The sequence below is a fragment of the Huijunlia imazamoxiresistens genome (assembly GCF_037132455.1).
GTDB classification, from domain to species: domain Bacteria; phylum Bacteroidota; class Bacteroidia; order Chitinophagales; family Chitinophagaceae; genus Flavisolibacter; species Flavisolibacter imazamoxiresistens.
In genome coordinates this window covers 1-57,671 of record NZ_JBBBEI010000030.1, presented here as the reverse complement: position 1 = coordinate 57,671, position 57,671 = coordinate 1, and the positions used below count along the sequence as shown (strand labels likewise).

44 protein-coding genes and 1 pseudogene (1 of these 45 running past the window's edge) are annotated in these 57,671 nt (G+C 57.3%); 13 read left to right on the top strand and 32 right to left on the bottom strand.

The genetic code is table 11. The features are described from left to right. The 6 genes from map to V9K67_RS23355 form a co-directional block, all read right to left on the bottom strand. Window positions 1-71 carry the start of a type I methionyl aminopeptidase gene (gene map / locus V9K67_RS23380; protein ID WP_336726860.1) on the bottom strand. 694 nt of this gene lie to the left of the window's left edge, so the window shows 71 of its 765 coding nt (coding positions 1-71); it begins with the start codon at window positions 69-71; the stop codon falls past the left edge of the window. A gap of 187 nt (window positions 72-258) precedes the next feature. Next, entirely contained in the window at window positions 259-1,200 is a 942-nt protein-coding gene (locus V9K67_RS23375; protein WP_336726858.1) for a helix-turn-helix domain-containing protein, read from the bottom strand. An 11-nt stretch (window positions 1,201-1,211) separates the two neighbouring features. Continuing rightward, window positions 1,212-2,444, bottom strand: coding sequence for a PepSY-associated TM helix domain-containing protein (locus V9K67_RS23370; RefSeq protein ID WP_336726856.1), 1,233 nt, complete (start codon window positions 2,442-2,444; stop codon window positions 1,212-1,214). Window positions 2,445-2,655: 211 nt separating this feature from the next. Beyond that, the gene (locus V9K67_RS23365) at window positions 2,656-5,094 is read right to left on the bottom strand and encodes a TonB-dependent siderophore receptor (protein ID WP_336726854.1); all 2,439 of its coding nucleotides are present in this window, start codon (window positions 5,092-5,094) and stop codon (window positions 2,656-2,658) included. 225 nt (window positions 5,095-5,319) lie between these two features. Continuing rightward, window positions 5,320-6,921 carry a M56 family metallopeptidase gene (locus V9K67_RS23360; protein ID WP_336726853.1) on the bottom strand — a complete coding sequence of 534 codons (1,602 nt, stop codon included), beginning with the start codon at window positions 6,919-6,921 and terminating at the stop codon, window positions 5,320-5,322. Window positions 6,922-7,159: 238 nt separating this feature from the next. Next, on the bottom strand, window positions 7,160-10,630 hold the full coding sequence (locus tag V9K67_RS23355) for a UvrD-helicase domain-containing protein (protein ID WP_336726851.1): 3,471 nt from the start codon (window positions 10,628-10,630) through the stop codon (window positions 7,160-7,162). A gap of 200 nt (window positions 10,631-10,830) precedes the next feature. Between V9K67_RS23355 and V9K67_RS23350 the strand changes: the two genes are divergently transcribed. After that, window positions 10,831-12,096 (top strand): PepSY-associated TM helix domain-containing protein, encoded by a 1,266-nt coding sequence (locus V9K67_RS23350; protein ID WP_336726849.1) that lies wholly within the window; start codon window positions 10,831-10,833, stop codon window positions 12,094-12,096. Between the two features lie 51 nt (window positions 12,097-12,147). Beyond that, complete coding sequence (locus tag V9K67_RS23345) at window positions 12,148-14,469, top strand: TonB-dependent receptor (protein WP_336726847.1); 2,322 nt, start codon at window positions 12,148-12,150, stop codon at window positions 14,467-14,469. Window positions 14,470-14,624: 155 nt separating this feature from the next. On the opposite strand, the gene V9K67_RS23340 is transcribed toward V9K67_RS23345, so the two are convergent. Next, the gene (locus tag V9K67_RS23340) at window positions 14,625-14,981 is read right to left on the bottom strand and encodes a hypothetical protein (protein ID WP_336726845.1); all 357 of its coding nucleotides are present in this window, start codon (window positions 14,979-14,981) and stop codon (window positions 14,625-14,627) included. Window positions 14,982-15,317: 336 nt separating this feature from the next. Here V9K67_RS23340 and V9K67_RS23335 point away from each other — a divergent pair, with 336 nt between their 5' ends. Together V9K67_RS23335 and V9K67_RS23330 are read left to right on the top strand one after the other, a co-directional pair. Next, entirely contained in the window at window positions 15,318-15,776 is a 459-nt protein-coding gene (locus V9K67_RS23335; RefSeq protein WP_336726842.1) for a hypothetical protein, read from the top strand. Between the two features lie 356 nt (window positions 15,777-16,132). Then, a complete protein-coding gene (locus V9K67_RS23330) occupies window positions 16,133-16,543 on the top strand; it encodes a response regulator (RefSeq protein ID WP_336726841.1) in 411 nt (136 codons plus the stop codon). Window positions 16,544-16,572: 29 nt separating this feature from the next. Here V9K67_RS23330 and V9K67_RS23325 read toward each other — a convergent pair whose 3' ends face one another. The 4 genes from V9K67_RS23325 to V9K67_RS23310 are packed head-to-tail and all read right to left on the bottom strand — an operon-like array spanning window position 16,573 to window position 20,011. After that, window positions 16,573-17,592, bottom strand: coding sequence for a hypothetical protein (locus V9K67_RS23325; protein WP_336726840.1), 1,020 nt, complete (start codon window positions 17,590-17,592; stop codon window positions 16,573-16,575). A gap of 33 nt (window positions 17,593-17,625) precedes the next feature. After that, on the bottom strand, window positions 17,626-18,951 hold the full coding sequence (locus tag V9K67_RS23320; protein ID WP_336726839.1) for a Dyp-type peroxidase: 1,326 nt from the start codon (window positions 18,949-18,951) through the stop codon (window positions 17,626-17,628). Between the two features lie 9 nt (window positions 18,952-18,960). Continuing rightward, the gene (locus V9K67_RS23315; RefSeq protein WP_336726837.1) at window positions 18,961-19,527 is read right to left on the bottom strand and encodes a hypothetical protein; all 567 of its coding nucleotides are present in this window, start codon (window positions 19,525-19,527) and stop codon (window positions 18,961-18,963) included. A 16-nt stretch (window positions 19,528-19,543) separates the two neighbouring features. Then, window positions 19,544-20,011 carry a hypothetical protein gene (locus V9K67_RS23310; RefSeq protein ID WP_336726835.1) on the bottom strand — a complete coding sequence of 156 codons (468 nt, stop codon included), beginning with the start codon at window positions 20,009-20,011 and terminating at the stop codon, window positions 19,544-19,546. A 394-nt stretch (window positions 20,012-20,405) separates the two neighbouring features. Here V9K67_RS23310 and V9K67_RS23305 point away from each other — a divergent pair, with 394 nt between their 5' ends. Then, window positions 20,406-20,720 (top strand): DUF6660 family protein, encoded by a 315-nt coding sequence (locus V9K67_RS23305; RefSeq protein ID WP_336726834.1) that lies wholly within the window; start codon window positions 20,406-20,408, stop codon window positions 20,718-20,720. A gap of 162 nt (window positions 20,721-20,882) precedes the next feature. Further along, entirely contained in the window at window positions 20,883-23,024 is a 2,142-nt protein-coding gene (locus V9K67_RS23300; RefSeq protein ID WP_336726833.1) for a TonB-dependent receptor, read from the top strand. A 363-nt stretch (window positions 23,025-23,387) separates the two neighbouring features. On the opposite strand, the gene recC is transcribed toward V9K67_RS23300, so the two are convergent. The 5 genes from recC to V9K67_RS23275 form a co-directional block, all read right to left on the bottom strand. After that, a complete protein-coding gene (gene recC / locus V9K67_RS23295; RefSeq protein WP_336726832.1) occupies window positions 23,388-26,579 on the bottom strand; it encodes an exodeoxyribonuclease V subunit gamma in 3,192 nt (1,063 codons plus the stop codon). A gap of 34 nt (window positions 26,580-26,613) precedes the next feature. Continuing rightward, complete coding sequence (recD, locus tag V9K67_RS23290) at window positions 26,614-28,500, bottom strand: exodeoxyribonuclease V subunit alpha (protein ID WP_336726830.1); 1,887 nt, start codon at window positions 28,498-28,500, stop codon at window positions 26,614-26,616. Between the two features lie 114 nt (window positions 28,501-28,614). Beyond that, complete coding sequence (locus V9K67_RS23285; protein ID WP_336726828.1) at window positions 28,615-29,082, bottom strand: DoxX family protein; 468 nt, start codon at window positions 29,080-29,082, stop codon at window positions 28,615-28,617. Window positions 29,083-29,252: 170 nt separating this feature from the next. Then, entirely contained in the window at window positions 29,253-30,278 is a 1,026-nt protein-coding gene (locus V9K67_RS23280; RefSeq protein ID WP_336726827.1) for an endonuclease/exonuclease/phosphatase family protein, read from the bottom strand. Window positions 30,279-30,318: 40 nt separating this feature from the next. Beyond that, window positions 30,319-31,083 carry a 5'-methylthioadenosine/adenosylhomocysteine nucleosidase gene (locus tag V9K67_RS23275; protein ID WP_336726825.1) on the bottom strand — a complete coding sequence of 255 codons (765 nt, stop codon included), beginning with the start codon at window positions 31,081-31,083 and terminating at the stop codon, window positions 30,319-30,321. 355 nt (window positions 31,084-31,438) lie between these two features. Here V9K67_RS23275 and V9K67_RS23270 point away from each other — a divergent pair, with 355 nt between their 5' ends. Next, a complete protein-coding gene (locus V9K67_RS23270) occupies window positions 31,439-33,313 on the top strand; it encodes a metallophosphoesterase (protein WP_336726822.1) in 1,875 nt (624 codons plus the stop codon). 188 nt (window positions 33,314-33,501) lie between these two features. On the opposite strand, the gene V9K67_RS23265 is transcribed toward V9K67_RS23270, so the two are convergent. The 3 genes from V9K67_RS23265 to V9K67_RS23255 form a co-directional block, all read right to left on the bottom strand. Then, window positions 33,502-35,727: a sensor histidine kinase gene (locus V9K67_RS23265; protein WP_336726819.1), complete on the bottom strand. Its 2,226-nt coding sequence runs from the start codon at window positions 35,725-35,727 to the stop codon at window positions 33,502-33,504. Window positions 35,728-35,754: 27 nt separating this feature from the next. Then, on the bottom strand, window positions 35,755-36,186 hold the full coding sequence (locus tag V9K67_RS23260; protein ID WP_336726817.1) for a response regulator: 432 nt from the start codon (window positions 36,184-36,186) through the stop codon (window positions 35,755-35,757). A gap of 373 nt (window positions 36,187-36,559) precedes the next feature. Beyond that, window positions 36,560-37,015, bottom strand: coding sequence for a hypothetical protein (locus tag V9K67_RS23255; protein WP_336726815.1), 456 nt, complete (start codon window positions 37,013-37,015; stop codon window positions 36,560-36,562). 137 nt (window positions 37,016-37,152) lie between these two features. Between V9K67_RS23255 and V9K67_RS23250 the strand changes: the two genes are divergently transcribed. Then, on the top strand, window positions 37,153-37,911 hold the full coding sequence (locus tag V9K67_RS23250) for a TerC family protein (protein ID WP_336726813.1): 759 nt from the start codon (window positions 37,153-37,155) through the stop codon (window positions 37,909-37,911). 160 nt (window positions 37,912-38,071) lie between these two features. On the opposite strand, the gene V9K67_RS23245 is transcribed toward V9K67_RS23250, so the two are convergent. The 8 genes from V9K67_RS23245 to V9K67_RS23210 all read right to left on the bottom strand — a co-directional run bounded on the left by V9K67_RS23245 (window position 38,072) and on the right by V9K67_RS23210 (window position 46,195). Then, window positions 38,072-39,406, bottom strand: a complete 1,335-nt coding sequence (locus V9K67_RS23245; protein WP_336726811.1) for a bile acid:sodium symporter family protein — start codon at window positions 39,404-39,406, stop codon at window positions 38,072-38,074. Window positions 39,407-39,441: 35 nt separating this feature from the next. Beyond that, entirely contained in the window at window positions 39,442-40,098 is a 657-nt protein-coding gene (locus tag V9K67_RS23240; protein ID WP_336726808.1) for an aspartate/glutamate racemase family protein, read from the bottom strand. 107 nt (window positions 40,099-40,205) lie between these two features. Continuing rightward, window positions 40,206-41,594: a four-carbon acid sugar kinase family protein gene (locus V9K67_RS23235; RefSeq protein WP_336726805.1), complete on the bottom strand. Its 1,389-nt coding sequence runs from the start codon at window positions 41,592-41,594 to the stop codon at window positions 40,206-40,208. Window positions 41,595-41,747: 153 nt separating this feature from the next. Then, complete coding sequence (locus V9K67_RS23230; RefSeq protein ID WP_336726802.1) at window positions 41,748-42,998, bottom strand: ribulose-bisphosphate carboxylase large subunit family protein; 1,251 nt, start codon at window positions 42,996-42,998, stop codon at window positions 41,748-41,750. Between the two features lie 141 nt (window positions 42,999-43,139). Next, window positions 43,140-43,907, bottom strand: coding sequence for an SDR family NAD(P)-dependent oxidoreductase (locus tag V9K67_RS23225; protein WP_336726799.1), 768 nt, complete (start codon window positions 43,905-43,907; stop codon window positions 43,140-43,142). Window positions 43,908-44,209: 302 nt separating this feature from the next. Next, the gene (locus tag V9K67_RS23220) at window positions 44,210-44,710 is read right to left on the bottom strand and encodes a hypothetical protein (protein ID WP_336726796.1); all 501 of its coding nucleotides are present in this window, start codon (window positions 44,708-44,710) and stop codon (window positions 44,210-44,212) included. 432 nt (window positions 44,711-45,142) lie between these two features. After that, complete coding sequence (locus V9K67_RS23215) at window positions 45,143-45,553, bottom strand: YybH family protein (RefSeq protein ID WP_336726793.1); 411 nt, start codon at window positions 45,551-45,553, stop codon at window positions 45,143-45,145. A 279-nt stretch (window positions 45,554-45,832) separates the two neighbouring features. Continuing rightward, the gene (locus V9K67_RS23210; protein ID WP_336726790.1) at window positions 45,833-46,195 is read right to left on the bottom strand and encodes a hypothetical protein; all 363 of its coding nucleotides are present in this window, start codon (window positions 46,193-46,195) and stop codon (window positions 45,833-45,835) included. Here V9K67_RS23210 and V9K67_RS23205 point away from each other — a divergent pair. Continuing rightward, window positions 46,194-47,269: pseudogene (locus V9K67_RS23205) on the top strand (IS3 family transposase); the annotation flags it as partial. The gene V9K67_RS23210 and the pseudogene V9K67_RS23205 sit on opposite strands and share 2 nt — an antisense overlap. Before the next feature lie 581 nt (window positions 47,270-47,850). Here V9K67_RS23205 and V9K67_RS23200 read toward each other — a convergent pair. The 5 genes from V9K67_RS23200 to V9K67_RS23175 form a co-directional block, all read right to left on the bottom strand. Continuing rightward, window positions 47,851-48,342 carry a hypothetical protein gene (locus V9K67_RS23200; protein WP_336726787.1) on the bottom strand — a complete coding sequence of 164 codons (492 nt, stop codon included), beginning with the start codon at window positions 48,340-48,342 and terminating at the stop codon, window positions 47,851-47,853. A gap of 225 nt (window positions 48,343-48,567) precedes the next feature. Then, window positions 48,568-49,215, bottom strand: coding sequence for a CPBP family intramembrane glutamic endopeptidase (locus tag V9K67_RS23195; RefSeq protein ID WP_336726784.1), 648 nt, complete (start codon window positions 49,213-49,215; stop codon window positions 48,568-48,570). Window positions 49,216-49,879: 664 nt separating this feature from the next. Then, window positions 49,880-50,764 (bottom strand): immunity 26/phosphotriesterase HocA family protein, encoded by an 885-nt coding sequence (locus V9K67_RS23185; protein ID WP_336726781.1) that lies wholly within the window; start codon window positions 50,762-50,764, stop codon window positions 49,880-49,882. 149 nt (window positions 50,765-50,913) lie between these two features. Continuing rightward, window positions 50,914-51,249 carry a HepT-like ribonuclease domain-containing protein gene (locus V9K67_RS23180; RefSeq protein WP_336726778.1) on the bottom strand — a complete coding sequence of 112 codons (336 nt, stop codon included), beginning with the start codon at window positions 51,247-51,249 and terminating at the stop codon, window positions 50,914-50,916. After that, window positions 51,233-51,541: a nucleotidyltransferase family protein gene (locus V9K67_RS23175; RefSeq protein ID WP_336726775.1), complete on the bottom strand. Its 309-nt coding sequence runs from the start codon at window positions 51,539-51,541 to the stop codon at window positions 51,233-51,235. Before V9K67_RS23175 ends, V9K67_RS23180 begins: the two co-directional genes overlap by 17 nt. A 634-nt stretch (window positions 51,542-52,175) precedes the next feature. On the opposite strand from V9K67_RS23175, the gene V9K67_RS23170 reads away from it, so the two are divergent. From V9K67_RS23170 to V9K67_RS23155, 4 genes are all read left to right on the top strand, one after another. After that, window positions 52,176-53,147 (top strand): hypothetical protein, encoded by a 972-nt coding sequence (locus V9K67_RS23170; protein WP_336726773.1) that lies wholly within the window; start codon window positions 52,176-52,178, stop codon window positions 53,145-53,147. Window positions 53,148-53,191: 44 nt separating this feature from the next. After that, a complete protein-coding gene (locus V9K67_RS23165) occupies window positions 53,192-54,913 on the top strand; it encodes a Dyp-type peroxidase (protein ID WP_336726770.1) in 1,722 nt (573 codons plus the stop codon). Window positions 54,914-55,004: 91 nt separating this feature from the next. After that, window positions 55,005-57,104 (top strand): choice-of-anchor J domain-containing protein, encoded by a 2,100-nt coding sequence (locus V9K67_RS23160; protein ID WP_336726768.1) that lies wholly within the window; start codon window positions 55,005-55,007, stop codon window positions 57,102-57,104. 104 nt (window positions 57,105-57,208) lie between these two features. Further along, a complete protein-coding gene (locus V9K67_RS23155; RefSeq protein ID WP_336726767.1) occupies window positions 57,209-57,541 on the top strand; it encodes a DUF6686 family protein in 333 nt (110 codons plus the stop codon). The last annotated feature ends 130 nt before the right edge of the window (window positions 57,542-57,671 follow it).

Here is a 57,671-nt window from a genome sequence, read left to right as displayed (position 1 = left end):
TTCAACGTGCAGGCCACCGCCTCACTGGCTTTTTTCATCCCGGCTAGTTCCGCCTCATTGGTTATGGACATATTTGTTCTTATGGATTGGTTGTTTACAGGGGGCTTTCAACTGGCAACCACTGCGCCTTTCGCCTCCCGGCCAAAATTGGTTTTCAGTTTAAATATAGCACTTCCGCTAAACTTTCGCCCTCCCGGTGCAGCAGTCCTCCTGCCCCGCTATCCGCAACAACTCGTATACCCGCAAACTTGTAAATTGTTATCGCAGCAACAGTTCGCAAGGTTTGAGGCCGGTATGCTTTTTAAAGGCGGTGGAAAAATGCGAAATAGAGGAAAAGCCCAGCATATGGGCCACTTCGGTCACGCTCAGGCCTTTTTCGTACAGCAAATAGCGGGCATGCTCCATGCGGTGGTTCTGGAAAAACTCAAAGATGGTGGTGCCGAATAGTTCCTTAAACCCCTTTTTCAGATAACACTCGTTCATGGCCACCTTCCGGCTCAGCTCCTTGATGGTGATGGACGAGCCGAGCTGGCGCAGGAGGATCTCCCGGGCCTGCACCAGCTTTTCACGGTCTGCTGCGTCAGCCAGGAACTTACAGGTGAGGGTACGGATCTCCTGTTCCCCCCTGAGATAGTCCAGGCCGTACACCAGCAGCAGTTGCGCCTGGGCATGGACGAATAGATGCTCCTGCGTCCCCGAATAATCGTGGTCCATCAGGCGGTCCAGCACCAGGCGGGTCTTGTTGCAGAGGGGCAGCGACCTGCAAAGGCCGGCGGTATGGGTAAACGACAGCAGGCGGCCGGCGAGGGCCGAACTGCCGGCGGGCGGGGGCAGCAACTGCGAAAGGAAGGCGGCAGCGAATTCCAGGCCCAGCACGTCGATGCTGCCCGTTTTTTCGGAACAATTCACCTGCCCGTGGGCGGGGCACGGCCGGCCGCGGCCGCTGTACTGCCGGCAATCCACCTGGCCCGACACGGCATACTGCAGTTTCAAAAAATTCCCTTCCGGGCACGGGGCGTGAAAATGGTAGTTCAGCACCGCCCGGTCCTCGCCCAGCCAGTTGGCGGGCCGGACAAAGCGGCGCAGGGAATAGCCCACCGGGCCGGGGAATTCGCGGCCGGTTTCAAATACCAGCCCGCCCTCCAGTTCGGCCAGTTCCGCTGGTGAAAGGATGTCCCTCGTTTGCTGCACGGGTTCCATAGCTGCTGTGGTTAGGCCTGGGCGCCGGTTAAGGAGCCATAAGGTACCCGACGGGATGGGGTTCTTTTGGGTTTCTTTTTGCGTTTACCCCACCATACCAGGAAGCCGGTGACGGGCAGGCTGGCGCCGACCAGGGCGGCAAAAAAGGCCAGGATCTTGCCGGGCAGGCCCAGGATCGATCCTACGTGAATGTCGTAGTTCATGCGCCGCAGCTTTACGCCGGCCGAAGCCTTTTCATAAGGGGTGTCGTAGAGCGCGTTGGCGTGAATGGCCTTGCCGGTATGCTGGTCAAAGGCAAAGCTGCGGTTGTTATAATATTTGCCGGTGGTGGGATAAAGGGTGATGGAGATGGCAGAGGAAGGCTTGGCCGTATCCGGGAAGGAATAATAGAAGCCTTCCGCTTCGGGATGCTTGCCGATCACCTCGTTCCAGCAGCGGTCCATCAGGTTGCCGGCAGCCGCGTGTTTGCCCAACTGCAGCGAATCGGACTGGGGCCGCTGGTATTCCGGCAGGGACTGGCCGGTGGTCATCCAGAACAACCCCTTGCTGTACCATTTAATGCCGTACACCATCCCGGTCAGGGCAATGCACAGCAGGAACAGCAGGGCGTAAAAGCCGAAAACATTGTGCAGGTCGTAGTTCACCCGCTTGAAGGTCGCCTTCCATTTGACTTTAAAGCTCTGCTCCCGGGTAGCTTTGGTCCACTTGCGGGGCCACCAGAGCACCAGGCCGGTAAAGAGGAGGACCACGAAGACCAGGGTGCCGTAATTGACGATGGGGCGCCCGATATCGGGCGTCATCCACAGGAAGCGGTGGCCGTTGAGGATAAACCGAAAAAAGTCGGTCTCGCCCTTTTTGAATTCCTTTACGCGGAGAACTTTTCCCGAATAAGGGTGTATGCGCAGCACGGTATTGCCGCTGCGGCCTTCGCCCAGGGCCAGGTAAATGGCCTGCCCCTGCTGGTAGGTGGCGTAATTGGGCTTTTTACCCGGGAAGGCCGAATGGGCCACCTGTGCCAGTTGCGCCGGCGACACCACCGGCACGGGCTGGTACGGCACCCTGGTTTCGGGTTCCAGCAGCCCGGTGATCTCATCGTGGAATACCCAGATGCAGCCGGTCAGGCAAACCACCAGCATGATCAGGCCGGTGACCAGCCCCAGCCACAGGTGCAGCCAGGCGGAGATGCGGTAAAAAAGGCTTCGGTTGTGCTTCTTCTCTTTGCGTACGGTGGGGGCAGTGCTCATTCGGGTTTTATTGAAAATGCGGTCCGCTCTGCAAAACAGCAGGCCTGAACGAAAGCAGCAAAGCTATTGCTGACCTTAGGCGGCGGGGTTACGGGATCGGAAAGAATAGTTTACAAAAAAGGAAATCATTGGCGCCCGGCACGGTACCGCCACAAATGCCTTTGCCCGCCCCCGGTGGCGGGCAGGCGGGCAAAGGTTTTTGGAAAAAAACTTAAAACCGGTAGCCAACGCTCATCCGGAAATTCCGGCGGGCTTCCACGATATAGCTGTAAAAGCCGGTGGGATCAGTAGCCGGTTTGGTATCCAGGGAGGCGGCGGTCAGCAGCTTGCGGTTGTCCAGCAGGTTGTTCACCAGCAGCGACAGGTGCACGCGTCCCTTGCTGTAATTCAGGCCGGCATCGGTGCGGAAGTAGTTCGGGATATTGGGCGTGGTGGTGGTGCCCACGTGGCGGTCGGCCAGCCACTGGAAGCCGGCGGAAGGACCGAAACCTTCCAGCAATCCTTTGGGAATGCGGTACTGCAGCCAGCCGTTGGTCACGTGCCTGGCGGTATTGGGCGTCACGTTGCCCACGGTTTTCACCGGCGTTGCGGTGGGCAGCGGGTTCAGCACCTCTTTGGTAATGCGGGAATCGGTATAGGCGTAGTTGAGGGTTACGTTCAGGCCGGGCACCACTTCGCCGGTCACATCCACCTCTACCCCTTCGGTCCTGGTCTCTCCCAGTTGCACCTGGGCCATGGAGCCGTTGCCCAGCACGTGGGTGGGATCGGGGTCGTTGGTCAAAGTATTTTCGCGCAAAATGCGGTAAACGGTCAGGCTGCTCATCCACTTGCCCTTCATCCATTCTTTCTTGATACCGGCTTCCAGGTCCTTGCCGCGAACGGGAACAAAGGCATTGCCAAAATAGTCGGTACCCGACTGCGGCACAAACGACTCGTCGCGCAGCACATATACGCTGGTGCCCTTGTTGATGGAAAAACTCAGGCCGATGCGCGGCGTGAACACTTCGTCGGCGATGCCGGCAGCGGCGGTCTTGCCCACCGTTTCGGAATGGGTGAACCGGCCGGCCAGGGACAGGCGCAGCTTATCGGCAAAGAAGCCCAGCTCGTCCTGCAGGTAGACCGAGCCATAGCTGGTTACGGTGGCATAAACGGTGGAGCCGGCCCGGGTCTTCACGTCCACCGAACGGTCGATCTTCGGCAGGGAGTCGAAGGGAATGCCGTAAACCGGGTTGTATACGTTGAACAGCTTGTTTCCCGGCAGGCGTACATTATTTTTCAGGGTGCGGAAGTCGCCCCAGAATTTCTTGTTGCCCATGTCCAGGCCGCCCAGGATGGTGTGGGAAATGGAACCGGTTTTTTCTTTTCCCGAGAAGGAGGCTTGGCCAAAGCGGTTCTGGCCGGCTTCGTCGCCGATGCTGACGTAGCGTTCCGCGTCGCCGTTGGCCCAGACCCTACTGAACCAGGTGCTGTTGGCCACCATGCTGAAATCAAAGTAGGCCACCTGGGCATGCAGCTGCCAGTTGTCGTTGATCTTGTGGTCGAGGTAGGCATACACGCTGTGGTCGCGCAGCTGGCCGGGGGTCAGGGAAGGGTCGCCATAGAAAAAGTCGTTGCGGACACTGTCGTCGAGCAGGCCCTTCTTACTGAACTGGTAGTTGCCGTTGGCCAGGTAGCTGCTGCCCTGGAAGGTGTATTCCAGCATCACGGAGGTGCGGTCGTCCACCAGGTATTTCACTACAGGCGCCACCATAAAGCGGTTGCTGTAGTTGTACTTCGTATAAAAATCCTTCAGCTGGCCGGCGGTATTGAGGCGGTACAGCAGCTTACCGTCCTTGCTCAGTTTGCCGTCGAAGTCCAGGGCGGCCCGGTAGGTGCTGAACGAGCCCATGCTCATGGTGGCCGAGCCCCTGGTCTGGCCGGTGGGCTTTTTGGTCACCACGTTGTAGAAGCCGCCGGGTTCGCCGTTAGCGAGCATAAAGCCGGCGGGGCCTTTGACGAATTCGATGCGTTCAATCATGGAAGCGTCTTCGGCCGTGGGGCCCCAGGAGGCTTCGATGTTCATGCCGTTGCGGAAGGCGGGGATCTTGGAGCCCCGCATGCGGATGTTGGCGTACTGGTTGTCCCAGTGGCCCTGGCGGGTGGCGCCGCTGACGTTGCGGGTGATGCCGTCGACGATGTCGTACACCTGCTGGTCGGCCAGTTGCTGGGCCTGCACCACCTGTATATTCTGGGGCACGTTGATCAGGGGCGTCTGCAGGCGCAGCGAGCCGGACACCTGGTCGGCCTTGTAGCGGTTGCGGCCACTGCGGATGTTCACTTCCTCCAGCTGCTGCACCGAAGCCGCCAGTTGGATGGAAACCTTCGTGATCTGGTCTTCGGTGACGGTCACCTCCTGCTCCCGGGGCTCGTGGCCCACCAGGGAGGCCTGCAGGATGTAGGTGCCGGGCTGCAGCTTGCGCAGCACGAAGGCGCCGCGGGCATCGGTGAGGGTGCCCTTGTTTTTGTTTTTCAGCTGGATGCTGACATCCGGGGCCGGCTGGCCGTCGGAGGTCACCACCTGGCCTTTGATGCCGGACAGGAGCGCCTGGGCCGCCGCCGGCAGGCTGAAGAGAATACTAACGATCAGGAACAGGGGAAAAAATTTTCTCATCATATCGGGATTTGAATACAGGGATTTAAGGATACCCATAAAAAGGATGGGTGCGCCGCAAAGGTCATCTGCAAGAGGGCGCCCCTGTTTTCAAAATCGGTAAATAGAGTTTTCAAAAAAGGAAAATCAAACGTTGAGGAACAAGAATTTCCGCATAATGAAAAAAGGTTTTCCCGATTGGGAAAACCTTTTTCAATAAGGGCGGCAGCTACCTGCCACTCCCCTTTATTTTACCGTAAAAGTTATGGCCAGTGTTTTATAGGCATTCACTGCATGGCCGTTTTGCCGGGCAGGCACCCACCCGCGGCTGCCGTGGACCACTCTTAAGGCCTCCTGCTCCATGCCGTACCCATGCTGCGTGAGGGCCTGCACGTCGGAAAGGTTGCCGGTACGGTCTACAACGATCCGCACCTCGGTGGTATACCGGCCCCGGGGCGCATCATGGGAAGTGGGAATGTCCGTATTCAAGGTACGCCGTACATACCGCTGCCAGGCCTGCTCGCCTCCCTTGAACTGCGGGTCCACTTCCGCTTTCGTAAAAACGATATGTTCCGGGTCTGATCTTCGCCGGGCCGAGCCCTCCAGGACTTCCTTATAAAAGGAGCGCATCGGGATATCGTAAACCTTAGCGTCCTCAAAAACAAGAACGCCTCTTTTCGCCTCCTGTCCATACAACTTCAGGGCGTCAGGATGTCCTTCCGTATAGAAATGCACCTCCCGGGCAATAATAGTTTTCTGCTCCAGTACAGAAGGCCCCATCCGCCGGCCATTGACCACAAACAGCGCCCTGGTGGCATTGAGCTTTGTTTCTGCGGCAGGCTGATGATGGACCAGGCTGTCGGCTTCTAAAATTATTCCCTGCCGGGTATCATGGTAGGAATGTCCGCGCTGAAAAGGCCGGGGCAGCGTATCCGTTCCCAATGAGTAGCCCACTGCCGGACTTTCTGTTACTCTTACAGCAAACGAGGCAATGGTTAGGGCCAGCACGGGCAACACCAGGATACGGCTAAAATAACGGGGGCGGGCAGGTTGGTTGGTTGTCAGCATAGCGAGTCGTCGTTTTATGGAAGATTGAAAAAATGGGGTGGCCAGTTCAGGAAAAGCACCCGGGTACGCCGCCTGCAGGATCATGGCGGCCAGGGCCGGGGCACCGCCGGCGCCCACCGCTTTGCGGTCGGCCAGGAACTCGTGCAGGTCGCCCAGCTCCTTGCGCATGAGCCAGAAAACCGGGTTGCACCAGAAAACAATAAGCAGGGTCTGCATCCACAGCTTGTCCAGCGAATGCCGCTCCTGTACATGCACCAGCTCATGCTGCAGGATCTGCCGGCCGGTTTCATGCTCCGGGTCCAGGGCGGGGTTCCAAAAGATGTACCGCAGCCAGGAAAAGGGCGTACCCGGTGCATGGGTATAAACCAGTTTCAGATGTCCTGCCCGGTGCAGCGTTCCGTTGCGGAGGATCTGCCGGATCCGAAGCAGCGAGCGCAGGAAAAAGAAGGCCAGGACCGCACCTACCCCACCGTACAGCAGCCCCGCTACCGATTCGAACGATACTTCCTGAACATTTGCGGGGGCTATCATTTCGGCCGTATAGTTATCGGCTGCGGTAACCACCTGCAGCACCTGCACCGGGCGGGAAGGGCTGTCGTCCTGCAAATGGCCAACCGGAATTTCGATAAAAGGAATCAGCACGGACAGCAAGGTGGCAGCCAGCAAATAAAAACGGTTCCAGCGGTGAAAGCCCCTGTTGCGCAGGGCGGCAACATAATAGAGATACAGGGCCCCGGAGCAGGCGATGACCTTCAACAAATAAATGGCAAACGGCAGCATGGTTTCTTATTTTCAGTGGTTGCAGAAGGGCTTCCCCAGCAGGTGCAGCAGTTGCAACCCGGCCCAGGAAAGCGTTTTTTTCGGAAATAATTTCCAAATAAAACTAAAACTAAAAACCTAGTTTAACAACTAAATTTTTAGTTTTCCGGGAAAAATAATTGGAGGGGAAGACAGTCCGGGGAACACTTTTACCTTTAACAGACCTCCAGGTGCGCCCGCAGATGCAATGAAATTTTCGTTACACCAGCCCGCTCTCTGCAGGTTCCGGGGTCAGCAGGTTTACGGAAGCATCAACAGGCAGGGAGGACCCTTCCTTCAGGGCGGTGGGCACCTTTCCTTCCAGGATATCCTGAAGGCGCTGCAGCTGCGCCACCGTGGGCCGGCAGGTGTAAATGCCGGTATCGCCTTCCCGGCGTACCCCCCGTATGAATAAATAGACGACACCCCCGAAATCCCGTTCGTAATCGAACCCGGGCAGCCGGCTTTCCAGGTATTTGGCGGCGGCCAGCGTGTACAGCAGGTATTGCAGGTGGTAGTTGTTTTCGTTCATCACCGCCAGCAACTGTTCGCGGCCGTAGGCCTCCAGCGTGTCGCCCAAATAATTGGATTTCCAGTCGAGGATAAAGTATTTGCCCTTACACTCGAAGAACAGGTCCATTTTCCCGTTCATGATGCCCTCCAGCAGGGGCAGCCGCTTCACGGCTACCTGGATGACGCCGTCGGACAACAGGTGCAGCAGCTGTGGCTGGAACAGGGGCACGGGAAAATCGAACTCAAACTCGTGGAGGCGCTTGTGAAAATCCACCTGGGCCAACTGGAACGACTCCCCTCCCACCTGTATGGTGGCGTTCAGCACCTGCGCCAGCAACTCCTGCAACAGTGGCAGGTAGCGTTCTTCCTGGCGGGGCGCAAAGCGCAGGAGGGCTTCCTTCACCACCGTTTCCCAGCGGCTATTGTCGGCAAAATGCACCTGCTCGAACAGGTAGTGCAGCAGGTTGCCTGTCTGGCTGCCCTTGGCCAGCTGGTGGAATACGAAGTCGTCGTAGGCCCCGGGGGCCTCGGCGCCCCGCCCCTTCGGGCTGGACTCGTGGGCCGCCGCCAGGCCGGTATAGCTCATGCGGCGCCACATGTGCTGCACCAGCCCGAACCGCACCGGGCCCGCCGCGGCGGTGGGTTGCGCCCGTTCTTCCGCCCCCCAGGCATAACCTTCGGGTACCGCAGGCGGCGCCGCCAGGGCGATCAGGCCCTGCCCGGTCCCGGCCAGGGCGGCCAGGAAGGGCACCAGGGTGGATTTTTTGACGAACTCGTTGCGGAAAACATAGCACTGGCGGGCCGCCCGCGTCAGGGCCACGTACAGCAGGCGGCGGTTCTCCTGCTCGGTCTGCGTCTGCAGCCACTCCTGCTGCTCCGGCGTCAGCACGTCCTTGTGGGCAGCAATGTATTCGCCGGTTTCGGGGTGACGGAAGCTGCAGTGGCGGATCCTTGGCTTGTCGATGACGAAGTCCAGGAAAGGCGCCAGCACGATGTTGTATTCCAGCCCCTTGCTTTTGTGGATGGTGACGATCTTGATGGCCTCCTCGTCGCTTTCCACCCGCTGCTCGTACTCGTCGCCCTCGGTTTCCATGCCTTCGATACCCCGCTTCAGCCAGCCCAGGAGCTCCAGGGGCGATAATTTTTTGTAGGTCTGCACCTTGTGCACCAGCTCGATCAGCTGGAACAGGTTGGTGATGATGCGCTCGCCGCCTTCGGTGGAGGGTTGCAGCAGCACCTGCCGCACCCGGTAGCCCGCCACGAAATCCATCAGGGCGGTGTATACGCCGTCTTCGTCCCAGGTATTTTTATACTGCTTGAAATGCAGCACCGCCTGCTCGTCGTTCAGCGCCCGGATGTCGGCGGCGGTAAAGCCCGTAAAAGGCGACAGCAGCGCCCGGTTGATATGGGCCGGCGTGGGGTCTTCCATGGCCTTCAGCAGGTACAGCAGGTACACGGCCTCTTCGGATTGCAGCACCTTGTCGTCGGCGATGGTCACCGCCGGGATGCCGCGGGCCGCCAGGGCGGCCTTGATGTCGCGGCCCTCGCCGTTGGAGCGCACGAGGATGCCGATATCGGCCGGGCCAACCCTGCGGCCCCCGGCGCCCAGGGTGTAGCCTTCCGACAGCAGGGCCACCACCTGCCCGGCCACGCCGGCGCAGATGGCATTTTTATTCGGCAGCGGGAAGAACGTCAACGGCGTGCAGGCCTCGCCGTCGAGAAATAAGGGTTCCTTGCCCCTCCCTTCGGGCGCCTGCACGGGGATGTAGGCAATAGCCTGGCCCGACCCGGAAAAATGGAAGGTATCGAAACCGTCCGTGGGCAGGAAAAAGGCGTTCATGGCCGCGATGAAGGCGGGTGAGGACCGGAAGTTGTGGTTCATGCCGTAGACGTTGTCCACGGTTTCGCGGGCCTTGAAGTAGGTAAAAATGTCGGCCTTGCGCCAGGCGTAGATCGACTGCTTGGGGTCGCCGATGTAAAACAGCACGGGCCCTTTGCCAAAAGCTTTGTCGAAAATGTCGTACTGGAGGCGGTCGGTATCCTGGAATTCGTCGATGAACACGGCCCGGTATTTCCCCTGCAGGGCGGCGACCAGGCGGTCGTTGCTCCCGCCTACCAGGGAGGCGTGCAGGTTTTTGATCATGTCGTCGAAGGACTGCAGGTTGTTGCGGTGCTTGTAGGCTTCCAGTCCCTCGGCCACCTGGCGGATGGCCCGGCAGTAGAGGTGGTCCATGATCCGCCGTACCAGGGCATTGCGCTCCCGCAGCACGTCGTCGCAGGCATCGTGCCGCTCCAGCAGGTCGGGGTACAGCTTCTGCACGTAGCCGGAGCCCCGGCTTTTGACCAGCTGGGCCAAAAAATCCTGCGGCCGGTCCACCAGGGGCAGGAGGCTTTTCTTCGCGTAGCGGTCGGCGGCGGAGATTTTTTCCAGCTCGTCGCGGTGGTCGCGGAGGTGCTGCTCGAGGCAGGCCCGCAGTTCGGCTTCCTTTTCCTGCAGCTCGACGAGCTCCTGTATCCACGCCTGGTGGTCTTCCTCGCAGGCGGTATAAGGCTCGTTCTCATCGAAGTGGATGAATTTCTTGCCGTCGAGGTGTTCTTTGACGATGGCGGTCAGGCCGGCCTGCGACAGCTCGCCGGCGATCAGGGGGGCCAGCAGCGCCACGGGCAGGGTGGTGATCTCCCGGCGCCAGAATTTGTTGATCTCCTCGGCCAGCACGGTGGCGGGGTCCTTGAGGGTTTCGGCACCAAAGACCTGGCCCGTTTCAAAGGCGAATTCGGCCAGCGTCTGCTGGCAGAAGGAGTGGATGGTGAGCACGGAGGTCTCGTCGAGGAAGAGCAGCGCCTCCTTCAGCACGCCCTGCACCTTGCTTTCGCCCTGTTTTTCGATAGCCTCTTCCACTAAGGACTTTATAGTGCCATCGAAGATGGCTTCGCCCCGGCTGGCCTTGTAGGCGCTGCGCAAAAACCGCCGGATGCGGTCTTCCAGCTCGGCCACGGCAGCCTTGGTGAAGGTCACCATCAGGATGTCCTTGACCGGCAGGCCTTCCTCAAGCACCAGCCGCAGCACCAGGATGGCGATGGAATAGGTCTTGCCCGTACCGGCGGACGCTTCAATGAGGTTGCTGCCCCGGAGGGGGACGGTGGTGGCGTTGAAAGGCTGATAGGCGGGTGCCGTCATGTAGCGGGGATTATTGGACGGCAAGTTAAGAAGGGTTGGGGGTTTGCCGCACCGGGGTGGAAAAGTTTCGAACGGCAGGGCCGCCCACGCCTTAAAAAGGCCGGAACGGCCTGAATTTTCACATTTCGGAAATTTCTTTTCCGGATTTCGCAAATAGCTCAGTTTTCGATGGGGCAACTTGCGCCCTGAAACTTTTCCGCATGCGTCCCACATCCGCTGAACCGCCCATTGCTCCGCCTTCACCACCGCCCCCGGGCGCCCCTACCCGCACCCCCGGTCGGGCCAAAGGACCGGTAAAGGGCAACGGAAAAAAGGCCCTGTTTGCCAAACAGGGCCCCCTCGGCCGGCTGGCGGCCGTGCTGCACCTGTGGGGCGGACTGGCCTCCGGCCTGGTGATCCTGATCGTGGCCCTGACGGGCGCCCTCTATGCCTTCCAGCCCGAGCTGACCGAGGCCTTCCAGCCCTACCTGCACGTGGAGCAAAGGAACGCCTCCTTTTTGCCGGTCTCCTCCCTGAAGTCCCTCGCCGAAAAGGAGCTGCCGGGAAAAAAGGTGAGCCGCATCTCCTATGCGGGAGCGGACCATTCCGTGGCCGTCAGCTTTAACAACAAGAAGAAAGGGTATAATTATAATGTGTACCTCGACCCGTATACCGGCACCGTGCTGAAGGTGAAGGATATGGACCGGGATTTTTTCCGCCAGGTGCTGCACGGTCATATGCACCTTTGGCTGCCCGATCCTGTCGGCAAGACCATCGTCATCTGGGCCACCCTCCTCTTCGGCCTCATCATCATTACCGGCATCATAATGTGGTGGCCGCAGAAATGGTCGAAAGCCACCCGCAGACAAAGCTTTTCGGTCAAATGGGATGCTTCGCCCAAACGCCTGAACTACGACCTGCACAATGTATTCGGCTTCTATGCTTCCTGGATCATGATCTTCGTGGTCCTGACCGGCCTGGTCTGGGGCTTTGAAGCGGTAAGGGATGCGGAATACAGCCTGTTCAGCGGCGGAAAATCTTTTCCGGAAGCCGCTAAACTCAACGTGAAAAAGCCGGAAGCGGCGTTGGCCGCCGGCCGGCCGCTGGATGCCGTCGAGGCGCAGGTCCGGGGCCGCTACGCCTCCTCCGCCCGCATCCAATACCTGCTGCCGGCAGCGGACGACGCTCCCCTCACGGTCCGGATCTTCCCGGAGCAAAAGCGGCATTTCAATGCCGACTACCTGACGTTTAACCCCTATACGGCCGCCGAAATCCCCGACGGCGCCCGCGGCAAATATGCCGATGCCAACGGCGGGGAAAAAGCCAACCGCCTGAACTACGACATCCATACCGGCGGCATCGGGGGACTTCCCCTGCGACTGGTGGTCTTCCTGGCCGCCCTGGTAACAGCCTCCCTGCCGGTGACCGGCTTTTACATCTGGTGGGGCAAACGCAAAAAACAACAGAAGCCTTCCCTAAAAAAATAGATAACCTTTTACCCCGCCTCCCTCCCGGGCTGCGGCTCAATGTTACTGATTATGACCCGATACGTATTGTCCGTTTTGATTTGCCTTTCCGGAACCCTCATCGCCACCGCCCAGCAAACCGGTTCGCTGAAGGGTACCGTGAAAAACGAAAAAGGGGAACCTGTTCCGCATGCGTCCGTCCTGGTGGCCAATGGCCCCGGCACGGTCACCGACGCGGAGGGCCGCTTTTCGCTACCGGCCCTGCCGGCAGGCAAACAAAAGATCACCGTCAGCTCGGCAGGTCTTTCCGCCCGTACCCTCCCCGTGACCATCCAGGAGGCTAAAGAGGCGACCCTGCTGGTGGCCCTGGACGAAGGGGCTTTACTGGATGCCGTGGTAGTGACCGCCGGCCGTAAGGAAGAAAGCATCCGGGACGTTCCGTCCTCCGTTACCCTCCTGAATGCCAAACAGATCCAGGAGCAGGCCGCCATCAATTCCTCCATTACCTCCATTTTAGGAAATACCGTCCCGGGCCTGGGCACTTTTACCAACAAGGCCACCAATGCCGGGCAAACCCTCCGGGGCCGCTCCGTGCTGGTGCTGATCGACGGCATCCCGCAATCCACACCCCTGATGAACGGCAGCCGGGATCTCCGATCCATTGATCCGGCTGTGATCGAACGGGTGGAAGTGATCAAGGGCGCCACCTCCATTTACGGCAACGGCTCGGGCGGCGGCATCATCAACCTCATTACCAAAAAGCCCGTGGCCGGAAAGAAGATCGGCGGCGAGACCAAGGTGGGCGTGGACGGCAACCTGCTGCATACCAACCACACCGTGGGCTACCGCCTGTCGCAAACCCTGCACGGCACCGTGAACCGGCTGTCCTATGTGCTGAGCGGCGTGTACCAGCAAACCAGGGTCCAGAAGGATGCCGACGGCAACGTGATCGCCCAGGCCGACGGCCTTAGCGAAACGCGGCTGTTCAACGGCTTTGGCAAGATCGGCTACCAGATTTCCGACAACCAGCAGGTGGAACTTTCCTACAATATCTTCCAGAGCCGCCAGCATGCGACCTATATCAATAAAGCCGGCGTGTTCGGACGTTCACCGGCGGTAGGTGTCAAAGGCGTGGACCCCGGCGAACCGGCCGGCACCCCGCACAGCCACAACCTGTATCTCAGCTACCGCGTAAAAGACCTGCCGGCCAGCAGCAACCTCGAGCTGGTGCTGTACGACCACCGGTTCCAGTCGCTGAACCGCTACGTGGAAAAATCCACCGCCTGGTACGGGCCGGGACAAACCTATATCCAGTCGTACAAAAAGGGCGTCCGCGCCAACCTGAGCACCCCTTGGAAAGGAAGCGGAATCTCCGGCGACGTCACCTATGGCTTCGACCTGCTGAAGGACCGCACCAACCAGGTGCTGACCGACGGCCGGGTGTATATCCCGGACATGGACATGCTGAACATGGCGCCTTTTGCCCAGGTAAAGGCCGACTTCCACCAGCTGGTGCTCAAAGGTGGCATCCGCTACGAAAATGCCGGCATCCGGGTAAAGGACTTCAGTACCATTGCCAAAGGGCCCAATGGCGAAGGCAGCATACCGGTCAAAGGGGGAAAGCTTTCCTATAATGCGACCATGTTCAACGTAGGCGCCCGCTACAACCGCTGGCATGTGTTCAGCCCGTTTGTGAGCTTTTCCCAGGCGTTCGGCCTGAACGAGCTGGGCCGGATGCTGCGTACCGCCGCCGAGGATACGCTGGAAAAGATCCCGACCGACCCGGTGATCACCAACAACTACGAAGGGGGCTTCAGCAGCCAGCTGGGCCCGGTCAGCCTGACGGCGGCCTACTTTGTCAGCACCTCCAAACTGGGTGCGAACCTGGTGGAGCAGAACGGGATTTTTGTGACCCAGCGCGAACCGGAGCGGATCTATGGCTACGAGGTGTCGGCGGAAGTCCGTCTGCGCCACAATATGAAAGCGGGCGGCAGCTATTCCTTCGTGGAAGGCAAATCGAAAGATGCTTCCGGGAAAGAGTCCTACCTGATCGGCGAACGGATTGCACCGGCCAAGGCTACGGCTTTTGTGAATTACCAGCCCGTTACCGCGGTAAACCTGCAGCTGTCCGCACTTTATACCGGCAGCCGCGACCGCTTCGCTCCCCGCAGCAACGGGGCGTATGGCTTAAGTGAAGCCCCGGTACGGCCCGCCACCTATTTTAATTTCAACGCCGGGTATACGATGAATAAATCCTTCAGCCTGGCCCTGGGCATTGAAAACCTGTTCAACCAGGCTTATTATCCGCCCCGCAGCCAGTACCGGGCGCAGGCGCTGGAATACGTCCGCGGCAATGGCGCCCGCCTGAACCTGAATTTCGGTTACCGGTTCTGATAGCGGTTCCTTTAGTATGGAAGTAGTTAAAGCGAACAGGCAAGTGCATGCACCTGCCTGTTCGCTTTTTCCCGTTTTACCGGGCGCCGGAGGTAGTCATTTCTCAGGTTAAAAGCATCCGAAGAAAGGGGATCCTTCTACAAACGCCACCCTACTTACCATCCATAAAACGGGTCGGAGGTTGCCCATCGGTTATGCTCAGGGCAGTTGTCGCCGCGCTTGTGGTGATGGTGTCCGTTCACGTCATCGGTAGCCCACACCCCATGCTGGTAGCAGTTGGCGCCCCGTTTGTGGTGGTGGTGGCCATTCACGTCATCGGTAGCCCATAATCCATGGCCACAGTTACTTCCGCGTAAGTGGTGATGGTGTTCCGCAAGCGTGCTTTCGGAAGGTTTTGCCCCGCTTTCAGCCGTGGAAGGCTGTTCAGCTTCATTAACAATGTCCTTTTTACACGAAGTCAGGCACAGGCCGGTAAGGAAAAGGGCAATTAAAGAAAACTTCAATTTTTTCATAAAAGGACTATTTAAGAGGTGGACAATGCAAAACTTAAAAGGTGAACCTTACAAAACGGAATTTCCACTCGGCCAACTGTAAATAGTAAACTTTGATCACCCTGCAGTCGTATAAAGGAGCACAGCCATTACCTATTAAATTTTAATTAAATGTATTAACAATATTATAAATAAAAAACATTTTATTTTTTCTTTATCGGACATATTGGGGTATTCCGGCCTTTCAGGCCTGCTAACCGAACCTCGCTTTTGAAACATCAGGGAAAATATAGGGGCAGCGGATTTTCCCTATCTTAGCTAAAAGGCTCTTTTTCAACTTCCCTATTGAACCAAAACATGAACATTTTTCGGAAAGCCGTTGGCACCCTTTTCTTTTGCCTGGTACTCAATACCCTCTTTGCCCAAAAGGGCTGGATGAACATTCACCACAAAAATGGCTTTGACCTGCAACTGCCTTCCGGCTTTTCCAGGGGGCTCCTGGTAGCGGCCGGCACCCTGCAATGGTACCACCATAAGCAGGAGGGCATCGAACTAACGGTGGAGAGCTTCGGACCTGGAACCCCTGAGGGACTGAAGGAAAGCTACCTGGACGACCTGAAGCGGTTCCGGGGCATCACCTATAAGGTGCTGAAACCTACCTGGTACGTGATCAGCGGACAGAACGAGGAAGGCATTTTTTATTATAAAAGCATCCGGAAAGACGGGGAACTGCACCATCTGCGGCTTTCTTATCCCCCGGCGCAAAAAGCCCTGTTCGACTCCACCCTCGGCAGGATCGCCACCTCCTTCCGTTAAAGAAAATTCCGGCAGGCAAGTAACCCTACCGGACATCACGATAAAACTATTACAGGTGTATTCACTTCCTACCCCTGGAGCATTATTTAAAAGCGAAGCATATCCGTGAAACCTCACACGGGCAAGCATGGTCTAAAAACAGCCGGGAATGCAACGATGGCATCATGGGTTTCCACCCCCTGTATTGGAATGCAAAGGAAAAAAAAGTGGTGAACTAGAAGGAATAACGAATGTTGACCAAGGAAGGGATCGCTAAATTGTTCCCTGGCTGTAAAAAGCTTTCTATCGTCCTGGCACATACGCCTTCCGGCCGGGATACAAAATACTTAATACCTTTGGCCGCCAACCCCTGAACTATGGACACAGAAAGCCGCTATATCCTGATGGTGGAAGACGATCCCGATGACCGCTACATTACCCAACAGACCCTGCAGGATATCGGCAGGAACATAGCGGTAACGTTCCTGACCCAAAGCGATAAGGTTTTTCCCTTTCTCGAACGCCAGGAGCTACCGGCGGTGATCCTGGTTGATTACGACATCAGTCCCGGCAATGGCCTGGAGCTGTTGCAGGAACTGAAGCGCCATCCGAAGTACGGCCACATCCCGGTCATCATCTTGGGTGAGTCGGACGACCCGGATCTGGTAAGGGAATGTTACCGGCAGGGCGCCAACAGCTTTGTGGCGAAGCCGTCCACCTTCGGCGGTACGGTGAAAAAGATCGAGCACTTTTTTACCTACTGGCTGGAGATTGCGGAATTAGGCTGAGCCCCTTTTTACCCTTCCGTGCAGGCGGCTTACTTCATCAGCGCAATGTTCCGCCAGAAATTTTCCAGGCTGGCGGTGCCCCCAAAAAGCGTGGTGAAAATGGTGGAGTCGGCCATTAAAATATTGCCCGCCCGCTCCTCCTTCGGCGGCAGCCAGATAAAGGCGTTGAATTCCTTGTTGCCTTCTTCTATAAAGGGATGGGGCCGGTCCAGGTCTACCGGCTGGCAGGCCAGCAGCACCACCGACCGCGGATCATACGACGTGATCTCGTAATGCGGCAGGTGGGGATGGAAATTGAAGGTGGTGACGTCCTGGAGCAGACCCAGCTTGTCCAGGTCGCGGCGGGCGTTGAGCGGGGCGATCTCCTTCGTGCCCCGGACCACGGCGGGCCGCAGCCCGTACTTGTTCAGCACCGGGATGCCCAGCCCCTTCATCAGCGAACGGGTGTACTGCCCAAACCGCTGCTGGCGCGGCACCAGCGCATCGCCATGATGGCGGTACTCCATCTGCCGCTGCTGCAGGTCGTCGGAAAAACCCACGTCGTGGTGCGGACCAATCAACAAACAAGTGCCTTCCCGTTGGAGCCACTCCCGGATGGCTTCGATCTCTTCGGGCGCCGCCTCCTGCTCCGAAACCAGATGATCGAGTCCGAAGACCAGCAGCGTATCGGTATCCTCCAGGATGCGTTCGTCGATGGGCAGCTTGTAGCCGGCCTGGTCGATGCGCTGGAACACCGCCACCGGCTGGCCGGTCACTTCCCCTGCCAGGGCCTGGAAGCTGAGGGTGGAGCGGTGGAACAGCTCCAGCGTGCCGGCAATGCCCTGCAAAAAATTATTTTCATCCCATTCCGGGGTTTCATACGCCGGCCAGGCCACCCGCCGCACTTCGGTCATGGTGGAAAAGCGGTTGTCCATCTGCGCAACCTCGCGGTTGGCCTCCCAGGGATAGCTCCACGTCCAGTAAATGCTGATCCGGCGGCTGCCGGGCTGGTAACTGCGGGGCCGGTGGACCTGGTTGTAGGTGCGGGCGGGAAAATTAGTGGTACTCATAACGGGTCGTTGTGGATGGAAAATGAATTGGGATCACTGTGGTCCGCCCAGGGAGGCCAGGTATTCCAGGGCCTTCAGCCCGGGCAGAAAGAAATAGGCGCCCCCCCGTACGGTGGTAAAGGCCGGCAGTCCCTTGATCACCTTCCGGATCGGGCGTTTAGGAATCTTATACTCCAGCGTGCCGTCGTGGTTACCGATAAAGGGATCGCGTTCGTTGCCCAGCTCGTGGAAATTCTTGTCGTTGACCCAGACGTTCTGGGCGAATTCGAACTGGCGGATGAGGCTGGCGCAAATGGCAAAGGCGGCAATGCCCCTTTCCTTTCCATCGTCAGGAACCCCCTCGGGCAGGTAGGGGCCGTACGTGGCCCCGCGGCGGAGCATGCGGCGCCGGTTCATGTTGGCGGCCGTATCCCGGGGGTTCATCCGGCGGATATGCGAGCCCAGGGGCACGGCATAGCCGTGCGGGTCCATTTCCTTGTAGTTGAAATTATTGTTGCGCTGACAGTCGCCGCCCAGCTCCGGGTCCTCTTTTTCGGGGGCCAGCACCAGGGGAGCACCGGTACGCCATCGGCCCATCAGCTTTGCCGCCACCAGCTCCTGCTCTTCGGGAGTGGCGCCCTGCTGCTTTAAAAATTCGCGGAAGGCGCCCACGTGCTCTTCCAGCCGCCGGTAGGCCATGAAGCTGCCGTTGCGCGACAGCTCTTCGGGCTGCGGCAGGTTTGCCGGCGGACCGTCCTCGTCGGGGTAGCCCAGGATGAACTCGCCAGCCTTCAGGGGCGGGCCGGAACCGGGGGTGGGCGTTTCGCCGGTGCCTTCGATCACCACCGGCGACAGGCGGTCGCGGTAGCCGAAATGGTCGTGCGCATAGGTGAAGGGCGGCGTCGCTTCCAAATCCAGGGCCGACAGCAGCTCCACCCCTTCGCATTGCGCCACCAGCTCTTCGTGCTTTTGTTGGCAGCGCAGCCGCTCTTCGGCCGTGCGGGCAAACAGGATGACGAGGGCGTGCAGGTCGGGGCTGGCCAGCTGCCCCACCCAATGGTCGGGATGGTTCCGGCCCGTGTCGCCCAGGATCTCCGCCCGGGCCACCATACCCTGTTTAAATTCTTCGGGAAAGGTGGCCAGGGAGGCTTCGTCCAGACCCAGGGCCCGCAGGCCGTTATGGGTAAAGGCCACCGTGATCCAGCGCTGGTCCTGCTCCACGGTTTGTGCCACCTGGGCGGCGGAGGGCACTTTCTCCCGGATTTGCTCCAGCCATTTACGGCCGCCGGCGGGCTGGCGGAAGGTTAAAAACTCGTAGCGCCCCGTCAGCGCCGGCACCCGAGACAGCAATATATATTGGATGTCGTCTAATTCAAGCATAGTTACCTCCTATTGCATTTGGTCCAGCATGGTGGAGAAGGATGCCTTCAGCTGCAGCGCCTTTTTGATCTCGTCGGCACTCACAAAGGGGTACTCACCGTACTCCAGGAAACTCGGGCGCTGGTGGTCCCGCACAAATTGCACGAAGGCCTGGGGATTGGTCTTCCAGTCCATGGGAAAGCCTTCCAGGTTTTCAAAAACGGTGTTGATGCCGTATTTCGAAAACAGGGCCACGGCATCCTCGGTGTATTTGTCAAAATCGGTATCGAAGATGCCCTGGTACATAAAGTAGGTCTCGTTGCTGATGTCGAACAGCACCCAGCGCAGGTAGTGCAGTTGCAGCACCTCCAGGGCGTCGGGCTTTTCGGCCACGGTCTTTTCGATCCGCTGGGCGTATTCGTAAAAATGGTCACGGGTTCCCGGCTTTATTTTGGCGATGATGGTAAAGCCGTAGCAGGCGGGCGTTTTGGGAAAGATGGGCCCGTAACGACCCTGTTGCTGTTCAAATACCCCACCGGGGGGAAGGGCCATGGCTGCGGGCTGTGTCCATTTCTGGTTGTCGTTCATGCCTGACATAGTATTTGTTTTTAGGTTAATCATTATCGTTAGACAGAGGCGGGGAGGTTAGCGGCTCCTTTTCCACGGCGCCGGGATGGCGGCGGATAAAGCCCCGGGCGACGCGGTTGGCCGGTCCCCGCAACAGGATATAAGGAAGCACCGCCAGCAGGGTGGCGGTAAACAACAGCTCGAACAAGAAAATACCCTGGTGCACGATCAACTGGTAGATCGCATCCAGCAGGCAGGCCAGGAAGAACAGCCGCTGCACGTCCTTCCAGCCCGAGCGCTTCAGCTGCCTCCGGCGGGCCCGATCGGAGAAGACCGTCCACAGGAAAGGGGGCTGCCCCGCCCGCGCATCCTTTATGCCGGCCCGAATGGCCAGGGAGGTGGCCATCAGCGTCTGGAGGATGAAGCGGAAGTTCAGGGGCCCTTTCGGGCGGGCCAGGAAATTGTCCCAACCCCGCTCGACCGCATCCGTGATGATATTGACCAGCACCATCATAATGAATTGTTTTCGGACTTGGAATTGAAGAAAATTTTCAGGGGGATAGGCGGGAATGCTTTGAGAAACCTGCACGGTCCGGAACACTAATCACGTCCTGACAATTGAATAGCCTGCTGTTGGAAAATTGCTACCGATAGGATACCGGAGTAACAAGAGGAGAAACCTGGCTGATCCTTTTCCACACGACCGGGAAACTGTGCCGGGCCCCTGTACACCAGCTTTACGGCTAAGCCTGCCCGGGAGTTTGTTGTAAAATTAAAGCTAGGCCGATCTTTTGTTCCGGCAAAATATTTTTCGGGCTTTTCCCTTATTACGCCCCCACGCGTTCCTGCAACCCTGCTACAATTTTTGTTTTGCCGGCAAGGGGCACCTGCCTGTACCTTTGCCCGGCATGAAATGGATCACGTTTCTTATGGCCCTGCTTGTCCTGGCGCTCAGCGTTCTGCCGTGCGCCGACGAGGCCGTTGCGGGCAAAGGTGATCCGCACCAGGCCGAATGGACCCGGGCGGGCCAGCATGATATAAACCACGAGGACCGCTGTTCGCCCTTCTGCACCTGTGCTTGCTGTGCCGCCTATTCCCTGTTCCAATCGGCAGCGGCACCGGCGTTGCCGCCGCCCGCTGTCCGCCCGGCTTATGCCGCCCTGCCGGCAGCGGCCCTGCTCCACCTCGCCCTGCCCATCTGGCAGCCGCCCCAACTGGGCTAACGTTTCCTTTCCTGTTGGTCTTATTGCGCAGCCCCTGCCGCCCTTCCGGGCGCCCAGGTCGCTATGCCCCTATTCTTATTCTGGATACTGTTTCCCGACTTCATGAACATGCAGAAAAAATTCAGCAACCCCGCTATGCATTTCCCTTATCTAAAATTCCTGTTGACCATACTGCTGCTTTGCGCCGCCTTATTGCCGCTGCAGGCCCAGCACGTATTAAAAGCCGCTATCCGGAACCACGAAAACCATCCCCTGCCCGGCGCCACCCTTAGCGGGAAGGAGGACCTCCCCCCCGTCGCCGCCGACAGCACCGGCACCGCTGTTTTGAGGAATCTCCCTACCGGCAAACAAACCTTCCGGGTCACCCATGCCGGCTACCGCGAAGCCCTGGTTTCCGTCTTCCTCACCTCCGACACCACCCTGCTTTTCACCCTGGAGCCGGCGGAGGCGGAGGGCGACGAAGAAGCGGTGGTCGTAAGCGCCACCCGTACCAGCCGCAGCATTGGCCACACTCCCACCCGCATCGAGGTGATCTCCGGGGAAGAACTGGCGGAAAAGGGCAATATGAAACCGGGGGAGATCCGGATGCTGCTCAGCGAAAGCACCGGCATCCAGATCCAGCAAACCTCCGCCACCTCCTACAACGCCGGCATCCGCATCCAGGGCCTGGAGGGCCGGTATACCCAGGTGCTGCGCGACGGCTATCCCCTGTATGCGGGCTTTGCCGGGGGCCTTAGCATCATGCAGATCGCCCCGCTGGACCTCCGGCAGGTGGAAGTGATCAAAGGCTCTTCCTCCACCCTGTACGGGGGTGGCGCCATCGCCGGGCTGGTGAACCTGGTGTCCAAAACCCCGGGCCCGGAGCGGGAAGCTTCCTTCCTGGCCAACGGCACCTCGGCCGGAGGGCTCGACCTGAGCGGGTTTTATTCCGAGCGGTACGGCAAGGCCGGCCTGACCCTGTTTGCCTCCCGCAACAGCGGCGCCCCCTACGACCCGGCCGGCATCGGCCTGACCGCCCTGCCCCAATTCCGGCGCTACACCCTCAACCCCCGCCTGTTCCTGTACGGTCATAAGACTACGGCGGACGTGGGGGTGAGCTACATCACCGAGCGCCGCCTCGGCGGCAGCATCGACTATATCAAGCGGGGCGGCAGCGGCTATTACGAACGGAACAACACCGACCGCCTCACCACCCAGCTGGGTATTGTCCACCGCCTGGACGAGCGCACGACGCTGCAGCTGAAAAACAGCTATACCCGCTTCGACCGCAGCCTTGAACTCCCGTCCTACCGGTTCCGGGCCCTGCAGCAATCCTCTTTTTCGGAGCTGACCTGGAACCACCGGGGCGAGCAGGCCCAATGGGTGGCGGGCGCCAACCTGCTGACCGACGACCTCTCCGAAGGAAAGCCCGCCGCCATTCCGCCCCGGGACTACCATTATAACACCTTCGGACTTTTTGTGCAAAACAGCTGGTCGCCTAACGAACGGATCACCCTGGAAACCGGCCTCCGCGGCGACCGGACGGCGGCCTACGGCTGGGAACTGCTGCCGCGCCTCTCCGCCCTTTTCCGGGTTTCGCCCCAATGGACCACTCGCCTGGGTGGCGGCTGGGGCTATAAAACACCCACCATCTTTACCGAGGAGGCGGAACGGCTTCAGTTCCTGGATGTGCTGCCCATTGACGAGCACTACACCCAGAACGAGCGGTCGGTGGGCGGCAACTGGGACGTTCACTACCGTACCCACCTGGGGGCAATAAGCCTCAGCCTCAACCACCTGTTTTTTTATACCCGGCTGCGGAACCCCCTGGTATTGCAGGAAACGCCGGACGGGAAAAGGATTTTTCGGAATGCCGGCGGCCCTATCGATACGAAGGGAATGGAAACCAACCTGCGCCTGCTGTACGGCGATTTTAAGCTGTTCGTGGGCTACACCTTTACCGATGCCAACACCCACTATTCGGGAGAAAAAAGCTGGCTGCCCCTCACCGCCCGCCACCGGCTGAACAAAGTGCTGATGTACGAGATCGAGGAAAAGCTCAAACTGGGCCTGGAAGGGTATTATTTCAGCCGGCAACAGCTCGGTGACGGGTCTTCCGGCAAGCCCTACTGGATCACCGGCTTTATGGCGGAAAAGCTATGGGAGCACTTTTCCCTTTTTGTCAACTTTGAAAACTTTACCGATACGCGCCAGACGAGGTTCGACAGCATTTTTACCGGCCCGGTGGACCAGCCTCTTTTCCGGGACATCTACGCGCCCGTGGAAGGGTTCGTGGTCAACGGGGGGATCAAGATCCGCCTGTAGCCGGGCCGTGCCAAAGGCAAAGAGTTATACTGTTTTATTAATGGTTGCCTGGAAGAAAAAGGAAGCCTGAAGGGCTTTAACAAAAGTAGCCCCGGGTGAAACCCGGGGTCAGCAGTAGTTCGTCCCCACAACCCTGAAGGGGTTGAATGTGTCCTGTTCGATTTAAAAGAATTTTCACTTCTGAAGAATTCTTTGAATAGCTATCCTGATCGGGATTAATCTCGTTACCGTAAGTCCCACATTCAACCCCATCCGGGGTTGCGGTTGCCTAACTACTGCTGACCCCGGGTTTTACCCGGGGCTACTTTTGTTGCAGCCCTGCGGGCTTCCAGTTTCTCCTGGTCCATCAGAATCAAAATAATATTATTCGAAATAGTCGGCAAAGACCTCAGCCAGGGGCAGCAGCAGTTCGCGGCAGTTGGCTTTATACTCCTCCAGCACTTCGTCGCTGGTAAAAAAGCCGTTCTGGAACTCGTTCAATATATAGGTATCGGTGCAGGGCGAATTGTAATTATCCAGCTTGTCGGTGACCAGCTTGTCAAAGCCTTTGCGGTCGAGCGCCGAAATCTTGGACAGGTCCGGCTTGAAGTCGGGGTAAAAGGCCAGGATCCGCTCATGTCCCCTTTTGTAGAGCTGCAGCAGGACGGCCAGCCGCTGCTGCGCCTCGGCCGTGCTGAGGAGGCGGCCCTTGAAAACGGCGCTCTTCTCGGAGGAAATAAAATATACCTCGTCCACCACGCCCGCCGCCCGGCCCGCCAGGTAGCGGATATAGGCTTCGAGCAAGTACTTGCCCTCGCTGCGCGAAAAGGACACCACCACCAGCCGCGCCCCGTACACCCCCTCGAGGGTTCCCTTCAGGCCCGTATCGCCGATGGCCACGTCCACGGCAGCGGTGCGTACCGGCAGGCCTTCGGTGGTCTGCAGCAGCAAGCGGCGTACGGGCCGCACCACCTCGCCGGATTGCTGCAGGATGATGCCGGCCATATTCTTCAGGGGCAGGCGCCCGGTTTTCACCCCCCTGCGGCTGTGGGCCTCCCACCCTTCTTCCTCCACCCGCAGCAGCTCGTGCTTGAGCGACCACTGCTGCAGCGTGTCGAGGGCGAACAGCTCCGTTCCCGGCAGCAGCTCCTCGCCGTCGCCGTAGTAAATGGCCAGCACCCGGTTGTAATACGCCTTGAAAGGATTTTTGAAAAACGCCACCAGGGCATCGGGCGACACTTCGTCCAGGCGCAACGGCTCCCGTTCCCTGGCCGCATCGAACAGGTGCGTATGGGAGCCCTTTTCACCAAGGAGGTAGGAATACAGGCGGCCATCGCCCCCCATATACTGGCGGCTGAAGCCGTGCAGGGGCTGGCGGGTGATCAGCCGCTTCCGCACCTCTTCGGGCTCGTCGCAGGCGGCTTCAATGGAATCGATCAGCTCGTCCACCAGGGCCGAAGGCGGCAGGGCGGTATTATCGCGGACGCTCTGGCCGAGGTAACTGACATAAAGGTAGTCGCGGGCCGACAGCACCGTTTCCAGGAACAGGTGCTTGTCGTTTTCCCGGATGCTCCGGTCGCCCTTGCGCCGTTCGCGGTCCATCAGGTTAAAGGAGGCCCTCGTTTCGCGGCGGGGAAACTTATCGAAGGAAAGGCCCAGCAGCGCCACCACCTTGAAGGGAATGGAGCGCATGGGGATCAGCGAACAAAAGGTGATGCCGCCGCCGGCAAAGGAAGCGGCCCGGGTGGCCCCGGTGACCGACCCTAGGAAGCTATGGCAGAACACTTCGTAGCTCACCGGCTCGTGCAGGTATTCGTGCAGCAGGTTGTAGGCTTCCAGTTGCTTGCGCAGCACGCTGTACTCCTCATCCACGGCCTCGGCCGCCTCGTACACCAGGTTGTGCAGCAGGAAGTTCACGTAGGCCACCCAGTCGGTGATGGGGCGGTCGCCGCGGCGGCGCTCCACCGACTCGATCAGCACTTGTACGAAATGGCAAAAGCGGATGATCTCCGTGGCCTCGCTGCCTTCGAGCAGGTCCAGCGGGTAGAGGCTGCCTTCGGGGGCTTCGTATTCCTCCTCCCCGCCCAGGCACAGGCCGTAGAGGATGCGCTGGAGGCCGTGCCGCCAGCTTACGAAGACCGTATCGTCCTCGGTGCGGCCGTCGGTGCCGAAGCGGATATTGGCCGCCTGCACCACCCGGCGCACCAGGGCCAGGTTGGTCAGGCCAAAGCGCCGGCGGATAAAGGCCGAATCGAGCAACTGCACGACCTCCTCGGCCTTGAAGCTGTCGCTCTTCAGCTCCATAACGGCCTTGAGGGCATTGATAATATTGTCGGAGCCGGTATAGCTGTCGTCGGCCAGGCTAAAGGGGATGGCGTAGGGCGCGTTGCCGAACACCGCCTTGATGTAGGGCGCATAGGCATCGATGTCGCTGACCATCACCACGATGTCGCGGGGCGACAACGCTTCCTTCCGGCGGTCCACCAGGTGCACGAGGTAGTTGTACAGCACCTCCACCTCCCGGGCGATGGTGTAACAGCTATTGATCGTCAGCGACCCGTCCTCCAGGTCGTCCACCGTCACCGGCGCCTGCTCGTCCTCGCCCAGGTTGTAAAAGATGTTGTGCTGCAGCTTTTGCAGCAGGGTGTCGGTCCCGGGCTCCTGCACGCCCACCTCTTCGTAGGCGTTCATGAACTCCTCGTAGCCGAACAGCAGCCCAAAGGTGTCCTTGATCACGCGGCCCCAGGTGGTGAGCAGGGTATTGCCCACGGCGGTCTCTCCGGGGGCGGCCAGGCCCTTGCGCGCCAGCAGCACCTGCTGCTTTTCGCTAATGGTGTCGAACCAGTACACCGAGGGCGCGGGGTTGAGCAGGTGAAAAGCGATGTCGATATGTTTGCCAAGGGCTTCGAACAGCTTCAGGTGGTAGTCGGTGGTAATGGAAAGCCCGAAGAGGTGCAGCACGGGCATACGGCTGCGCAGCAGCTCGCCCTTACCTTTCTGCTTCAGCGCCTTCAGGATAAAGTCGCCCATAAGGGTCTTGTCGGCCAGCCGCCCGCCCACCGCCCGTTTGGCGCGGATCCACAGGTACTGCTGCCATTCGCCTGCGGGCACGGTATTGAGCGCGCTGCCGTTCCAGAGGGCAATCATGTCGGGGCGGTAGATCTGGTACTGGTCGAACAGGTCGGCCACTTTTTCGGCCAGGGCCATGCGCTTCACCGCCTTGTTGGGATGGTCGTCCGAATAATAAGCGGCCACCGAAGGAAACTTGCTTTTAAAGGCCTCCTCCTCCAGAAGCGTAAACAACAACCAGCTCAGGTTATGGGCCGACAGGGTGTCGGAAAACTCGCCCCCCAGCAAAAAGTACACTTTATGGATAATATCGTTGGGCCGCAGGAACTGGATATTGGCGGCAATGCCCGACCGGCTGGCGATGAAGATCTTCAGCCAATTGTTCATCCCGTCGGTCTGCGTAACCACGTAATGCGGCTGGAAAACCGGCGGCTGCTGCCGCCGCAACGACCGTTCCAGGGTCAGGGCCAGTTGTTCGAGCGAGTTGGAAACGTTTAACTGAAGCATTTTTTTGAGTTTACGAGTTTACAAGTTTACGAGTTTACGAGTTGCTGGCGCCGGCAGGGAACTCGTAAACTCGTGAACCCGTAAACTCGTAAACGCGTGCGCGCACACCGGATCCCCGCTCTACGCACCGCCCCGCGCACGAAAGAATGCCGTCGCCGCTACCCTGGATGAGGACGGAGGTGCGGGCGCGGGTGACGCCAGTGTAGAGGAGCTCGCGGGTGAGGATAGGGATGTCGGCCGACTGGGGCAGCACCACCAGTACCCGGTTGAATTCGGAGCCCTGGCTTTTGTGGATGGTCATGGCAAAGACCGTCTCGCATTGGGAGAGGTAGCCGGGCGCCACGGAGCGCACGCCGCCCTCGCCGTCCTCGAACCAGGCGCGCAGCTGGCCCCTGGCGTCGTAGCGGAGGAGGCCGATGTCGCCGTTGAACAGGTTCAGGTTGTAATAATTGCGGGTGACCATCACCGGGCGGTGCTCGTAGAATTCGCCCGAAAGGGAAAGGAGGCCCTTTTTCTGCAGGTAGCGTTCGATCTTTTTGTTGAGGGCGTGCAGGCCCTGTTCGCCTTCGCGGAGGGCGCACAATACCCGCAGCTCGCCCAGCAGCTTCAGGGCGGACAAGGTGTCTTTTTCGCGGATAAAGGCGGCGTAGCCGGCGGCAAAGGATTCAAAGATTTTTGGGGAATAGTCGGGATCGATCTCCACCTGCTGGTCGGTGGCCGGCGGCAGGAAGGCCTGCAGGTCGGCGGCGCGGGCCCCGATCACCGCCTTGCTGAAGCGGCCGATGCCGGCCTCGCCCGAAAAGCGGTGGCTGTGGCGCAGCTCCACGATATAGCCGAAGAGCGGGTGGGCGTTTTCCTCCGCTGCGGCCTCCGGGGGCAGGCGGCGCGCCGGGTCGGCGATAAAAGAGTTGAACAGGGCCACGCGGTCGGCAGGAAAGGTGTTGAGCCGTTCACCGGCACCGCAGAGGTCGCCAAACAGCGAGCCGGCTTCTACGGCGGCCAGTTGGTCCTTGTCGCCCAGCAGCAGCAGGCGGGTATGGGGACCGATGGCGTCGAGCAGGCGGGCAAAGAGCGAAAGGTCGATCATGGAGCTTTCGTCGATGATGACCACGTCGAAGGGCAGGGGATTGTCGCGGTGGTGGCGGAAGCGGAGGGTGTCCGGGATATTTTTCAGCAGGCGGTGGAGGGTGGCGGGTTCCAGGGCTGCGAACTTTTCCTTAATGGCGGCGTCTACCGGCAGGGTAGCCTTTTTCAGCGATTCGGCCATGCGGGCGGCGGCCTTGCCGGTGGGGGCCGCCAGGGCCACCTTCAGCTGGGGGTCCAGGGCAAAGAGCAGGGCCAGGATCCGGGCTACGGTGGTGGTCTTGCCCGTTCCCGGGCCGCCGGTGATGATGGTAAAATTATTCAGCACCCCCGACAGGGCGGCGGCCAGCTGCCAGTCGGCCACGGGGGCGGCGCCGGGGGGCGGGGCGAACACGCTTTTGATAAAGTCGTTTAGGCCGTCGAGCTGCCGCACCCGGTGGGCATAGGCATCGCGGCCGTTTTGCAAAAAGGTTTTCAGCCGGTCGAGCACCGAAGTTTCATAGGCAAAGTAGCGGTGCAGGTACAGGCGGTTGCCGTGGAGCACGAAGGGCCGGCGTTGGGTGCCGTCGCTGACCAGGGGGTCCGAGCGCAGGGCGGACCACTGGGAAAGGTCGCGGCTTTTAAAAGGGAAGTCCTCGCCGGGCAGAAGGCGGTCGAGGTCGATACAGACGTGGCCTTCGGCCAGCTTTTGCGACAGCAGGTAGGCGTAGGGCCGCAGCAGGTCGCTTTTAAAGAAAAGGGCGAACTGCAGGTGCACGTCGTTAACGGCAGGCTGCGGCAGCGGGAACGGGCTGGCGGCAGGCCGGGGGGCATCGAAAAGCAGGGGCAACTGGCTCATAGGCGGTGGTAAAACGGTATGATTTGCAGCGAACAGAGGGCGAAAGTAGGAAATAAAAAGCCCCGGCAAAAATGCTGCGCCGGGGCTTGAACCGTCCAAACCTATGAAACTTATTTATTCAATGCTCAGCGTAGGATCTTCCAGCCGGCGGGTGCTGCGGCGGGAGAACCAGCGGCGAATCCACAGGTTGTCCAGCGAATAGCGGCCGCCCCCGGTGATGAGCAATACGACATATACCAGCAGGTAGTGCAGCCCCGGCTCTTTGGCCGAAAAAGGATCGGCGCTGTGGATGAGCAACACCGCTACCAGCATGGTAATGATCAGGGGGATCACCGCCAGCCGGGTAGCCAGTCCCAGCAGCAGCAGCACGGAACAAAACGCTTCGGCAAACACGGCCATCGCCAGCGACAGTTCGGGGCTCATGCCCAGCACGGGGGGAAACTGGACGGGCGCACCGGAAAACAGCAGGAACAGCTTGGGCAGGCCGTGGGTCAGCATCAGGCCGCCAATGCCGAGGCGGGCGACCAGCAGGGCGGTATCAATCAGATGGGCTTTGGGGGTAACGTTGAAGAGCTTTTTCATTTTTCCGGGTTTATGGTGATCAATTGTATACTTTCCTAACACTGTTAACTAAAGGGGATTTAAAAAAGGGACCCATTCCCTAACAGCGTTAGCAAATATAATTTAGATTTTCAAACCGCCCTTTTCCGGATTCCATTTTAAACATTTGATAACAATTAGGTTAGCGCCCGCTAAACCCGCTCCTGCAGCACCATATTGACCACCACCTGCCCGTGGTCGGACACATAAAAGGGCTTGCGGTCGCGGGAAACCGTTTTGTCGATGATGTGGTCGTTGTACAGCCGCAGGTCGATCACCCGGCCGAGGCGGTCGTTATTCTGATCGGAAAAATGGTTGCTGACGAATATATTGTCCAAACTTTCGTAGTGCCCGTTGTGGATATAGGTATAATGATAATGCTCCAGGCTTTTGCGGGCCTGGATATCCCGGCAGTTCTGAAACACGTATTTCCAGCGCCGGGCTTTTTCCTCCGGCGGCAGCTTGTGAAAGGGGGGCGCGCCCAGGATCGACTGGCTGGTGACGGCCGTATCGTTATCGTTGAGGTCACCGATGATCACCACCGGCCGCTGCCCGTCCGTGTCGATCTCCTGCGACAGCAGGGCGCGGATGCCCGCCGCCTCTATGCCCCGGCGAACCAGGGAGCGGACGGCACCCTGCGCCATTTCGGGGTAGGAAACGCTGTCCATATCCGTGCCTTCGGGATAAATGGGCCTTTTGGATTTGAGGTGCACGACGAACACCACCACCGATACGTCCTCGTTCAGGCGGACGACGGCCTTCAGCAGGCTGCGGGAAAAATTGCGGATGGGAATATCAACCGCCCCATTTTCCAAAAAAGGCGCCAGGCGGGCCTCGTCGAAGAATTGAAAGGCAAAGGGGATTTCCCGGATCACTTCCACCCCGGTTAAGGGGTACCGGCTCAGGAGGGCATTGACCGGCGTCTTGCCGGTGGGGCTGGCGACGGCCAGGTGCCATTGCGCAAAGGGCGACTCGGCCAGGCAGTCGCGCAACGCCTCCTCTTCAAACACCTCCTGGAAGCCGACGATGTCGGCATTCATCTTGACCAGCTGCTGCCTTATCCAGCCTACTTTATCACGGTACTCCCCGTCGCTGTACCGTGCCCGCGCTTCGGTATAAATAGGCCGGTTGGCACGGACCAGGTTTTCAACATTGAAGGTGCCGATGGAAAAACGCATGGCCTATCCCCTGCAAAAAAAGAACCACCCCGTCCCCCCGTTACAAATGAGCGAAAATGTTCCGGATGATCTCCACCGAGTAGCGGCTGGAAATATGCTGGATGAACAGGGGGAAGTCGATGGCCGAAGCGTCGTCGGCGGCATCGGAAACCGTGCGGATGATCGTAAAAGGGATGTCATACTCGTAACAAACCTGCGCCACGGCGGCGCCCTCCATTTCCACGCACAGCACTTCGGGCAGCAATTCCTGCAGCTGCTGCTTGTCGTCGGTGCGGGAAAAGAACTTGTCGCCGCTGGCAATGGCGCCCGTGAACACCCGGGGCTGGGTGATCCGGAACAGGTGCAGCTCGCCCTCGGTGATCACTTCGTGGAGGTGCCGCCGGTCGAGCAGCTCGTTCACGGCCTTCAGCGACAGGTCCACCCAGGGCCGGGGGCTTTCGAACCAGGTGATGCCCAGCAGCGGGGTCTCAAACCGGGGCAGGATGGGACGGACGTCCATGTCGTGCTGGATCAGGCGGGTACCGATCAGGATATCGCCGATGCGCAGGTCGGCCTGGAGGGCGCCGGCCACGCCGGTGAAGATCAGGTCGGTAATGCCGAATTCGTGGATCAGCGTAGCCACGGTGGTGGCGGCGGCCACCTTTCCCCAGCGCGAAAACACCACGACGGCCGGTATGCCGTTGATCCTTCCCGTATAATAGGTGCGCCTGCCGGCGGCGGTTTCCGCCCTGTCGGTCAGCAGGTGCACGACGCCTTCAATTTCTTCGGGCATGGCGCCCATGATGCCGATTCTTCTTTCTTTCATGTTTCGATCCCCAAAAAAGGAGGCAGCGAAATTAAAGATTAAGGCGCCAAAAAATTTCGGTTAGGCCCGCGGGTAAATTGCTCTTGACCTTTTCGGTGGATTGTCTAACTTTACACAGCCATTCCGGGCAGCATTTGTGATGCATGGGTTTCACGCCCTGTCCCCCCACCAGAAAACACGCTTTTTTTTAAACCGGCCGCTCCCCTTGACCGGCCGCCGCACCCCTTGCGTCCGCCCTTTGCCGGCTTACCCCTTGTCTACTGACATCCCCGCCCGGTTCATCCCCTGTTGAAGCCCCTTCTTCCCGCTCCCTGTGTCCTGGTTCCCGGAAATTCCTCACCAATATTAATAATCTATGAAAAAAAACCTGCTTCTCTGTCTTTCCCTGCTGACCAGCCACCTCCTTTTCGCCCAGACCACCCTTATCCCCTCCGGCACGCTATGGCCTTACCCCGGCAACGGTGACAAAGCCGAGCTTATTCGCGGTCCCTACCTGCAGGCGGGCAGCGCCACGGCCATGACCCTGCGCTGGCGCACCGACATCCTTACCGATTCCAAAGTGGAGGTGGGCGCCAGCCCGGACGCCTATACCCTATCGGCTTCCGATCCTGAACGGACCACGGAACACATCCTCCGGATCTCCGGCCTGGAGCCCGATACCAAATATTACTACCGCATCGGCACCTCCACCTACATCCTGCAGGGCGACAGCACCCACTTCTTCCGCACCGCCCCGCCGGCCAATACCAACCGCAACATCCGCATCGCGGTCTTTGGCGACTGCGGCAAGAACGGCCGCGGCTACCAGACCGGCACCCTGCGCACCTACCTCGATTACGTGGGCGACAACCCGGCCGAGCTGCTGCTGATCCCCGGCGACCTGGCCTACATGGACGGCAAGGACGTGGAATTCCAGCAATTCTTTTTCAACGTCTACAGCCCCAACATTCTGCGCAACCATGTACTCTTTCCCGCCCCCGGCAACCACGACTACCATACCACCACCAACATGCAGCGCACCGCCCCCTACTTCCGCAACATGACGGTGCCCATGCAGGGCGAAAGCGGCGGGATACCGTCGAAAGCGAAAAACTATTACGCCTTCGACTGGGGCAATATGCACGTGCTGTGCCTCGACTCCTATGGCATGGAAAGGGACAGCACCTACCTGTATGATACCCTGGGGCAGCAGGCCACCTGGATGAAAAAAGACCTGGCGGCCAACACCCGCGAATGGCTGGTGGTGATGCTGCACCATCCCCCCTACTCCAAGGGCCACCACGATTCCGACGTGGAAGGTCCCATGAAGCGGATCCGCGCCCGCCTCGTGCCCATCTGGGAACGCTACGGCGTGGACCTGGTCATCGGCAGCCACAGCCACAACTACGAGCGCTCCTACCTGATGAACGGCCATTACGGGCCCGAAGCCAGCTTCTCGGCAGCGCTCCACGCCAAAAGCAACTCCTCGGGCCGGTACAACGGCTCGCCCAACTCCTGTCCCTATATCACTTCGGCGGGGCTGGACAACGACAAGGGGATCGTATACGTGGTATCCGGTTCGGCGGGGGCCTACAGCGAAGTATCCAAGGGGTTCCCGCACAAGGCCCTCCCTTATGCCTTCGATGACGGCGGCTCGCTTTTCCTGGAGGTGGAAGGCAACCGCCTGGACGGCAAGTTTTTGCGCATGGACGGCACCGTTGCCGACCGCTTTACCCTCATGCACAGTGTCAACAAAAAACGGAGCATCGCCCTGGAAGCCGGCTCCACCACCAAGCTCAAGGCCTCCTGGGAAGGCAATTACAAATGGTCGACCGGCGAGAGCTCCCGCAGCATCATGGTCAGCCCTTCGAAAAAAACCGTTTACACGGTCAAAGACCCGTATGGCTGCCTGACCGATTCGTATGTCGTAACGGTAAAAGAAGACGAGAATAAAGAAGGGGAACCTGCCCTGCGGGCAGAAGTTAAAGACGAAAAGGAACTACGGCCGGCGGCGGTTTCGGCTTTCCGGGTGTATCCCACCGTGGCGCGGCAGGGACAGCGCATCACCGTGCAGGCCCGCGAAGGATCCCTGCTGGAAGTGCTCAATGCCCAGGGCCGCGTCGTACGCCACCTCCAGTGCGGCGCTGCGGCCACCACGCTGTCAACCGCCAACCTGCCCGCCGGCACCTATGTGCTGCGGCTGAAAGGCAGCGGTAAGGCGGCCACCCAGAGGGTGGTGCTCACACGGTGATGTCGGATGTCGGATGTCGGATGTCGGATTTCGGATCCCCTAGATTGTTGAAAAGGTCTTCCACTTTGGAGCACCTCCCAAATAGAAAATAAACGAAAAAGGCCCCCGGTTTTCGGGGGCTTTCCTTTAAGTAGAACATTATCTTCTTTCAATCTCGCCAAAGGCGAGACGACATCCGACATCCGAAATCACCTCAGCCGCTCCGCCTTCAAAACCGACGGGTCTTTCCTTGGGGCGGGGCCTACCGGCAGGGCCTGCGGCAGGAACACCTCGAAGACGGCTCCCTGGCCGGGCTTACCCGAAGCCCGGATCAGGCCGCCATGACTGTGCACGATCTTTTTACAAATTGCCAGGCCCAGGCCGGTACCCGGGATCTCCGCCTGGGTATGCAGCCGCTGGAACAGCTCAAAAATCCGGGCCGCATACTGCGGGTCGAAACCCAGGCCGTTGTCGCGGAAACTGATGTGGTGGAACGCCCGCCCCGCTACCTGGGCGTCGGCACCCGGGCCCTGGACGACCTCCGTGGTAATGGAAATAAAGGGCGCGATGCCGGGACGGCTGTACTTGATGGCGTTGCCCACCAGGTTTTCGAACAGCTGCTGCAGCTGGAAGGGCACGCCCCGCACCAGCGGCAGCGTGTCGGCATGCACCAGGGCTTCCTTTTCGTCGATGGCGGCCTTCAGGGAAAACAGGGCGCTGTGCAGCACCTCGTTCAGGTTTACCAGCGCCATCTCTTCCGGCACCATGCCAATCCGCGAAAAGGACAGCAGGTCGCGGATCAGGTTGCGCATGCGGGCGGCCGCCAGCATGATTCTTTTGAGGTGTTCGCGGCCGGTAACACTGAGGCCTGTTTCGGTGGTCTCGATAAAACTGCCAAAGGTCTGGATCTTGCGCAGCGGTTCCTGCAGGTCGTGGCTGGCGATGTAATTAAAGGAGGCCAGCTCCTCGTTGGACTGCTGCAGCTCGAGGTTCTTTTCCCGCAACTCCTCCGCCGTCTGCATCCGCTCGGTCACGTCGTGGATCATGATCAGCAGGCCCATGACGCTGCCGTCGGCATCGTGCAGGGGAATGTAGCTGATGTCGCCGGTTTTCTGGCCGTCGAGGTAGGGCAGCTCCATGGCGTAGGTAGGCACGCCCTGCAGGCCGTCCTCGATGAACTTGATCCGCAGGTCGCTGGTCAGGAAGGGAAATACTTCGGTGATCGTTTTGCCGATCACCTCCTCCTTGGAGCGGCCGAACATCCGCTCGTTGGCCCGGTTCCAGACGGTATAGCGCCGGTTGGTGTCGATCACGGCGATCATGGCCGCGCTGTTCTCCACCAGCGATTCCACCAGCTGGGTGCGTTGCTGCAGCTGCTGCTTCAGCAAAAATTCTTCGGTAATATCCTGGGTGGCACCCAGCAGCACGGCCTGTCCTTTGTCGTTCCGCTCCAGGCGGCCCTGGGCTTTCATGTGGCGCAGGCTGCCGTCCTTGCGCAGCAGGCGGTACTGGAAGGGCGAACAGCGGCCTTCCAGGAGGCATTGTTCCTTCACCTCCAGGATCAGCGGGCGGTCGTCGGGATGCACCTGGTGCAGAAAACGTTTAAAGGAAGGCTCTGTACTGTCCGGCTCCCAGCCCGCAAGGGCGTAGAGGTTGGCCGAGCAGCTCAATTCATTGGTGGCCAGGTTCCACTGCCAGGAGCCCATGCAGCCGAGTTCCTCGGCCCGCTCGAACAAAAAGTTGGTTTTCCGCACCTCCTCGCCTGCGGCCTGGGTCTGGAGCAGGAAGCAGGCGGAGCGCGCCAGGCGGCGGCGCAGGATAAAGACGGCCAGAACGATAAGGCCTGCCGCCATGAAGATCAGCATCAAGGCATAGATCGGGGTGGCCAGGGTATGCTGGTCGCTGGCGGCTACGTGCCGCTGCAGCAGGGCGGTCTGGCGCTCGTCCAGCCGCTGTGCCTGCAGGTCCACGGCCTCCATCGCCCGCTTTCCCGGCAGGAGGTCCCGGCGAAACTCCCGCGCCAGGGCCTCGTTTCCCCGGTGCCGCTCCTGTACTCCTTTCAGCAGGTGCAGCCGCCATTGGATCAGGGTTTGGAGGGTATCGGTTTCCCGGAGCAGCGGCGGCTGGTCGTTCCAGAGCAGGCGAAGGCGGTAGAGCTGTGTATCGATGCGGCGGGTACAGAGCTGGTAGTCGGCATAAAAGGCCCGGTCCCCCGTGAGCAGGTATCCCCGGTGCCCGGTTTCGGCCTCCCGCAGTCCCGACAGGATGCCGGCCAGCGTGAGGCGGGCCGTGTGGGCGCGGTTCACCCGGGCCGCGGCGGCCCGCATTTCGGTGATCCGTGCCACGAAGGAATAGGAGACAGCGCCGATGAGCACCAGGGCGGCAGAAAAGATGAACAGTAAAGAATGGTTGCGGAGATAGCGGAGGGGTCTCATGGATGGCAGCGATTTTCCGGTAAGTGGTTAAGGACAGACAGAGCAGCCTTTGCCGGAAGGGGTGCGGAATTGGGTGCACACCCACCGGATCAGGTCCGCCAGTTGCGAAACGTTGTCGGGTTTTGGAAAATAATGGCAGCGCTGCTGCTTCGAAACCTTTTCCAGGTTGGCCGGGCTCATACAGGTGTTGAGCACCACTACGGGAATATGCCGGAGGGCATCATGGGCATTGATCTCCTCCAGGCAGGTGAGACCGTCCTTTTTGGGCATGTGCTGGTCGAGGAAGATCACGTCCGGCAGGGGCTGCCCGGACGCGGTCAGCGCCTGCATCAGCTCCACGCCATCGTTGTAGATCCGCAGCTTGATATCCCCGCTCACGCCCATCAGGGCCATTTCAAAGAAAAACTGGTCGTCGGCATCATCGTCCGCCAAAGCAATCGTCAGGTGTTTTTTGAACATACGGCAATCATTTTTGTGGAATAGATATTCTGCTTCCCATTTTGGGACAGATCAGGGTACGTCCATAGGATTAGTGCCGTGGACAAGAAATGGAAGGGATGCTTCCAGGGCTTGCCGCTGTTTTCGGGGGGTAAGGATCGGAAGGAACAAGACCAGGCTACGAACGTATGAAAGGATTTTCCAGGAACAAGGTAGGGCCGGACCCGGATTGGCTACCGGGGGCTTTGCCGTCGAAAAGCTTTTCTTTCTTTAGGCAAAGCAACCCTTAAAGGTTGCCTAAATCAGGTGAAAAAGGGGCATTTTTCGGTGAAAGGGGCTTTTTTGCCGTCGAAACCGGGAAAACCCAAGGCCAAAACCCGTCCACCACCCCGCTTCAGGGTGCCAGGTCCAGCTCTTCATTGGTCAGGGAAAAATACAGGTTCTGCAGTTGGTGCAGGTAGTGTACGACCAGGCAGACGCCATCGGGCCGCCGGTAGCGGAACACCGACTGGGCGGGGTCGTACACCAGCTCAAAGCCGTCGTTTACAAACCGTTCGCCCTCCAGGGGGCGGAACCCGGCCCGCTGCAGCAGGGCGGCCTCCAGGGGCACGGCCTCCAGCTCGGCGAGGGGCTTTTGGCGCGTTTCCATCTGCATCCGGTCGTCCTCGAAGGGCTCGACCCGGTGGTCGAAGTTGGGCGAGGAAAACCCCACCTTGTCCCGCCAGATGGCGGAGATCTCGATCAGTACCGGCATCAGCGTGGTGCCGGGATGTGCCCGGGCGGGGTTCCAGCGAACGAGGTTACCCAGGCGCAGCTCTCCCGCCTTTAAACTTCCATTTGTCGTGGTCATGAGGCTCCAGGTTTTCAGTGAAAAAAATGCAGGTGCACTGCCTTAAAGCTAAGAGATAATGCGGAAAAAAGAGAGGCCGGGAACGAAAGAAGGAAAAGAATGCACGAGATGATTTCCTTGCTTTATTTTTATTGCCTATGGAATCGATTATTGCGCTTTTAACGTTAATTCTCCTGGAAGTAGTGCTGGGACTGGACAATGTCATCTTTATCTCCATCGTGGCGGGACGGCTGCCGGCGGAGCAGCAACAGAAGGCCCGGCGCCTCGGGCTGATCCTGGCCATGTTCCTCCGGCTGGGCCTACTGGGGATCATCTCGCTGATCCTTAAACTCGAAGGCAACCTGTTTACCGTATTCAACATCGGCATATCGGGCAAAGACCTGATCCTCATTGCGGGGGGCCTGTTCCTGATCTACAAAAGTGCCACGGAGATCCACCACAAAATGGAAGGCGAGGAAGGCGATACCTCCAAAGAAATTAAGGCCCACTCCTTCCGGAACGTCATTTTCCAGATCCTGATCCTGGACCTGGTATTTTCCATCGACTCGATCATTACCGCCGTCGGCCTGGTCAGCGAACTGTGGATCATGTACACGGCGGTGGTCATCACCGTGGGCATCATGCTGTTCGCCTCGGGGCCCATCAGTGATTTTGTCAACAAACACCCGGCCTTCAAGATGCTGGCACTGAGCTTCCTGCTGCTGATCGGGGTATCGCTGATTGCCGAAGGGCTGGAATTCCATATTCCCAAGGGCTATATCTACTTTTCCATGGCCTTCGCCCTGCTGGTGGATGTGTTACAAATGCGGATGAGCAAAACCAAAACACCCCCCGTCCACACCCGCGAGCACTACCTGCCCGGGGAGGAAAACGTCATTAAAGAGGATAAGGTCTGAGGAGTTTCTGAGTTCCTGAGTTAGGCGTTTACGAGTTTACGAGTTCGGTGGAGCAGGTTCGGTGATTCGTTAGGAGTTTAAAAAGTTTGGGGAGGAGGTTTATGGCGTTTCTGCTGCCATAAACCTTCTCCCCAATTCCAAATTCCAATGAACCAATTCCCTATCCCCGGCTTATGGCCAGTTCGGTTCCGGCCGGCTCCCTGGCGGGCTCCGACAAGGCCTTATCAGGGGCCGGAACGGCCCGGCGGCGCCAGAAGTTGGCCAGGATGGAACCGGAAATGTTCATCCAGGGGCTGAAGACGGCCGCGGCAAGGCCTACCGTTCCCAGCTTGCCCATGCTGCCGGCCAGGCCCGAGGCCATGCCGCCGTTTTGCAGGCCCACTTCGAAGGCCACGGTGCGGGCCGAGTTCTTGTCCAGGCCAAACGCCCGGCTGAGCCAGTAGCCGAAGAAATAGCCGGCGGCATTATGGAAGACCGAAGTAAAGAACAGCAGCAGGCCCACCTGCATCAGGTTGTCGCGGCCGGCGGCGGTGGTGACGGTGGTAAAATAGACGATGCCAAACATGGACAGGTAGGGCATGAAGCTATCCAGCTTGGGAAACCGGGCGGTCAGCCAGTGGTAGGCCACCCCCGCCACGACGGCACCGGCAAAGAAGCTGAACACCTCTATCGATCCCATAACGGGTGCGGACAGCCGTGCTTCCATCAGCGACCAGGTGACCGGCAGGCCGCCCAGCCACAGCAGGCACAGGACGGTAAGGACCATCACCCGCAGGCGCCCCTTGGGCGTGGCCCGCTTCAGGTAGTCGTGCAGCAGGGCGGCGCCGATGGGCACGATCACGATCTTGATGATCTCCATCATCATGTCCAAAAAGCGGATCTGGATCATGGTGCCGGCCAGCAGCTTCATCAGCAAGGGGGTGAGCAGGGGCGCCGCCATGGTGGCCATGGCCGTTACCGCTACCGACAGCACCAGGTTGGCCCGGGCGATGTAGACCATCACGTTGGACGCCAGCCCGCTGGAGCAGGAGCCGATGAGGATAATGCCGGCGGCGATCTCCGGGTCGAAATGAAAGATCTTGGTCAGCAGGAAGCCGACCAGGGGCATGATCGAAAAATGGCAGAGCAGCCCGATAAGCACGCCCTTGCCGGTACTGCCGAGGCCCGAGAAGTCGTGCAGGCTCATCTGGGTGCCCATGCCGAACATCACCATCTGCACCACGATCAGGATCAGCCATTTGTTGCGCAGGTCAAAGCCGCCCCAGGAGCGGAAGGCCATGGGGTAGATCATGCCCGCCACCACGGCGGTGATGATCCAGGCGGTGTACTGGTAGCTTTTCAGGGCGGGTACGGCCCCGATGCCAAAGGAAAAAAATACGGACAGGCAGAGGGCCGCCGGCTGCCACACAGCCGGCTGGCCGGAATAAAGCCCTGCAATAAGTAAGACCAGGGAGAGCCCGCTCAGCCCGAGGCTCATTTTTCGGATGCTTTTCATACGGCAAATCGTTTAGGAGGGGAAAGACAAATCGTTTAGAGGAGGGTGGACAAGTGTTTGATGGCCTGGGGCGGCGACGCCAGGATGGGCACGCGGCGGTCGGCTTCGGCCAGGGTGTCCACTACGCGGGCCATGGAAGCCTGGGCCAGCAGGATGACATCCACCTGGGTGGACAGCTCTTTGAGGGCATCGGCTACCATCGCGTCGTGGCGGGCGGCATCGCCGCCCATCAGGGCTTCGAAGGCGCCTTCGCAGAGGCGGGAGGTCAGCTCGATCTCTTTGCCGGCGGCAGCGGCACGGCGGCGTACCAGGTCGCTGGTGGGTCCCAGCGTGGTGGGCAGGGTAGCCACTACACCGATGCGGCGGCCGGTCTGCACGGCCAGGTCGGCCATGGGCTGGTCTACCCGCAGCACGGGCACCTTGGTCAGGGGGGCGGCGGCTTCCACGGCGGCGCCGATGGAGGAGCAGGTCACCAGGATAAAATCGGCCCCGGCGGCTTCGGCCGAGCCTACATAATCCACCACGCGGCGGGCGGTGCCGGAGGTCAGCTCGCCCCGGTTGATCACGTCCTTGATCAGGCTGTCGTCGACGATATTAAATACATTGACACCGGGCAGGTACTGGTTGCACAACTGCTGAAACACCGGCACCAGGGTAGCCGAAGTATGGATTAATCCTAAGGTCTTCTTCATAAGTACTTTTTACTGAATATATTTTAGTAGTAATTACACGATTGCTGAATGGGCAATGGTCACGGGAGTCCCCTCCCTACTTCCCAATGAACCAATGAACAAATTGCCTATTGCCTATTGCCTCCCTCGGCTACCATTCCGAAAAAGTCTTCCCGGCCTACCTGGCCGCCTTTGAACACCACCTGCAGGCCGTTGACCGGCGAGCCGGGGGCAAAAGCTTTGCAGAGCGGCGCCCCGGGAGCAAGGGGTGCGATCATTTCCACGGCTTCGATGCCCATGGCACGGGCAGCATAGCTGGAAGTATCGCCGCCGGCCACCACGATGCGGGTGAGCGGGGCACGCCCGGCCACATCCCGGACCAGGTTGCCCAAAAAGCTGCCGTAGGCCAGCGAGGTGCTGATGGTATCCATCTCCTGCTCTTCGAAGATGCGGGCCGTGCGGGCAATGCGTTCGTCATCGGCGCCGCGGCTGGTATGCACCACTACGCCGGTGCCCTGTTGCAGCAGGGAAACGACCTTTTCCACGTCGCACTCCAGCGCAAAGCCGGGACCGGAGGCCTCTTCGTGGGCGTTGATCTCCACGGGCACTTCGGCAAAGCCGTTGGCCACGGCCCAGGCGATCTGGCCCGAGGTGACCGGCGAGCAGCTTCCCGAAACCACCAGCAGCCCTTGCGCCCGGCCCGGGTGGCCCGGGTGGCCCCATTCCTGGGGCGGCTGCAGCTGGCCGTTAGCTGCCCAGTGTGCGCCCAGGGCCATTTCCACGCCCGAGGAGCCCACGGAGAAGAGAGGCGTTTCGCGGGTGGCGTACCCGTCGATCAGGGCGCCTACCGCCCCCATCTGCTCTTCGTACATGGCGTCGAACAGCACCACTTCGGCTCCGTCCTGCACCAGCTTGCCCAGCAGCCCGGGGGCGTCCGGGCGGGCGATCTGCAGAATATCCAGCAGCGCCGTTTTTTTGGGGGTCTGGCGGGACAGGTGCAGCCGCAGGTCGCTTTCGTCCGCCGGGGTCACCGGGTGGCGGCTCATGGAAGGGTGCCGGTCGAGGCGGTAGATGGCGCCGTCACTGCCGATGCCCATGCGGGCAAAAAGGTTGCCGAACACGCAATGGCGGCCCAGGGCGGGCGCCGCCACCAGCAGCGGCACGAAGGGGGCAGGGATCACCTCCGCTCCCACTTCAATGGCTTTGCCGATGCTGCCGATGGTGGGCGAGGAATCGAAGGTGGAGCACACCTTGTAATGGATGTGGGGTGCGCCCAGCTGCCGCAGGGCCGTAAAGGCTGGCCGCAGCACGCTTTCCATCTGCTTCGGCGACAGGGCCCGGGTATTACCGGCCACACCCGCGGCCTGCAGGCCCGGGTAGCGCTCCAGCTGCTCCGGGTCGGGCGGCTGGATGAACAGGACGGTCCTAATCCCGGCCCGGCTCAGAAATTCCAGCGCATCCGTGGAACCGGTAAAGTCATCGCCGTAATATGCTAAAAGGAGGTTGTTTTTTTTCATGTGCGTGCATCGTCAAGAGTGAAAGGAATTGGTTAATTGGTTCATTGGGAATTAGGAAGCTTCGCCTCCCCCAAACTCCCGGGCAGCAACTTAAAAACCAAAACCCAAACTTCCAACCCGAACTCGTAAACTTGTAAACCCTAAACTTTTAACTCAGGAACTTTTCTTCCCAAACTTCTCCACGGACCGGCCGAATTCCGGGTAATGTTGGGCGGCCTGCTCGAGGGTCATGCCCTGGACGGCGCCTTCCCAGGCCTGCTGGAGGGCCCGCACTCCGCCGGCGGGGCCGTCGGGGTGTGCCAGGATGCCGCCGCCGGCCATGTAGAGCAGGTCGGTGGTCTGGGTACGGCGGAAGGTTTCGGGTGCCTGCCCGCCCCACTGGCCCGAGGAAACCACGGGCAGCAGCAGCGGCTGGTCGCCCAGGGGCTGCAGGCAGGACTCGATGGAACGCACCACCGAGTCGTCGGACTCCCAGAATTTATTTTGAATGCCGTTGACATGGAGCTGGTCCACGCCGGCCAGGCGCCAGAGCTTCTGGTAGGCCGGGAACTCGATGCCGAGCAGGGGGTGGCGGTTCAGCATGCCCCAGCCGTTGCGGTGGCCGTGGATGGCCAGCTCACCGCGGTCGCAGATCTTTTTTACCCCGGACAGGCCCACGCTGTTGACGCTGACCATGGCGCAGGTGCCGCCGGCGGCCACCAGCTTGTCGTAGTGGCGCTGCATCTCGTCCAGCTCGTCGCTGATGTTGAAGGCGTACATGACCTTTTTGCCGGTCTTTTGGGCATGGTCGTTGATTACCCGCATGATGGCGTCCACCCGCTGGTCGAAGGGCGAGTTGGCCGGCGAGCCCATGAGCTCGTCGTCCTTGATGAAGTCGATACCGGCGGAAACGAGGGATTGTACCAGGGCGGCGGTGGTTTCGGGCGACATACCGATGCTGGGCTTGATGATGGTGCCGATCAGGGGCCGGCCGTGGACGCCGGTGAGGCGGCGCGAGCCTTCGATGCCGAAGGCGGGCCCGCGGAAATGGGCGGCATAGGCGGCGGGCACCTCGAGGTCCATCAGCTTCAGGCCGGTAAACTGTGCCAGCTCGTACAGGTTGCCTTGCAGGGTGGAGACCAGTACCGGCAGGTTGTAGCCGAAATTCTCTACCGACCAGGACACTTCCACCAGGGCGCGGTGGTACAGTTCGTTGCGGCTGGCGTCGCCGGGAATGGCGGGCTCGGGTACCGACCCGATCAACCGGATGTTTTCCACCCGGGCGGCAAAGCGCGCTTTGAGGTCTTCGGTTTCACCGGGAACGGCTACAAAGGTGCCGGAGGACTGTTCCCCGGCCAGGATGGCCGCCGCCTTTTCAGGCTGCAGCGGCGTTTCAATGAAGTATTTGGCAAAAATTCTTTCCATGGCAATGCGATAATGGCCTGTCGGCCCGGTATAAAGCTCGGATTATGAGCCGCGTAAAGTTAGCCGAACCCCGGCCACTGGAAATATAACTTTTTACTGTAATGATGGATTATTTTACCGCCTGTGCCGGGCTAATAAATATTAAAGTGCGGTACGCCCTCCGTCCACGATCAGCGTGGCGGCGGTGACCAGCGAAGCCCCGTCGGAGCAGAGCCAGGCAACCGCTTCGGCTACCTCCGCCGGGTCCCCGGTACGCCCCATCGGTATGGTGGTCAGATTGCGTGCCCTTATTTCCGGCTGGTCAAATAAGGGTTGGGTCAGCGGCGTGAGGATCCAGCCCGGGCAAACCGCGTTGATGCGGATGTTTTGTGCCGCATATTCCAGTGCCGCCACCTTTGTCAGGCCGACCAGGGCGTGTTTGCTGGCGGTATAGGCGGCAAGGCCGGGGGCGGCAATAAAGGCGCCTGCCGAAGAGACATTGACGATGGCCCCTCCCCCCTTTTGGAGCATTTGGCGGATCTCGTGTTGCAGGCACCGCCAGGCACCGGTAAGGTTCACCTCGAGGACGCGGTGCCAATCCTCTTCCGACACCTCGTGGGTGGGGCCGGCTAGAACAATCCCGGCATTGTTGACGGCGAGGTCCACGGGGCCGAAGGTATCCAGGATTTTTCCGAACATCCGTTCCACCTGCGCGCCATCCGAAACATCGCAGGGAATGCCGATCACCTGGTGACCCGCCGCTTTGAGCTTCCCGACCTGCCCCATCAGCTTTGCTTCTTTTACAGCGCATAAAGCCACAAAAGCCCCCGCTTCGGCAAATAAAGTTGCGGTGGCCAGGCCGATACCCGAAGAGGCGCCGGTGACCAGCGCCACTTTTCCTTCAAAATCGTATTTTGGAGGTGCCTGCATAACGGTTCATTGCCTGAGGCTGGCCCAAGGGACTGATATAAAAGGACACCCTGAACGCTACCCCAAATCATAAACAAAAATATTAAAATATTACTTAATTAATATTCTGCTTATGAAAGACAGGAAAATGCTTTTGCCCCATAATGCTTTGCGATTTTTGTTATTTAATCCGGAATATCCATTAGACGGTCGAAGTCGCCGTTGGGTATTGCTCCGTACAGAGGAGCCTTCACAAAACGCTACACGCCATCGTTGACGTTGGAGGTTCGGTGAAAGGCTGATTATGGCATTTTGCCGTATAGCTACTTAAGTCCTAATTCATTAACCTCTTTGTCAACTTTTATCCATTCTACATCTGTATCAATGTCCCTGGGCACAGGCCTTATCACCATAAAAAGTGGCGTCAAATAAAGCACCTCAACTGTCCGCCTGTTGTAGCCCAAAGCACCTCTGCCCCGCATTTGAAACTCCACTTTGTTAAAACTAGAACGTATGTTTTGATAAATTACTGTCTGGGTCCGCCATGCCCCTGCAGCAAATACAATTTCCAGTGGACCGATAAAAAAAATTAGAATTAGTGCCAGGATGGGCAATATCAGGCTTAGGATTCTTTTGTATACAGGTTGAAAAGAAATTGCATTGCCTATTAAAATGGCAGGCGCCCCGATGAAAAGTCCTAAATAGACAAAGTATTTGATAAGTTGGCTCTTAATGTTAAAGCTGGTAAAACCGTCCATCAGAAATAGCGCCAGCACTGCTAGGTAAACAATATTTGCAAGGATCAATATAGTCCTGGTCTGCATATTAAAATGTCATACAACGTCAATAAATTGCTGTCCTTGAGGATATTTATGAAACTTCAGGCCCACTACGTACAACAGCTAATAGAATAACGAAGTTTAATGGTACCAGAAGATTATATTTAAATCGCTGTTTGGCCGCGCCCGTAAATCATAAGTTCGTTTTACCTGTTGTTCTTAAATAAATTCAGATCCAAAGAAATTTTTGCATTTTTGTACAGAAGAAAAATGCCAAACAGCATATCGTCAAAGTTGTTAACAGCTGCATTTTAAGAAACGTTTCCAGAATGACAATACTCCAACCTAAAACGTTGCTCCATACTTGAAGCTTACTGCTAATGCCTGATCATTACTGATGCAATTCTGTCCAGCCCTGCTTTAGCAAATATTCCTGTTGCGTGCAATGTCTGATCCAATTAAAGGCATTTCTATCCATCACATACCTTTGTTCGCTCCTTTTGCCCACGCCCAGGCAGCCACACGCCAACCATCCCCTGTTTTCCGCAGCGCGACCGTAAAAACGGCTCCCGACTGCACTACCTGCGTGCCCTTGAGGTCGAACCTCATGGTAGCTGGCAGGACAACATAGGCGCTGTCTTTAGTCACATTGTTGTGCAAAGGTTCGCCAAGCGTCACAAAATAGCCGGAAGCGCCATGCGCCTCGCCTTCCGCCAAAACATCCCTATACCAGTCCAAAGCCGCAGTCGCGCCTTGCCAAACATGCGGCGCCATACCATCCAGGATCTGACCCCGGGCATCGAAAATAGCAGCCATTGCAAGAGCGTCCCCCCGATTGAAAGCATCAATGTATTGCTGTACGGCTGCCAATGGAGTTTCTGTATTCATGAGGTTATATTTTTATATTTAGCACATGGCGGCTCATCCTTTAATGCATCTTTAATTGAAGGATGAATTGCGCCCAACAGCGTTCAGGGGCGTTGCGTCCGTGGCGACATTCCGTGACTAATCGCCCCAGGGTTGCAGCCTGACTTTCTATTGCTGAAGGTAAGAATTTTAAGCCTGGCATTTTTCGTCCTGCCGGAACGGCAACCGAACAGCGGGTAAAAGCTGAAGTTACGTCAATAGCCCCGCCCAGGCGCAAAACCAGATGTTGGCTGCTGCAGTTCATGGTAGCAGCGTTTGACTTTGAACGACAGGAAAGCCAAAAACGCCTTTGAAATAATCTAACTTCACTTTCTTGTAGTCATGAACGATTTCCTGGTACTCACAATCAAAAACCAACTGTTTCTCACAGCCGTAAAAGTCAATCATCACGTAAGGGCTGCGACAACTCCCGCCTTTTCCTTTCGCCAAATTCCCTGTCTCCTTAATGACAAAAATATCCGCAGTGACTTCCTTTTCCGCGAATTCCCTATTCAGATAAAGAGTCAAAAAGTAAGCATTCCCGCTGTCGGCTTCCCCGGATTTCGGCCACTCGGGTATAGAGATCACAACTGATGAGATTGTTATCTTTAAAACCTGAAACATGAAAAAAGTCAAGTTTACCGAAGCACAGATCGTAGCCGCATTGAAAAAACAGGAAGCCGGCGTCACCGTAAAAGATATCACCCGTGAGCTGGGAATCAGCGAGGCCACGTTTTACGCGTGGAAGTCGAAGTACGGCGGCATGGAAACCTCAGATATCGTCAAAATGAAAGACCTGGAGAGAGAGAATGCCGAACTCAAAAAGATGTTCGCCGAGCTAAGCATTGAGAACCGAGCCCTGAAGAACCTCATTGAAAAAAAGTTCTAACGCCCCAGGTAAAGCGGGAAGCTGTCGATTTCCTTACCGGGGAAGAGCAGCTTAGTAACCGAAAGGCGTGCAGGCTGATGGGCATATCCCGAAGCACCTATCAGTACAAAGCGAAACCCAAAGACGATCACGAGGTGCAGGACGCCCTGACGGCCCTTACCACAAAACATGCGGCCATTGGCTTTTGGCAGTGCTATTACCGACTGAAAAACAAGGGCTGTGCCTGGAATCATAAACGGATTTACAGAGTTTATACGGAGATGAAACTGAACATACGCAGAAGGTCAAAGAAACGCCTTCCGGAACGGGTAAAACAGCCCCTGGCGGTGCCAACAGCACCCAACCAGGTATGGAGCATCGACTTTATGAGCGACAGCCTGGTGGACGGTCGTAAATTCCGCCTGCTCAACATTATTGATGACTTCAACCGGGAATCGCTGGCCATCGAGGTGGATACGTCCCTGCCATCACTTCGGGTGATCCGTGTGCTGGAGCGCTTGGTGGAGCAAAGGGGAAAACCGGCCAATATCCGCTCGGACAATGGGCCGGAGTTCATTTCCCATAAGCTGCAACAGTGGTGCGAGAGCCAAAGCATTACCCTCCAGTACATCCAACCGGGAAAGCCGATGCAGAACGCCTACATCGAAAGAAAGAACGGCAGCATGCGCAGGGAACTGCTGGATGCCTATTTATTCAATAGCTTAAACGAGGTGCGCATCATGGCCGAGGAATGGCGGGAGGATTACAACGCCGAACGGCCGCACAAAGCCCTGGGTTATCTTTCACCGCTTATTTACGTCGGGCAGCATACTCGGAACCAAAATGAGGGTTCGCAGCTTTATCCACAAACGGCGAACGAAAATCACTTAAAAATTGAAGAGAGCCGTTTAGTGGATAAAGCGATGAGGAAACCCTTGGAAACCAATTAGAAATCTCTGCCCGACAGTGGACCTAAATTGCGGGGAGCCTACAAAGGTCCAAAAGGTATTGAGAAACACTCTTGTTACAAACAATAAAACAACTGCAGCAACAATGGTTCCAATCCCAACTACAATAAACAGATACTTAGGTTCAATGATTGTTCTTCTGTAAATATTGATTCCCCAAACAACAAAGCTCAATGATAAAATGAAGAGCACGAATAATATAGAGTCAATGATTTCGTCCCAGTCTCGCTTACGCCTTGAACCTTCAGGAGGAATTAGCCGCTTTGTTTTCGCTTTCAATTTAGGAATGATCTTTTTCTTGCAGTCAACGGAACGGGTGTTGCTGTGGATAGGGCCTTTGGAAATCCTCAGCTTCACTCTATTTCTGTTGGTGATTAAACATAATTGCGTTGAAAACATATTCGTGGGCACCTATTGCTGCAAAACCACGTTTTACGCATTTATTATGGCTTGGTACATTTAATCCAATTACTACCCAAAGTATCGGAACGAACACAGGCAGATATTCTGAAGTAAGCATTAATTTCATTCACTTCTATGGTATCAGAATGATAACTATCTCCTGTAAAACCTGTCCAAAAAGCTTGTCGGATGATTTTCTTATTTTTATTGGATCTATCGACAAATAGAATTTCCGTATCCTCCTTTATGGTTATTTGGTTTGGAAAGTCCGGTAAAAGAAATTCAATTACTGTGACAACTAATAAGAAGAAAAAGACAGGTAACATAAATAGCCATTTCCAGTTACTTCTCAACTTATAAAGTCCAAAAACTAATAAGGACAATATTGCAACCAGTATTAGAGCAGAGGATTTATGAACATAAAAATAAAAGTTGCTGTTTCTAATTTCAAACAAGTCTTTAAATACTTCGTCTATTACCAAATAAAAACACAAAGAAATGGTTCCGCATAATATATATTTATTAACTTTCATTGGATCTACTTGGTTGCTTACAACGGTCCGGGGCTTAAGGTTCGTGTCGGAATTCTATGATCCGTCGCCCTGGAATTCAGGCCATATTTGCATTAAAGCTGAAGATAAGAATTAAAAGCTTGGATTTGTTCGCTGAGCCGGAATCGTAGCCGGAAAGCGTGTTTAGGCTGAAAGTCCCCCCGTCGCAGCATTATAAAGCCGAATGTTTAACCAACAGCCACAATTTCATAAATACACGGGTAGGAGCATTTTATATTTGCTCTTCCCTTTTATAAAAATTGCTAACGCAAAAGCAATTACGACAATTTCATATATCAAAGTGAGAACAAGTCCATTTATACTTGAAGCAGCAAATTTTATTTGAAATATTCCATAGTTCGATCCATCAAACCCTAAACTATGCAACAGAACATTTCCAGTTATATGAAGTGTGACTGCTGTCCAAATTGATGTTGTAAAGTAAATAACGGAAATAAAAAGCAATGACATTGTAAAAGTCGTCATAACCAGGCTCAACCCATTTGCTGTTAGCCCAGTTCCTTGTAAATGAAAAAGTCCAAACAATAATGACACAAAGAGCACACCGCCTATTTGCCCCCAAAACTTTACAGAAGCTACCAATATAAAGCCTCTGAATAATAACTCTTCAAGGGTATTACCTAAACTGTAAGAGATTATATCAGTGCCCAGATTGATTTTTGAATAGGGATTCTTTCTTATCTCAAATGGATAAATCAGATAAACAATAGTCCAAATTGTTGCAATCAATAAGCACCCTAATACAATTCCACCCAAATAGTATTTAATACCTCCGGGTTTGAATTTCAGTGTATCGAAAACCAAAAGGTTTTTTCTGCTAAACTTGAAATTCAAATAGTAAGTTAGTATCAAATTAAACAGCAATATTGTCGAACGTATGAAAAACGGGAACAAGTTGCTTCCAGGAAAACTACTCTGCACAATGATATTTACTATCCAGATGAGTACCCCAAATGATAAGAATAAGATGAAGTCAATTTTCAAAGCTTTGGAAGGTAACTTAGATTTCAATTAGTGTAGATTGGTTTTTAATTACTGCTAACGTCAGTTCGTCTAAAAACTGATCTTTTGCTCGAATTTAAGGATTAATGAAGTCGCTATAAAGCATTATACGGCTGCTTTTCCCTGGAACAGGTAAAAAGCAGGAAAAAACAGAATAGAACCTTAGCCCTGTTTTGATATGGATACCGTGTGGCGAAATACTTTTCGAATAGCCTTTTCATTGTCTTTTCTGAAATTCGAGATGGTATTATGATCGGGCACCAATTGGTTGATCAGCCACATAAGTTCTACGTTTCTTTTACTTTCCCCCCTTTGAACAGACTCAAATGGCAATAGTTTTTAGACAGTTTGACGTTCGGGGGCTTTGCGGCAGTACCGGTATTCGGTGTTTCGTCAGCCTCAATTTTGCAATGAAGATATATAGAATTTCAACTGTTTAGCCTATGTTCATCAGCCTGTATTGCGCCAAACCCATGTTGCCTGCTGGCTTCTGTCCTTACGCATTTAGAGATGCCCCATTTGTTGCAATGAATGTCTCAATATCGGTCTTTGAATATGGAATAGTAATAGCTGTTGATGTCTCTGCCGGATATGGTATTCTCAACTCATTGTCTCCTAAAGGCTTGTGCCCCACAACAGGCATTTCTCCACGGTACACGTCAAGATCGAAAATAAACAAGGATGGCAAAGTCTTCTTCGCCGCAACTGCATCAAGATCAATGTCCAAAGAATTTGCATAATAAGCATAAGGTGCTACAAGCAAAGAGCGGGGATGAACATAATTTATTCTAGGGCTGACAAGCAGGTTTTCTTTCCTTGCTTTGTACACATCAAGCAGAATTCTTGCAAATCCATATTCATTATGTCCGATTTTAAAAGCGATAAAGTCACCTTCCTTTACTTTTATCGTTAACCGTTTTTTAGTGAGTTGCTTATCAAGCCATTCAAAATTGCCTTTAGATGCTCTTCGTATGTAATTGGCAATCCAGTTGTCAATGTCCTGATAGGTTTGAATAGAACCGTCCTCTGGAAAACTTTTGATGAAAAACAAGTTTCTACGGTTGTCGTAGACAGTCATGCCGCCGCCCCAGAATGAACCGGAGAATTGAACACCACAACCTTTAATTTTCAACAACCTTGAAATTGTCAGATTCTGGGGTCTTCCTCTTGCGGTCTTTGGCAGTAAAATTTTCCTGTCTTCTGTATCAATGTCGGTGTCGTATTCCAGATAGCCAAATTCATAGCTAAGAACTTTTACAACTTTGTTTTTGTGAAAATAAACGATGACAATGTCGCTTAAAACAACTCTGTCCCACTGGTCTGCAACCGGAGTCAGTCCGAAATAGCGTCTTTGGTCATTTGTGAGTTCGTAAGGTCTCATGATAAGCTTGCAGGCAACGATTAAAAGCTTTGTGAAGGCTGGGCATTTGTATTCCGCCGCTTCACAAATTTGCTGTCGCTCATTAAGGATAACATCTTGAAGCCATATTCATCAGCCCTGCTTTCACTAAGCTAATGTTGGCTGATGTGCTATTCGCTCAAGTACCGTTCTGCTTCTTGTTTTAGTATAGGGATATGGGTTGAGATAATACTCCATAAGATTTCATCAGAAACCGTATCATAGCCATGAATGATCCTATTTCTTGTTTCTACGATTCTTCGGGAGTTGGTAAACTGGATTGAAGCATCTTTTTTCAGCACTCTGTTCATAGCTTCGCCAATGATCTCCAGGTTTCTTTCTATGGCTCTTTTTGTCTTTATGTCGTTTTGGTAAGTGGCAAAATCAGGTACATCTGCTATAAAAGTATCAATCTCTTGAATTGATGCCAGGATATCATAGATCCAGGTCTTAATCTCTATATCCATAAATAAGGCGGAGCTGTTTTTCTATTGCCTGCTTGAAAAAAGGGTTTTTAATTGCCTTCTCTTCCAAAAGATCAACAGGACGATGAAGTGTATCTTCTAAAGCAAATTTCAAATTGAAGTAGTTGTCAGCATATTTGGCGAGTTCTATAGGCTCAAATACAACAAGAAAGTCAACATCGCTATCCTGCTTTAGCTGATCAGTAAGAACTGAACCAAAGGCATAGAGACGTCTAACCCCATGCTTTAAGCACAGTTCCCGAATCTCCCTTGTATGTTGGTCAATTAATGTCATACTGCTGGATGGCTACAAATCTACTTATTTTCCATAAAAGGTTGCCCCCAGGCATTTCAGCCAACTGTTATTTTCCGAACTTACGCATTCGTTTACTTTTCCGCTCATCTTTTACCAATTACCACATAATCACACACTTACAAATTCGCATTTGGAGTATTTAAATTTGCCATCCTGAACGCATGCCCAAACCAACTACTACAATAACGTATCATCACCAATTTGAATACCCAAAATGCGCCTAATAAAAAGCGCCACCTAGGCGCAAAGCTTCGCCTGCTGAGTCACAAACCGGTTTTGTTTGGCAGCTAAAGTTAATATATTCATGGTGTACTCAAAAAGCTTGTTACAGCCATGCCCCTGCCATTGCACTTCGACCCAAAAATGCCAAAAAACCATGATGCATTTTTGGGCTTTATGCCTACTTACTTGAAAAATGAGTGGAAAAGGCCATCCTTTCGATTCCCGCTTCCGCGCCTGTTAGGAAGCTTCGAAAATTTGCATACACAACGTGTTTTGTTTACTTTACGAACCTCCTGGCCAACGCATCAGGAGCGGGAGGCGGAAACCTTTCCCGCAAACGGTCCGGACGCGGATCCGGACCTGTTTCATCGGAAAACGAAACAAAAACCATATGCCCCCTTTACCACGCTTTGACCCCCCCGCCCATTTACAGGACGTTCCCGCCGGCTCCCCCTTCTACGACCGCTGGAGCGCCTTTATTTCCGGACTCATGGGCAGGACCCGCAAAGGAAACGGTGGCGGCGTTTTTTACAACCCTACCCTTACCGACCTTCCCGTTCATGCCGAAAAGCCAATGACCTGGATGGGCTTTCCCCGGGAACTGCTTCAGAACGGCGCCCAAAGCGGCGACGGGTCCTCGGCCTTCATCACCGCCGACGCGGATGAAACGCAGCGCATGCCCCAGATCGAATACTTCGAATGGAAAGCGGACCGGTCGGGAGGCAAAATTACCAAAGTCACCTTCGTCACCGAAACCGCCGACTATTACCAGGAACTCTGGGCCGTGGACCGGGAGGCGGTGGTGCGCCTGTACCGGGAACTGGTGAGCCCTGAAGTAATGGAAAAGGACCTGCACACGAAGGGGGTGTACAACAAATTCAATAAATGGAACACGACCCACGGTATTGTCCATTATATCCACCCGGCCAATTCCTTTAACGCGGCCATCGGTCTTTCCCGGGATGCCGTGAAATCTCCTGCCCCCTACAACGACAACTACGAGGCGCGCCCGGCACTGGCGGACCGCCTGACGTCCGCAGATCCAAGGATTTCCTTCGATATCCATATGCTGATCCGGAAAGGGCTATCCGTGAGCCTGAAAAATCCCATCGGCCTTTATATAGCCGGCTGGGATAACAGCGGCATCACCCATCCCGACGGCAGTCCTGCGGAAAACTACTGGCGCATCGTACGCGGAACACCGGGAATGGTGCTGCGCCTGGAATACGAAGTGCCTGCTTCTTTGGGCTTCGTGGTAGGCGACCTCCGCATCGGGGGGCGCCCGATCACGTATGGCGGCCAGCTGGCGGAACTGGTTACCGTAAGTCTTACCAGCACGATGGGCGCACCGGCAACGAAATAAAAAACACCGACCTGCAAAGACATGACCCTTTATCGACGAACCATATGAAAGAAGTTACCATCCCTGCTGCACAAACGGACCGGAAAGCCGTGGAGAAACTGATCGCCAATTTTAAGTTTATCCCCGCCCCCGAACCGAAAGACATCAAAATCCCGATCCTGACGCCAACGGTCAAGGAAGACGTCCCGGGATCGGACCCCGAACCGGTGTACGACTCCGCCGCCCAGGACGATATCCAGGGAAACATCATCCCGGGCTTCAATAAAGACCACCAGACCTTCCTGTTTTTTTCCATCGGCGACCCCAAAAAAGGCAAAGTCTTTTTAAAGTGGATCGTCCCCTTCCTGGCCTCCATGGAAGAAGTACTGGCCTTCCGGCGGCTGTTCCGTGCCCTGAAGCTGAAAGTGGGGGAACCCATTACCATGCTGTGCTCCACCTGGATCAATATCGCCTTTTCCCACCGCGCCATTGCTTTACTGGAAAGTGCCAAAGAGGCCGATGCTTTTGGCGACCAAAGCTTTCGCCAGGGACTGGCACAGCGCTCCGCCCTTTTGGGAGACCCGACGGATCCTGCTCATAAAGGACACCCCTCCCACTGGGTGGTCGGCGGCCCCCATAACGAAGCGGATATAGTCGTCATCGTGGCCTCGGACAGCCCTGCACTGCTGGAAGAAACGGTGGACGTGGTCCTCAAAAAGGCAGAAGGCGCCGGCCTGCAGCTGATTTGTCACCAGCGCGGTGATACCCTTCCCGGCAACTTCCGCGGCCACGAACACTTCGGGTTCAAGGACGGCGTTTCCCAGCCGGGCATCCGGGGCAAGCTATCCACAGCTCCCGGCGACTACATCACGCCCCGGTATTTTTCCCCAAAAGACCCCCGGAGGCTGTTTTTCGCCAAGCCGGGACAATTACTGGCCTGGCCGGGACAGTTTTTACTCGGCGAACAACGCCAGGGTACCGACCACCTCTATCATCCCGTCCCGCCGGCCGGTGATTTTCCGAAATGGGCCGCCCGGGGCTCCTACCTGGTGGTCCGAAGGCTGCAACAGGATGTTCCCGCCTTCTGGAACTTCGTTTTCCTTACCGCCACCCATGCCGGGCTCAGCCCGGATAAGGTCGCGGCCATGCTCATTGGCCGGTGGCCGAGCGGCGCCCCCATCCTGCGCAGTCCCGAAGCCGATGCCCCTGCACTTGGAGCCGATACCTTTGCCAATAACCATTTCCTTTTTGACGATCCCGCCCGCCCCGCCGATCTCCATGCGGTGCCCGGCTATCCCGGCGATGCCTTTCCGCAGGGCATGGGAGATTTTCTCGCCTCCGTATGTCCTCATTTCGCCCACATCCGCAAGGTGAACCCGCGTGACAGCGCCACCGACCTGGGCAAACCCCAGGACAACCTGGCCCGGACGATCCTGCGAAGAGGCATTCCTTATGGTCCGCCGGTGATCGGGATCAAAAATCCCGGCAAGGACCTTCTGCAACAGGAACGGGGACTGATGTTCCTCAGCTATGCGGGCAGCATGGAGCACCAGTTCGAATTTTTACAGCGCCGGTGGTGCAATTCCCCGGTGCAGCCCAATTTTGGCGGGCACGATCCCATTATTGGACAAAACGGCGGCGCGGCGGGCCGGGAGCGGTTTATCGAATTCCCGGCCCCTGCCGGCCCCCTGCGCATCCGCTTCCACGAGGAATGGGTAACGCCAACGGGAGGCGGCTATTTCTTTGCGCCTGCGATCTCCGCTATCAGCAAGGTCCTGGCAAGGTAACTACCGGCAGGCAGGGTTCCGGGTACGATCCCTCACCGGCAGTTGCCATAAGGTTTCCTACCTTTAAGCATCACCCGCAAACTTCACCGCCATGCGCAGCGTTCTGTTCTTGCTCGTTGTGTTCTTTTCCACGATGGCAACGCCTTCTTTACTGAAGGCACAGGGCGCCCGCCCCGCGGCCGTCCCGCTCTCCGTTGATTTCAACAACTGCGCGGCCCTTCCGCTGGGCGGTTTTAGCCAGTACAGCGTCCTGGGGGCGCAGACCTGGAGCTGCGTGCCCACCTTTGGGGAAGACGGCACCGGCGGGGTGCAGATCAACGGCTTTGCCCAGGGCGGCGCCGCCACAAACGAGGACTGGCTCATCTCCCCTGCCCTCGACCTGTCGGGTACCGCTTACCCGGTGCTTTCCTTTTCTTCGGTCTCGGCCTTTGAAGGCCCCTCCCTGAAACTGGTGGCATCGAAGGACTATAACGGTACCGGCGACCCGAAGAATTTTACCTGGACGGAGATCGACGGGCATTTTCCCGCCCCCAATTCCGCGCAATGGACCTCCTCGGCCGAAATAGACCTGTCCGCGGTGGCGGCCCCAAAGGTGTACCTGGCCTTTGTGTACACCTCGGCTCCCGGCAGGGGCGCCTCGCGCTGGACCGTCGACAACGTGACGATCACCACCGGCAGGGCGCCGCAGCCGGTGGTACGGACGTCGCCCGCAAGGCTTGATTTCGACTATGCGCGGGCAGGCACGGCTTCGCCCGTTCAGGCGCTGACGGTGGAGGACTACAACCTCTCCACTCCCCTCACCTTTACCGCTCCTGCCGGTTTCCGCCTTTCTGCCGACAGCCTGCACTTCGGCCGGCAGGTGGTGCTCCCAAAGGCAGCCTTTGCCCGCGGTCCGCAAAAGCTGTACGTCCGTTTCAACCCGTCCGCGGCCCATACCGCTTACAGCGGAACGTTGCAGGGCCGCACCGGCACCATCCGCCAGGCAGCCGTCCCCCTTGCAGGTACCAGCCTGCGCTCGCTGAAAGTGGTCAACTGGAACGTGGAATGGTTCGGAAGCCCCAAAATGGACCCGGCCAACGACAGCCTGCAGCAACAGAACGTGCTGACCATCCTGAAGCGGCTCAACGCCGACGTATATGCGCTTTCGGAAGTGGTGGACACGGCTCGCCTGAAGCAGCTGGTGGCCGCCCTTCCGGGCTATGGCTACGCCCTGGCCCCCTACGGCTCCTATGCCGACAATCCCAGTGATACCGACTATGCCGCAAGCCAGAAGCTGTGCTTTGTGTACCGCCGGTCGGTGGTCACCAACCGCGGCACCAGGGGCGTGCTGCGCAGCGGCGGCAGCCCCCAGGCGGGCCATAACTGGTCCAGCGGCCGCTTCCCCTTCCTGATGCAGGCGGCCGTCACGCTGGAAGGCGCCACCACCGAGATCGTGCTGGTGCTGCTCCATGGCAAGGCCAATACCGGCACGCCGGCCGAAAAGACCCTGTCCTGGGAGCGCCGCCGCAACGGGGCGCGGGAGCTGAAGGACAGCCTCGACCGGCAATTCCCCTTCAGCCCGGTACTGCTGCTGGGCGATTTCAACGACGACCTGGACGCCACCATCGCCCCGGGCATTCCCGGCGGGATGTCGTCGTACAGCGACTTTACCGCCGACACGGCCCGCTACGCCTTTCCCACGCTGCCCCTGAGCCAGGGGGGGCAGCGCTCCACCGTATCCAATGACAATATGATTGACCACCAGGTGGCCTCCAATGAAATGGGCGTGGCCTACGTGCCGCAGTCGGCGCAGGTGGCTACCTACGTGGCGGGCTGGGTGCGCAGCTACGGCGCCACCACTACGGACCACTACCCGGTGCTGGCCCGCTACGACACCCGCCTGCTGGCCCGGCCCGCGATCGTCCGGAATTTCCGGGCGGTAGTGGCGGGCAACCGGCTGCGCTTCCACTGGCAAACGACCTACGAAATGAACACCACCTGGCTGGTGCTGGAACGGGCGCGCAACGGCGGGCGCTACCAGGCCGCCGATTCGGTTCGGGGCCGGGGCGACAGCCGCCGGCCCCGGTCCTACTCCCTGGGCCTCACCCCCTGGCCGGGCCGGAGCCGCTACCGCCTGCGGGTGGTGGGCGCCGACGGCCGGGTGGTCCGCACGGCACCGCTGGCCCGCGAACAACCGCCGGCCCGCCGCTAAGGAATGGCAACAGCGGATCATCTATTCCGTAATTGGTAAACAGTTTTTCCCTATTTAAAAAGCCGTTGCGGAAAAGGAGGTTCAAATTTGGACAAAAACACCCCATGTGCCAGATCCAGACGTTGTATCACGACCAGCAGGTAGGCTATGTTGTCCGCTGCCCCGATTGCGCCAAGCTGCAAATAGGCTTCGGCAACCTCGTGCTGACCCTCGACCCGGACGGGTTCGACCAGCTGCACCGGCAGGTGCGCTGCACCCTGCGGGAGTACATTCCCTGCCCGAACAAGGCGGCCAAGAACATTATGCTCCACACCAACCACGAGGCCTGCAAATTGATCCTGTCGGAAGAGGAACTGCTGGACCTGCACCACATGCTGGAAGAAGCCGACAACGAACGCCAGGCCCGCCAACTGCTGGAACTGTTCCAGGTACCCTAGGCCAGGACTTTTTCTATTTAATGGTTGGAAATCTGGTACGCCAGGCAAAAACAAAGAGGCTGTCTCAAAAGTAGGCAGCCTCTTTTTTATTTTAAGCTATTGGAAGGGGCTTGGGTTTTTCTTTATTTTG

What these genes read in the sequence shown, in the direction of transcription:
- V9K67_RS23375 (WP_336726858.1), bottom strand. Translation starts at nt 1,200, where the DNA reads ATGGAACCCGTGCAGCAAACGAGGGACATCCTTTCACCAGCGGAACTG.
- V9K67_RS23370 (WP_336726856.1), bottom strand. Translation starts at nt 2,444, where the DNA reads ATGAGCACTGCCCCCACCGTACGCAAAGAGAAGAAGCACAACCGAAGC.
- V9K67_RS23365 (WP_336726854.1), bottom strand. Translation starts at nt 5,094, where the DNA reads ATGAGAAAATTTTTTCCCCTGTTCCTGATCGTTAGTATTCTCTTCAGC.
- V9K67_RS23360 (WP_336726853.1), bottom strand. Translation starts at nt 6,921, where the DNA reads ATGCTGCCGTTTGCCATTTATTTGTTGAAGGTCATCGCCTGCTCCGGG.
- V9K67_RS23355 (WP_336726851.1), bottom strand. Translation starts at nt 10,630, where the DNA reads ATGACGGCACCCGCCTATCAGCCTTTCAACGCCACCACCGTCCCCCTC.
- V9K67_RS23350 (WP_336726849.1), top strand. Translation starts at nt 10,831, where the DNA reads ATGCGTCCCACATCCGCTGAACCGCCCATTGCTCCGCCTTCACCACCG.
- V9K67_RS23345 (WP_336726847.1), top strand. Translation starts at nt 12,148, where the DNA reads ATGACCCGATACGTATTGTCCGTTTTGATTTGCCTTTCCGGAACCCTC.
- V9K67_RS23340 (WP_336726845.1), bottom strand. Translation starts at nt 14,981, where the DNA reads ATGAAAAAATTGAAGTTTTCTTTAATTGCCCTTTTCCTTACCGGCCTG.
- V9K67_RS23335 (WP_336726842.1), top strand. Translation starts at nt 15,318, where the DNA reads ATGAACATTTTTCGGAAAGCCGTTGGCACCCTTTTCTTTTGCCTGGTA.
- V9K67_RS23330 (WP_336726841.1), top strand. Translation starts at nt 16,133, where the DNA reads ATGGACACAGAAAGCCGCTATATCCTGATGGTGGAAGACGATCCCGAT.
- V9K67_RS23325 (WP_336726840.1), bottom strand. Translation starts at nt 17,592, where the DNA reads ATGAGTACCACTAATTTTCCCGCCCGCACCTACAACCAGGTCCACCGG.
- V9K67_RS23320 (WP_336726839.1), bottom strand. Translation starts at nt 18,951, where the DNA reads ATGCTTGAATTAGACGACATCCAATATATATTGCTGTCTCGGGTGCCG.
- V9K67_RS23315 (WP_336726837.1), bottom strand. Translation starts at nt 19,527, where the DNA reads ATGTCAGGCATGAACGACAACCAGAAATGGACACAGCCCGCAGCCATG.
- V9K67_RS23310 (WP_336726835.1), bottom strand. Translation starts at nt 20,011, where the DNA reads ATGATGGTGCTGGTCAATATCATCACGGATGCGGTCGAGCGGGGTTGG.
- V9K67_RS23305 (WP_336726834.1), top strand. Translation starts at nt 20,406, where the DNA reads ATGAAATGGATCACGTTTCTTATGGCCCTGCTTGTCCTGGCGCTCAGC.
- recC (WP_336726832.1), bottom strand. Translation starts at nt 26,579, where the DNA reads ATGCTTCAGTTAAACGTTTCCAACTCGCTCGAACAACTGGCCCTGACC.
- recD (WP_336726830.1), bottom strand. Translation starts at nt 28,500, where the DNA reads ATGAGCCAGTTGCCCCTGCTTTTCGATGCCCCCCGGCCTGCCGCCAGC.
- V9K67_RS23285 (WP_336726828.1), bottom strand. Translation starts at nt 29,082, where the DNA reads ATGAAAAAGCTCTTCAACGTTACCCCCAAAGCCCATCTGATTGATACC.
- V9K67_RS23280 (WP_336726827.1), bottom strand. Translation starts at nt 30,278, where the DNA reads ATGCGTTTTTCCATCGGCACCTTCAATGTTGAAAACCTGGTCCGTGCC.
- V9K67_RS23275 (WP_336726825.1), bottom strand. Translation starts at nt 31,083, where the DNA reads ATGAAAGAAAGAAGAATCGGCATCATGGGCGCCATGCCCGAAGAAATT.
- V9K67_RS23270 (WP_336726822.1), top strand. Translation starts at nt 31,439, where the DNA reads ATGAAAAAAAACCTGCTTCTCTGTCTTTCCCTGCTGACCAGCCACCTC.
- V9K67_RS23265 (WP_336726819.1), bottom strand. Translation starts at nt 35,727, where the DNA reads ATGAGACCCCTCCGCTATCTCCGCAACCATTCTTTACTGTTCATCTTT.
- V9K67_RS23260 (WP_336726817.1), bottom strand. Translation starts at nt 36,186, where the DNA reads ATGTTCAAAAAACACCTGACGATTGCTTTGGCGGACGATGATGCCGAC.
- V9K67_RS23255 (WP_336726815.1), bottom strand. Translation starts at nt 37,015, where the DNA reads ATGACCACGACAAATGGAAGTTTAAAGGCGGGAGAGCTGCGCCTGGGT.
- V9K67_RS23250 (WP_336726813.1), top strand. Translation starts at nt 37,153, where the DNA reads ATGGAATCGATTATTGCGCTTTTAACGTTAATTCTCCTGGAAGTAGTG.
- V9K67_RS23245 (WP_336726811.1), bottom strand. Translation starts at nt 39,406, where the DNA reads ATGAAAAGCATCCGAAAAATGAGCCTCGGGCTGAGCGGGCTCTCCCTG.
- V9K67_RS23240 (WP_336726808.1), bottom strand. Translation starts at nt 40,098, where the DNA reads ATGAAGAAGACCTTAGGATTAATCCATACTTCGGCTACCCTGGTGCCG.
- V9K67_RS23235 (WP_336726805.1), bottom strand. Translation starts at nt 41,594, where the DNA reads ATGAAAAAAAACAACCTCCTTTTAGCATATTACGGCGATGACTTTACC.
- V9K67_RS23230 (WP_336726802.1), bottom strand. Translation starts at nt 42,998, where the DNA reads ATGGAAAGAATTTTTGCCAAATACTTCATTGAAACGCCGCTGCAGCCT.
- V9K67_RS23225 (WP_336726799.1), bottom strand. Translation starts at nt 43,907, where the DNA reads ATGCAGGCACCTCCAAAATACGATTTTGAAGGAAAAGTGGCGCTGGTC.
- V9K67_RS23220 (WP_336726796.1), bottom strand. Translation starts at nt 44,710, where the DNA reads ATGCAGACCAGGACTATATTGATCCTTGCAAATATTGTTTACCTAGCA.
- V9K67_RS23215 (WP_336726793.1), bottom strand. Translation starts at nt 45,553, where the DNA reads ATGAATACAGAAACTCCATTGGCAGCCGTACAGCAATACATTGATGCT.
- V9K67_RS23210 (WP_336726790.1), bottom strand. Translation starts at nt 46,195, where the DNA reads ATGTTTCAGGTTTTAAAGATAACAATCTCATCAGTTGTGATCTCTATA.
- V9K67_RS23200 (WP_336726787.1), bottom strand. Translation starts at nt 48,342, where the DNA reads ATGAAAGTTAATAAATATATATTATGCGGAACCATTTCTTTGTGTTTT.
- V9K67_RS23185 (WP_336726781.1), bottom strand. Translation starts at nt 50,764, where the DNA reads ATGAGACCTTACGAACTCACAAATGACCAAAGACGCTATTTCGGACTG.
- V9K67_RS23180 (WP_336726778.1), bottom strand. Translation starts at nt 51,249, where the DNA reads ATGGATATAGAGATTAAGACCTGGATCTATGATATCCTGGCATCAATT.
- V9K67_RS23175 (WP_336726775.1), bottom strand. Translation starts at nt 51,541, where the DNA reads ATGACATTAATTGACCAACATACAAGGGAGATTCGGGAACTGTGCTTA.
- V9K67_RS23170 (WP_336726773.1), top strand. Translation starts at nt 52,176, where the DNA reads ATGCCCCCTTTACCACGCTTTGACCCCCCCGCCCATTTACAGGACGTT.
- V9K67_RS23165 (WP_336726770.1), top strand. Translation starts at nt 53,192, where the DNA reads ATGAAAGAAGTTACCATCCCTGCTGCACAAACGGACCGGAAAGCCGTG.
- V9K67_RS23160 (WP_336726768.1), top strand. Translation starts at nt 55,005, where the DNA reads ATGCGCAGCGTTCTGTTCTTGCTCGTTGTGTTCTTTTCCACGATGGCA.
- V9K67_RS23155 (WP_336726767.1), top strand. Translation starts at nt 57,209, where the DNA reads ATGTGCCAGATCCAGACGTTGTATCACGACCAGCAGGTAGGCTATGTT.